The 56,324-nt window shown below is 63.3% G+C and carries 49 protein-coding genes (2 of these 49 cut by a window edge); 23 read left to right on the plus strand and 26 right to left on the minus strand.

The window, feature by feature from the left end:
• A protein-coding gene (locus CAF92_RS06905) for a TauD/TfdA family dioxygenase (protein ID WP_085599925.1) crosses the window boundary here: on the plus strand, nucleotides 1-405 show its 3' portion. 501 nt of this gene lie to the left of the window's left edge; the window shows 405 of its 906 coding nt (coding positions 502-906); the start codon falls outside the window, past its left edge; it ends in the stop codon at nucleotides 403-405.
• Between the two features lie 114 nt (nucleotides 406-519).
• Here CAF92_RS06905 and CAF92_RS06910 read toward each other — a convergent pair whose 3' ends face one another.
• A complete protein-coding gene (locus CAF92_RS06910; RefSeq protein WP_085599927.1) occupies nucleotides 520-1,434 on the minus strand; it encodes a LysR family transcriptional regulator in 915 nt (304 codons plus the stop codon).
• A gap of 156 nt (nucleotides 1,435-1,590) precedes the next feature.
• Here CAF92_RS06910 and CAF92_RS06915 point away from each other — a divergent pair, with 156 nt between their 5' ends.
• From CAF92_RS06915 to CAF92_RS06935, 5 genes are all read left to right on the plus strand, one after another.
• Nucleotides 1,591-3,963 (plus strand): TonB-dependent receptor, encoded by a 2,373-nt coding sequence (locus tag CAF92_RS06915; RefSeq protein ID WP_371916237.1) that lies wholly within the window; start codon nucleotides 1,591-1,593, stop codon nucleotides 3,961-3,963.
• Between the two features lie 17 nt (nucleotides 3,964-3,980).
• On the plus strand, nucleotides 3,981-5,657 hold the full coding sequence (locus CAF92_RS06920; protein WP_085599931.1) for an aryl-sulfate sulfotransferase: 1,677 nt from the start codon (nucleotides 3,981-3,983) through the stop codon (nucleotides 5,655-5,657).
• 338 nt (nucleotides 5,658-5,995) lie between these two features.
• Nucleotides 5,996-7,438 carry an NADP-dependent succinate-semialdehyde dehydrogenase gene (gene gabD / locus CAF92_RS06925; protein WP_015268576.1) on the plus strand — a complete coding sequence of 481 codons (1,443 nt, stop codon included), beginning with the start codon at nucleotides 5,996-5,998 and terminating at the stop codon, nucleotides 7,436-7,438.
• A gap of 183 nt (nucleotides 7,439-7,621) precedes the next feature.
• The gene (gabT, locus tag CAF92_RS06930; protein ID WP_023662096.1) at nucleotides 7,622-8,899 is read left to right on the plus strand and encodes a 4-aminobutyrate--2-oxoglutarate transaminase; all 1,278 of its coding nucleotides are present in this window, start codon (nucleotides 7,622-7,624) and stop codon (nucleotides 8,897-8,899) included.
• Between the two features lie 136 nt (nucleotides 8,900-9,035).
• Entirely contained in the window at nucleotides 9,036-10,295 is a 1,260-nt protein-coding gene (locus tag CAF92_RS06935) for a response regulator (RefSeq protein WP_085599933.1), read from the plus strand.
• 130 nt (nucleotides 10,296-10,425) lie between these two features.
• Here the strand turns inward: CAF92_RS06935 and CAF92_RS06940 are convergent, their stop codons facing one another.
• Nucleotides 10,426-11,454 carry a sensor domain-containing diguanylate cyclase gene (locus CAF92_RS06940; RefSeq protein ID WP_046614550.1) on the minus strand — a complete coding sequence of 343 codons (1,029 nt, stop codon included), beginning with the start codon at nucleotides 11,452-11,454 and terminating at the stop codon, nucleotides 10,426-10,428.
• A gap of 100 nt (nucleotides 11,455-11,554) precedes the next feature.
• A complete protein-coding gene (desA, locus tag CAF92_RS06945) occupies nucleotides 11,555-12,739 on the minus strand; it encodes a delta-9 fatty acid desaturase DesA (protein ID WP_046614549.1) in 1,185 nt (394 codons plus the stop codon).
• 146 nt (nucleotides 12,740-12,885) lie between these two features.
• On the opposite strand from desA, the gene dibA reads away from it, so the two are divergent.
• Entirely contained in the window at nucleotides 12,886-14,781 is a 1,896-nt protein-coding gene (dibA, locus tag CAF92_RS06950) for a phosphodiesterase DibA (protein ID WP_085599935.1), read from the plus strand.
• Between the two features lie 93 nt (nucleotides 14,782-14,874).
• On the opposite strand, the gene CAF92_RS06955 is transcribed toward dibA, so the two are convergent.
• The 9 genes from CAF92_RS06955 to tcyJ all read right to left on the minus strand — a co-directional run bounded on the left by CAF92_RS06955 (nucleotide 14,875) and on the right by tcyJ (nucleotide 23,926).
• On the minus strand, nucleotides 14,875-15,519 hold the full coding sequence (locus CAF92_RS06955; protein ID WP_046614547.1) for a methionine ABC transporter permease: 645 nt from the start codon (nucleotides 15,517-15,519) through the stop codon (nucleotides 14,875-14,877).
• Nucleotides 15,509-16,618 carry a methionine ABC transporter ATP-binding protein gene (locus CAF92_RS06960; protein ID WP_085599937.1) on the minus strand — a complete coding sequence of 370 codons (1,110 nt, stop codon included), beginning with the start codon at nucleotides 16,616-16,618 and terminating at the stop codon, nucleotides 15,509-15,511. Before CAF92_RS06960 ends, CAF92_RS06955 begins: the two co-directional genes overlap by 11 nt.
• A gap of 1 nt (nucleotide 16,619) precedes the next feature.
• Nucleotides 16,620-17,420, minus strand: a complete 801-nt coding sequence (locus CAF92_RS06965) for a MetQ/NlpA family ABC transporter substrate-binding protein (protein WP_046614545.1) — start codon at nucleotides 17,418-17,420, stop codon at nucleotides 16,620-16,622.
• On the minus strand, nucleotides 17,413-18,804 hold the full coding sequence (locus CAF92_RS06970; protein WP_085599939.1) for an LLM class flavin-dependent oxidoreductase: 1,392 nt from the start codon (nucleotides 18,802-18,804) through the stop codon (nucleotides 17,413-17,415). Before CAF92_RS06970 ends, CAF92_RS06965 begins: the two co-directional genes overlap by 8 nt.
• Complete coding sequence (locus CAF92_RS06975; protein ID WP_085599941.1) at nucleotides 18,804-19,985, minus strand: SfnB family sulfur acquisition oxidoreductase; 1,182 nt, start codon at nucleotides 19,983-19,985, stop codon at nucleotides 18,804-18,806. Before CAF92_RS06975 ends, CAF92_RS06970 begins: the two co-directional genes overlap by 1 nt.
• A gap of 152 nt (nucleotides 19,986-20,137) precedes the next feature.
• Nucleotides 20,138-21,379 (minus strand): SfnB family sulfur acquisition oxidoreductase, encoded by a 1,242-nt coding sequence (locus CAF92_RS06980; RefSeq protein WP_025337316.1) that lies wholly within the window; start codon nucleotides 21,377-21,379, stop codon nucleotides 20,138-20,140.
• Nucleotides 21,380-21,705: 326 nt separating this feature from the next.
• The gene (gene tcyN, locus CAF92_RS06985) at nucleotides 21,706-22,464 is read right to left on the minus strand and encodes an L-cystine ABC transporter ATP-binding protein TcyN (protein ID WP_013970435.1); all 759 of its coding nucleotides are present in this window, start codon (nucleotides 22,462-22,464) and stop codon (nucleotides 21,706-21,708) included.
• A 2-nt stretch (nucleotides 22,465-22,466) separates the two neighbouring features.
• Nucleotides 22,467-23,135 carry a cystine ABC transporter permease gene (gene tcyL / locus CAF92_RS06990; protein ID WP_025337317.1) on the minus strand — a complete coding sequence of 223 codons (669 nt, stop codon included), beginning with the start codon at nucleotides 23,133-23,135 and terminating at the stop codon, nucleotides 22,467-22,469.
• On the minus strand, nucleotides 23,132-23,926 hold the full coding sequence (gene tcyJ / locus CAF92_RS06995; RefSeq protein ID WP_015268587.1) for a cystine ABC transporter substrate-binding protein: 795 nt from the start codon (nucleotides 23,924-23,926) through the stop codon (nucleotides 23,132-23,134). Before tcyJ ends, tcyL begins: the two co-directional genes overlap by 4 nt.
• Nucleotides 23,927-24,317: 391 nt before the next feature.
• Between tcyJ and epsC the strand changes: the two genes are divergently transcribed.
• The gene (gene epsC, locus CAF92_RS07000; RefSeq protein ID WP_085599943.1) at nucleotides 24,318-25,250 is read left to right on the plus strand and encodes a serine O-acetyltransferase EpsC; all 933 of its coding nucleotides are present in this window, start codon (nucleotides 24,318-24,320) and stop codon (nucleotides 25,248-25,250) included.
• A gap of 333 nt (nucleotides 25,251-25,583) precedes the next feature.
• Entirely contained in the window at nucleotides 25,584-27,545 is a 1,962-nt protein-coding gene (gene betT / locus CAF92_RS07005) for a choline transporter BetT (RefSeq protein WP_178081770.1), read from the plus strand.
• Nucleotides 27,546-27,664: 119 nt separating this feature from the next.
• Here the strand turns inward: betT and tauD are convergent, their stop codons facing one another.
• From tauD to tauA, 4 genes are read right to left on the minus strand one after another with little or no spacing between them, the layout of a single operon-like run.
• Nucleotides 27,665-28,498, minus strand: coding sequence for a taurine dioxygenase (gene tauD, locus CAF92_RS07010; RefSeq protein WP_085600142.1), 834 nt, complete (start codon nucleotides 28,496-28,498; stop codon nucleotides 27,665-27,667).
• Nucleotides 28,499-28,546: 48 nt separating this feature from the next.
• Entirely contained in the window at nucleotides 28,547-29,386 is an 840-nt protein-coding gene (gene tauC / locus CAF92_RS07015; RefSeq protein WP_046614541.1) for a taurine ABC transporter permease TauC, read from the minus strand.
• The gene (gene tauB / locus CAF92_RS07020) at nucleotides 29,383-30,171 is read right to left on the minus strand and encodes a taurine ABC transporter ATP-binding subunit (protein WP_085599947.1); all 789 of its coding nucleotides are present in this window, start codon (nucleotides 30,169-30,171) and stop codon (nucleotides 29,383-29,385) included. Before tauB ends, tauC begins: the two co-directional genes overlap by 4 nt.
• A gap of 28 nt (nucleotides 30,172-30,199) precedes the next feature.
• On the minus strand, nucleotides 30,200-31,171 hold the full coding sequence (tauA, locus tag CAF92_RS07025; protein WP_085599949.1) for a taurine ABC transporter substrate-binding protein: 972 nt from the start codon (nucleotides 31,169-31,171) through the stop codon (nucleotides 30,200-30,202).
• 565 nt (nucleotides 31,172-31,736) lie between these two features.
• Here tauA and CAF92_RS07030 point away from each other — a divergent pair.
• The 8 genes from CAF92_RS07030 to CAF92_RS07065 all read left to right on the plus strand — a co-directional run bounded on the left by CAF92_RS07030 (nucleotide 31,737) and on the right by CAF92_RS07065 (nucleotide 38,833).
• The gene (locus tag CAF92_RS07030; protein ID WP_085599951.1) at nucleotides 31,737-33,071 is read left to right on the plus strand and encodes an OprD family porin; all 1,335 of its coding nucleotides are present in this window, start codon (nucleotides 31,737-31,739) and stop codon (nucleotides 33,069-33,071) included.
• Between the two features lie 167 nt (nucleotides 33,072-33,238).
• The gene (locus CAF92_RS07035) at nucleotides 33,239-33,877 is read left to right on the plus strand and encodes a peroxiredoxin (RefSeq protein ID WP_085599953.1); all 639 of its coding nucleotides are present in this window, start codon (nucleotides 33,239-33,241) and stop codon (nucleotides 33,875-33,877) included.
• A 228-nt stretch (nucleotides 33,878-34,105) separates the two neighbouring features.
• The gene (gene ssuE, locus CAF92_RS07040) at nucleotides 34,106-34,699 is read left to right on the plus strand and encodes an NADPH-dependent FMN reductase (protein WP_085599955.1); all 594 of its coding nucleotides are present in this window, start codon (nucleotides 34,106-34,108) and stop codon (nucleotides 34,697-34,699) included.
• Nucleotides 34,700-34,783: 84 nt separating this feature from the next.
• On the plus strand, nucleotides 34,784-35,749 hold the full coding sequence (locus CAF92_RS07045; RefSeq protein WP_085599957.1) for a sulfonate ABC transporter substrate-binding protein: 966 nt from the start codon (nucleotides 34,784-34,786) through the stop codon (nucleotides 35,747-35,749).
• 58 nt (nucleotides 35,750-35,807) lie between these two features.
• The gene (gene ssuD, locus CAF92_RS07050) at nucleotides 35,808-36,956 is read left to right on the plus strand and encodes an FMNH2-dependent alkanesulfonate monooxygenase (RefSeq protein ID WP_025337326.1); all 1,149 of its coding nucleotides are present in this window, start codon (nucleotides 35,808-35,810) and stop codon (nucleotides 36,954-36,956) included.
• A gap of 10 nt (nucleotides 36,957-36,966) precedes the next feature.
• Nucleotides 36,967-37,764, plus strand: coding sequence for an aliphatic sulfonate ABC transporter permease SsuC (gene ssuC / locus CAF92_RS07055; protein WP_046614535.1), 798 nt, complete (start codon nucleotides 36,967-36,969; stop codon nucleotides 37,762-37,764).
• A complete protein-coding gene (ssuB, locus tag CAF92_RS07060; RefSeq protein ID WP_013970450.1) occupies nucleotides 37,761-38,573 on the plus strand; it encodes an aliphatic sulfonates ABC transporter ATP-binding protein in 813 nt (270 codons plus the stop codon). Before ssuC ends, ssuB begins: the two co-directional genes overlap by 4 nt.
• Before the next feature lie 44 nt (nucleotides 38,574-38,617).
• Entirely contained in the window at nucleotides 38,618-38,833 is a 216-nt protein-coding gene (locus CAF92_RS07065; RefSeq protein ID WP_003255829.1) for a molybdopterin-binding protein, read from the plus strand.
• Between the two features lie 139 nt (nucleotides 38,834-38,972).
• Here the strand turns inward: CAF92_RS07065 and CAF92_RS07070 are convergent, their stop codons facing one another.
• The 4 genes from CAF92_RS07070 to CAF92_RS07085 form a co-directional block, all read right to left on the minus strand.
• Complete coding sequence (locus CAF92_RS07070; protein ID WP_085599959.1) at nucleotides 38,973-39,605, minus strand: TetR/AcrR family transcriptional regulator; 633 nt, start codon at nucleotides 39,603-39,605, stop codon at nucleotides 38,973-38,975.
• Nucleotides 39,605-41,182 (minus strand): glutamate--cysteine ligase, encoded by a 1,578-nt coding sequence (gshA, locus tag CAF92_RS07075; protein WP_178081769.1) that lies wholly within the window; start codon nucleotides 41,180-41,182, stop codon nucleotides 39,605-39,607. Before gshA ends, CAF92_RS07070 begins: the two co-directional genes overlap by 1 nt.
• A 287-nt stretch (nucleotides 41,183-41,469) precedes the next feature.
• Nucleotides 41,470-41,853 carry a PaaI family thioesterase gene (locus CAF92_RS07080; RefSeq protein ID WP_003257433.1) on the minus strand — a complete coding sequence of 128 codons (384 nt, stop codon included), beginning with the start codon at nucleotides 41,851-41,853 and terminating at the stop codon, nucleotides 41,470-41,472.
• Nucleotides 41,853-44,177, minus strand: coding sequence for a Tex family protein (locus CAF92_RS07085; RefSeq protein WP_015268601.1), 2,325 nt, complete (start codon nucleotides 44,175-44,177; stop codon nucleotides 41,853-41,855). The genes CAF92_RS07080 and CAF92_RS07085 overlap by 1 nt, the downstream gene beginning before the upstream one ends.
• 217 nt (nucleotides 44,178-44,394) lie before the next feature.
• Here CAF92_RS07085 and ompR point away from each other — a divergent pair, with 217 nt between their 5' ends.
• Nucleotides 44,395-45,135, plus strand: a complete 741-nt coding sequence (ompR, locus tag CAF92_RS07090; RefSeq protein ID WP_012270052.1) for a two-component system response regulator OmpR — start codon at nucleotides 44,395-44,397, stop codon at nucleotides 45,133-45,135.
• Nucleotides 45,136-45,148: 13 nt separating this feature from the next.
• Entirely contained in the window at nucleotides 45,149-46,462 is a 1,314-nt protein-coding gene (locus tag CAF92_RS07095; protein WP_046614530.1) for an ATP-binding protein, read from the plus strand.
• Between the two features lie 124 nt (nucleotides 46,463-46,586).
• Here the strand turns inward: CAF92_RS07095 and rimK are convergent, their stop codons facing one another.
• Nucleotides 46,587-47,492, minus strand: a complete 906-nt coding sequence (gene rimK / locus CAF92_RS07100) for a 30S ribosomal protein S6--L-glutamate ligase (RefSeq protein WP_085599963.1) — start codon at nucleotides 47,490-47,492, stop codon at nucleotides 46,587-46,589.
• Nucleotides 47,489-47,971 (minus strand): ATP-dependent zinc protease, encoded by a 483-nt coding sequence (locus CAF92_RS07105; RefSeq protein WP_025754077.1) that lies wholly within the window; start codon nucleotides 47,969-47,971, stop codon nucleotides 47,489-47,491. The genes rimK and CAF92_RS07105 overlap by 4 nt, the downstream gene beginning before the upstream one ends.
• Before the next feature lie 109 nt (nucleotides 47,972-48,080).
• Here CAF92_RS07105 and CAF92_RS07110 point away from each other — a divergent pair, with 109 nt between their 5' ends.
• Nucleotides 48,081-48,482, plus strand: a complete 402-nt coding sequence (locus CAF92_RS07110; protein WP_046614529.1) for an RNA-binding S4 domain-containing protein — start codon at nucleotides 48,081-48,083, stop codon at nucleotides 48,480-48,482.
• A gap of 127 nt (nucleotides 48,483-48,609) precedes the next feature.
• Here CAF92_RS07110 and CAF92_RS07115 read toward each other — a convergent pair whose 3' ends face one another.
• Nucleotides 48,610-49,404 (minus strand): phosphatase PAP2 family protein, encoded by a 795-nt coding sequence (locus CAF92_RS07115; RefSeq protein WP_085599965.1) that lies wholly within the window; start codon nucleotides 49,402-49,404, stop codon nucleotides 48,610-48,612.
• Between the two features lie 121 nt (nucleotides 49,405-49,525).
• Here CAF92_RS07115 and hslO point away from each other — a divergent pair, with 121 nt between their 5' ends.
• The 3 genes from hslO to CAF92_RS07130 all read left to right on the plus strand — a co-directional run bounded on the left by hslO (nucleotide 49,526) and on the right by CAF92_RS07130 (nucleotide 52,757).
• Entirely contained in the window at nucleotides 49,526-50,425 is a 900-nt protein-coding gene (gene hslO, locus CAF92_RS07120; RefSeq protein WP_085599967.1) for an Hsp33 family molecular chaperone HslO, read from the plus strand.
• Nucleotides 50,426-50,604: 179 nt separating this feature from the next.
• Nucleotides 50,605-52,146 (plus strand): phosphoenolpyruvate carboxykinase, encoded by a 1,542-nt coding sequence (locus CAF92_RS07125; protein ID WP_063914462.1) that lies wholly within the window; start codon nucleotides 50,605-50,607, stop codon nucleotides 52,144-52,146.
• 170 nt (nucleotides 52,147-52,316) lie between these two features.
• Nucleotides 52,317-52,757, plus strand: coding sequence for a thioesterase family protein (locus CAF92_RS07130; protein WP_046614525.1), 441 nt, complete (start codon nucleotides 52,317-52,319; stop codon nucleotides 52,755-52,757).
• 55 nt (nucleotides 52,758-52,812) lie between these two features.
• Here CAF92_RS07130 and CAF92_RS07135 read toward each other — a convergent pair whose 3' ends face one another.
• From CAF92_RS07135 to fdhD, 3 genes are all read right to left on the minus strand, one after another.
• Nucleotides 52,813-53,295, minus strand: a complete 483-nt coding sequence (locus tag CAF92_RS07135; protein ID WP_085599970.1) for a glycine zipper domain-containing protein — start codon at nucleotides 53,293-53,295, stop codon at nucleotides 52,813-52,815.
• Between the two features lie 318 nt (nucleotides 53,296-53,613).
• Entirely contained in the window at nucleotides 53,614-55,959 is a 2,346-nt protein-coding gene (locus CAF92_RS07140; protein ID WP_085599971.1) for an FdhF/YdeP family oxidoreductase, read from the minus strand.
• A gap of 5 nt (nucleotides 55,960-55,964) precedes the next feature.
• Nucleotides 55,965-56,324: the final stretch of a formate dehydrogenase accessory sulfurtransferase FdhD gene (gene fdhD, locus CAF92_RS07145; protein ID WP_046614522.1), read on the minus strand. 471 nt of this gene lie beyond the right edge of the window; the window shows 360 of its 831 coding nt (coding positions 472-831); its start codon lies beyond the right edge, outside the window; it ends in the stop codon at nucleotides 55,965-55,967.

A 56,324-nucleotide genomic window follows, 5' to 3' on the forward strand; every position in this document is an offset into this window, starting at 1 on the left:
TACGCCAGCGTGAAGCCCGATGTGGACCCGGCCAAGCTGGAGCGCTATCGCAAAGTGTTCACCTCAACGGTGTACGAAACCGAGCACCCGGTGGTGCGCGTGCACCCGATCAGCGGCGAGCGGGTACTGCAGCTGGGGCATTTCGTGAAGCGCATCAAAGGTTATTCGCTGGCTGATTCACAACACCTGTTCGCGGTGCTGCAAGGGCATGTGACGCGTCTGGAGAACACCGTTCGCTGGCGCTGGCAGGCGGGGGACGTGGCGATCTGGGATAACCGCGCGACGCAGCATTATGCGGTGGATGATTACGGGACCCAGCCGCGGGTGGTGCGGCGGGTGACCCTGGCGGGTGAAGTGCCGGTCGGGGTGGATGGCCAGTTGAGCCGCACCACGCGTAAAGGCTGATATCGCTGGGGCCGCTTTGCGGCCCTTTCGCGACACAAGGCCGCTCCTACAGGCGATCGCATACCCTTGTAGGAGCGGCCTTGTGTCGCGAAACGGGGGCAAAGCCCCCGCCAGCTACACCTCGGTATCGCAGGCAATCAACTGCCTGACCAACCCCTGAGCCAACGGCGAAAGCCCATACCCCACCCGGCTCACCACCCCATAACGGGTATAGAACGCTTCTTCCTGCTCCACCGTCAGGTCGGCCAGCTGCAATGCCACCAATCCCCCGTCACGCTGATACGGCCCCAAGTTGGCATTGCAGGCAATGCCGATGGTGTCCGAATGCATCACCACATTCAGCAGTGCATAGCCATGCTCGCACTCCACCGTCGGCAGAAAATCCTGCCGCCCGCTGAGGTCGCTGAGGATCTTGCGAATGTTCGGCGGGCGGAAGGTAGTGGCCAGGGGGTAGTCGAACAGATCACGCGCCCGCACGCTCTCGCGCTCGGTCAACGGGTGCCCGACGCGGCAGCAGAAATGCCAGCGCTGCGGCGCCAGCTTGTGCACCTGGTAGTCCGGGTCGGACTCGAACTGACGGGTGTCTGCGACGAAGAACTCGATCTCCTCGGCAACCAGCTTGCGGTTCAGCGCCTGCCAGTTATCCACCTGGAAGCAGGTACGCGCCGCGGGGTATTCGGCGACGAAGCGTGCCACCGCCCGCGGTACCAGCCCCCCGGCCGGCGCCGGCCCGGAACCGAAGCGCACCACGCCGGTGGTGGCACCGTTGAACTGGTGTATCTCGTTGACCAGGTTGTGCGCCCCATGCACCAGCCGCCGCGAATGCTCCAGCACCAGCAGGCCCTGGCGAGTCGGCGCCAGCTCCTTGCTGGCGCGGTCCACCAGGCGGCAGCCAATGTTGTGCTCGAGGGTCTGGATGCTGCGGCTGAACGCTGATTGCGACAGGTTCACCGCAGCCGCCGCAGCAACGAAGCTGCGGTGCTCGACAAGGGCAATGTAGTGGCGCAGCTGACGGAGATCGATATGCATTTTTTACATTGAAACTTTCGGTCGAATGCAATTGCTGACAAGGGTTAGCCCCCTTATAAAGGGAGTCACTTATTCCACAAAATATGAATTACAAATATTTATATCGCCTAAAAGAATATAAGCCCGACTGACCGCGATTCGGTTCCGCCAACGGAAATGCTCGCCAGGGCCCATGCCTCAAGGAGCATTTGCATGTCCGGAGTTTCCCGTTGGCCTGCGCGCGCGTCGCGTTTCACCTTGCAACCCTTGGCTGCCGGCGTGCTGCTGGCGGCGTCCTCTGCCAGCTTCGCCGAAGAGCCAGTCAGTGCTACCCCTGCGGTGGAGCAGGAAGCCAAGCTCGGCACCGTCACGGTCAATGCCCGCCGCCGCGAAGAAACCGCGCAAAGCGTGCCCACGCCGATCAGCGTGCTCGATAGCGAAACCTTGGAAAGCCAACGCATCTACCGCGTGCAGGACCTGCAGCAACTGGTGCCTAGCACCAACGTCGCCTACGTTCACGCCCGCCAGTCGAGCATTTCGATCCGTGGCCTGGGCAACAACCCCGCCAGTGATGGCCTGGAAGGCAGCGTCGGCATCTACCTGGACAACGTTTACCTCGGCCGCCCCGGCATGGCGGTTTTCGACCTGCTGGATGTGGAGCAGCTGGAGGTGCTGCGCGGCCCTCAAGGCACGCTGTTCGGCAAGAACACCACCGCCGGTGTGCTCAACATCACCACGCGCAAGCCCACCTTCCACCGCGAGGGCAGCATCCAGCAGTCGATCGGTGAAGACGGCTACCTGCAAACCCAAGGCAGCTTCTCGGGGCCGATCAGCGACACACTGGCCGGTCGCATCAGCGCCTATCGCACCGAAGACGACGGTTATGTGAAGAACATCCACAACGGTGACGACCTGAACGGCGGCAAGCGCCAAGGCTTTCGTACCCAACTGCTGTTCAAACCGAGCGAAACCTTCAACCTGCGCTGGATCGGCGAATACAACGAAGAAGACTCCGACAACGGCATCCTCAGCCTGTACAGCACCGGCCCGACCATCAATGGCGTCAACCGCTACGAAAGCCTGGCCGCCCAGGCCGGCGCAACGTTGGTGTCGGGCAAGCACCGCAAGGTCAACTTCGACGCCGACCAGCAGGTGACGGTGTTCCAGGGCGGTACCTCGGTGGAGGCCAACTGGACCCTGCCCAACGACTTCACCCTGACCTCGATTACCGCCTACCGCTGGTGGGACTTCACCCCGCGCAACGACGACGGCCTCAACGTACCGGTGTTCTACAGCGCCGGGGTATCGGTGCGCGACAAGCAGTACTCGCAGGAAATCCGCCTGGCTTCGCCCACCGGTGGTGCTTTCGACTACGTGCTGGGCGCCTACTACTTCAAGCAGGACCTGGACAACAAATCCTTCACCTACTACGGGCCGCAGGCGGATATCTGGAACCTCACCCCGGCCGGCGCCCTGGCCAACGTCGACACCGTTGGCAACGGGCACATCGACACGGACAGCTATGCGCTGTTCGCCCAGGGCACCTGGCACATCACCGACCGCCTGGATTTCACCGCCGGTATTCGCGGCACCTATGAAGAAAAGAGCGCCTGGGTGACCCGCGATGCACCAACCGGAGGTGCGGCAGTAACCGGGGCAGCCGCAGCAGCGCGTCAGGCCCGGGTAGGGGCGTACGACTCAGGCGATCTCAACCAGTACAGTTTCAGCCCCTCTGGCCTGCTGGGCCTGAGCTATCGCTTCAACGAGCAGTTGCTGGGTTACGCCACCCTGACCCACGGCGAGAAGTCTGGCGGCATCAACCTTACCGTTGGCGCTGCGCCACGGCTGGGCACCGACTCGCTGCTGGTCGGCACCGAGCGGGTCAACAACGCCGAAGTCGGCTTGAAAAGCTCGCTGTTCGATGACCGCCTGCAACTCAATACCAACCTGTTCTGGGCCGAAGTGCATGGCTACCAGGCCAACGTCTACGACCAGATCAACCGCGTGCAGTACCTGGCCAACGCCGGCAGCGTGCGCTCGCGTGGCCTGGAGTTCGAAGCCACGGCGTTGCCGGTGCGCGGCCTCACGGTCAACTTCAACGGCTCGTGGAACGACGTGCGCTACACAGACTACAAGGACGCCCCATGCCCGCCTGAAGTGAGCCTGGCCAATGCCACTGCCACCTGCGACCTGTCCGGCCACCAGGTGGTCGGCGCCTCCAAGTACATCGCCAACCTGAACACCCAGTACAAATGGCAGGCCAGCGAGCACATCGAACCCTACGTCACCGCCAGCTACGCCTTCCGGTCGAAGGCGGTGGGCACCATCGACGACTCCGATTTCGGCCAGATCCCCAGCTACGCGCTGGTCAACCTTTCCGCCGGTGTGCGCCTGGACCAGGGCGACGGCGTGGTCGACCTGTCGCTGTGGGTGAAGAACGCCGGCGACAAGACCTACTTCACCAGCCTGTGGAACTCCGCCAACGGTGGCTATGCCGGCGTGCTCGGCACCCCGCGCACTTTCGGTGCCACCGCCCGTTACGACTTCTGAGCACAAGGAGCTATGCCATGAATGCCAAGACCGAAACCCCTGTATTGCCTGAAGGCGCCTGCCTGACCGCCAAGGTTCCCGAACGTGACGAGGCGCTGCTCGGCGACGTGGTGGTCAACCCGTATCGCCTGGCGCCGCTGACCGCGATCATTCGCGATGGAGGGCGCAGCCTGAGTGCCGCGCACGTGCGCGTGCTGGGGCGAGGCGAGCGCGGTGTGGACATTGCCTACGAGGTGTCCGACCGTTCGTTGTGGACCTATGGCGGCATCCCGGTATTCGGCCTGTACCCGGACCACGTCAACCATGTGGAGGTGACCTACAAGCTCGACGGCGAGCGCATCCGCGAGCAGTACCAGATCTACGCCCCGGCCGTGCGCCTGCCGGTGGTGGCCAGGCAGACCGCCGCCTTGCCTGAAGTGCAGCCGGTCAAGTTAGCGCCAGGTTTTGAAAAGCGCCTGTACCTGTTCAACCACCTGCAGGGGGACATCCCGGGCGGGCGCGCCTTCAAGTGGAATGCCCTGGGCGGTGCGGCGGAGTGGGACCAGGTGGGCATCAACTGGATCGCCGACAGCAATGGCGACGTGCGCTGGTACCTGGACATCGAGCAGATCCACGACTCCAACCGCCGCGATGGCCTGGGCGGCACCATGGGCTTCCAACAAACCCGCGATGGCAAACTGATCTGGGGCCAGGGCCAGACCTACTCCAAGTACGACCTGCTGGGCCGGCGTATCTGGCAGCGCAGCCTGCCCGACAAGTTCGCCGACTTTTCCCATGAAATCCGCGAGACCGCCAATGGCACCTACTTGCTACGTGTGGGCACCAGTGACTATCGCCGGCCCGACGGCAAGCGCGTGCGCTCGATCCGGGACCACATCATCGAGGTCAACGAGGCCGGTGATGTGCTGGACTTCTGGGACCTCAACCAGATCCTCGACCCGTACCGTGGCGACCTGCTCGAAACCTTGGGAAAGGCAGCCATCCAGTTGCCGGTCGGGGTACAGAAACAGGACGAGCGGCTGGCCAACGAACTGGCCGAGGGTGACCTGCCCTTTGGTGACACCCCGGGGGTGGGCACCGGGCGTAACTGGGCCCACGTCAATGCCATCGACTACGACGCCGATGACGACAGCATCATCGTTTCAGCACGGCACCAGGGCGTGGTGAAGATCGGTCGCGACAAACAGGTCAAGTGGATTCTCGCCTCGCCTCAAGGCTGGCCTGAGCGTCTGCGGGCGAAAGTGCTGACGCCGGTGGCGAGCGAAGACTTCGACTGGTCGTGGACCCAGCACACCGCCTGGCTGACCGGCAAAGGCACGCTGACCGTGTTCGATAACGGCTGGGGCCGCGACTTTGCCCCGACCAGGCTGACCGGCAACTACAGTCGGGCGGTGGAGTACCGCATCGACGAGGCCAAGGGCACGGTCGAGCAGGTGTGGGAATATGGCAAGGAGCGCGGCGACGAGTGGTACAGCCCGGTGACCTCGGTGGTGGCCTACCGTCCGGAGAGCGACACCCAGTTCATCTACTCGGCGTCGGTGAACTTCCTGACCCCGGAGAAACTGACCACCACCGTGCTCAACGAGGTGCGGCGCGGGACCCAGGAGGTGCTGGTGGAGCTGAAGGTGCACAGCCGACAGCCGGGCAGTGTGGGTTACCGCGCCTTGGTGATCGACCTGGCCAAGGCCTTCTGATCCGTCCCTTCCGGGAGGGCCGTCGGTCCTCCCATCACATTTCCTTCAGCTCGTTCTTCTAACCTGTACTGGCCTCTTCGCGGGTAAACCCGCTCCCACAGGTACTACACAGATTCTGGATTCTGCGGACATCCTGTGGGAGCGGGTTTACCCGCGAAGAGGCCGGTTGCCATTATGCAAATGATGAAATTTCCGCCAGGGTGTTCAACCATTCGTTCTTTTTTTCGAACAGCCTATTGTCCAACACCCCAGCAGCCGCTTAGCATTCGTTTGAGATTTCAAACGCTCGATGCCCTGCCTTGGGCGCTTTTCAACAATCAACAATTCGGGAAGCCGACATGCAGCTCAAAGACGCTCAGTTGTTCCGCCAGCAAGCCTACATCAATGGTGAGTGGCTGGATGCGGACAACGGCCAGACCATCAAGGTCACCAACCCGGCCACTGGTGAAGTCATCGGTACCGTGCCGAAGATGGGCACTGCGGAAACCCGCCGCGCCATCGAAGCCGCCGACAAGGCCCTGCCGGCCTGGCGTGCCCTGACCGCCAAAGAGCGTTCGGCCAAGCTGCGTCGCTGGTTCGAACTGATGATCGAGAACCAGGACGACCTGGCTCGCCTGATGACCACCGAGCAAGGCAAGCCGCTGGCCGAAGCCAAGGGCGAGATCGCCTACGCTGCTTCGTTCATCGAGTGGTTCGCCGAAGAGGCCAAGCGCGTCTACGGCGACACCATCCCGGGTCACCAGCCAGACAAGCGTCTGATCGTCATCAAGCAGCCAATCGGCGTTACTGCGGCCATCACCCCGTGGAACTTCCCGGCTGCCATGATCACCCGTAAAGCCGGCCCGGCCCTGGCCGCTGGTTGCACCATGGTGCTCAAGCCTGCCTCGCAGACCCCATATTCCGCCCTGGCCCTGGTCGAACTGGCCCACCGTGCCGGCATCCCGGCTGGTGTGCTGAGCGTGGTTACCGGTAGCGCTGGCGAAGTTGGCGGCGAACTGACCGGCAACTCGCTGGTCCGCAAGCTGTCCTTCACCGGCTCGACCGAAATCGGTCGCCAGCTGATGGAAGAATGCGCCAAGGACATCAAGAAGGTTTCCCTGGAGCTGGGTGGCAACGCCCCGTTCATCGTGTTCGACGACGCCGACCTGGACAAGGCGGTCGAGGGCGCGATCATCTCCAAGTACCGCAACAACGGTCAGACCTGCGTCTGCGCCAACCGTATCTACGTGCAGGACGGTGTCTACGACGCGTTCGCCCAGAAGCTGGCCGCCGCTGTTGCCAAGCTGAAGATCGGTAACGGCCTGGAAGAAGGCACCACCACTGGCCCGCTGATCGACGGCAAGGCTGTCGCCAAGGTCCAGGAACACATCGAAGACGCCGTTGGCAAAGGCGCCAAGGTGCTGTCCGGTGGCAAGATCATCGAAGGCAACTTCTTCGAGCCGACCATTCTGGTCGACGTACCGAAGACCGCTGCCGTCGCCAAGGAAGAGACCTTCGGCCCGCTGGCGCCGCTGTTCCGCTTCAAGGACGAGGCCGAAGTGATCGCCATGTCCAACGACACCGAGTTCGGCCTGGCCTCGTACTTCTACGCCCGCGACATGAGCCGTGTGTTCCGTGTTGCCGAAGCCCTGGAATACGGCATGGTAGGTATCAACACCGGCCTGATCTCCAACGAAGTGGCACCGTTCGGTGGCATCAAGGCTTCGGGCCTGGGCCGCGAAGGTTCCAAGTACGGTATCGAGGACTACCTCGAAATCAAATACCTGTGCATCAGCGTCTGATCGCAAGGTAACGGCTTTACCTCTGCCAGCGGGGCGCGAGAGCGACGTCTCGCTGGCCTTTTTTACATCGCAGTACCTGGTGGCCAGGGCGTTCACGGCAGTCGATCAACGAATACTGTTCGCGAGCACTCCCAGCCACCCCCGAATAAAAGCGCCACTCCAGACCGGCGCAATGAGGGCATTATGAGCAAGACCAACGAATCCTTGATGCAACGTCGTGTCGCCGCCGTCCCACGTGGCGTTGGCCAGATCCACCCGATCTTCGTCGATACCGCGAAGAACTCGACCGTGATCGACGTTGAAGGCCGCGAACTGATCGACTTCGCCGGCGGCATCGCAGTACTGAACACCGGCCACCTGCACCCGAAAGTGGTTGCGGCCGTGCAAGAGCAGCTGACCAAGGTCAGCCACACCTGCTTCCAGGTGCTGGCCTACGAACCCTATGTAGAGCTGTGCGAAAAGATCAACAAGCTGGTCCCAGGTGACTTCGACAAGAAGACCCTGCTGGTCACCACCGGCTCCGAAGCCGTTGAAAACGCCGTCAAGATCGCCCGTGCCGCCACTGGCCGCGCTGGCGTCATCGCCTTCACCGGCGGCTACCACGGCCGTACCATGATGACCCTGGGCCTGACCGGCAAGGTCGTGCCGTACTCCGCTGGCATGGGCCTGATGCCAGGTGGCATCTTCCGCGCCCTGTTCCCGAGCGAACTGCACGGCATCAGCGTTGACGACGCCATCGCCTCGGTCGAACGCATCTTCAAGAACGACGCCGAGCCACGCGACATCGCCGCGATCATCCTCGAGCCGGTACAAGGCGAAGGCGGCTTCCTGCCAGCGCCGAAAGAGCTGATGAAGCGCCTGCGCGCCCTGTGCGACCAGCACGGCATCCTGCTGATCGCCGACGAAGTGCAGACCGGCGCTGGCCGTACTGGCACCTTCTTCGCGATGGAACAGATGGGCGTTGCGCCTGACCTGACCACCTTCGCCAAATCCATCGCTGGCGGCTTCCCGCTGGCCGGTGTGTGCGGCAAGGCCGAGTACATGGACGCCATCGCTCCGGGCGGCCTGGGCGGTACCTACGCCGGTTCGCCGATCGCTTGCGCCGCGGCCCTGGCCGTGATCGAAGTGTTCGAAGAAGAGAAACTGCTGGACCGCAGCAAAGCTGTGGGTGAGCGCCTGACCACTGGCCTGCGCGAAATCCAGAAGAAGTACCCGATCATCGGCGACGTCCGTGGTCTGGGCTCGATGATCGCTGTCGAAGTCTTCGAGAAGGGCACTCACACCCCGAACGCTGCTGCCGTTGGCCAGGTTGTCGCCAAGGCTCGCGAGAAGGGCCTGATCCTGCTGTCCTGCGGTACCTACGGCAACGTCCTGCGTATCCTGGTTCCGCTGACTGCCGAAGACGCTCTGCTGGACAAAGGCCTGGCTATCATCGAAGAGTGCTTCGCTGAAATCGCCTGATGTGACGTGCTTCAGAAAAAACCCGCTTCGGCGGGTTTTTTTTGTGCCCAGGAAAGCCATGGGGCGCTATCGTTGTCGGAGGATTTGCTCAGGAAGCTGCGACGGACTGTGTGTCAGGGCTATTCAGGAGTTGGCGATGAACGATGCAGACCCCACCCCACCAAGCGTACTGATTGTCGAGGGCGACCCCTGGGTACGCGACATGCTCAGCGAAATGCTCCTGAGCGTGCGCTGTGATGCCCGCCTTCAGGTCTGCGCCGACGGCTCGCAGGCGTTGAGTGCGCTGTCCAGCAAACCCGACCTGATCATTGCCGCGCGCGAACTGGCTGGCGTCGATGGCCTCGACCTGTTGCGCAAGGTGCGCGCCAAAGGTCCGGGGTTGCCATTCATCCTCATGAGCAACCGCAGCGACAGTGCCAGTGTGCGCGAGGCATTGCCCCTGCACCCCACGGCCTACCTGAGCAAGCCGCTGAACCTGGACACCCTGCGCAAGCGCCTGGAAGAGCTGCTGCTGGCGGTTGGCGAAGAGATCGCCTGCCCTGTGCCCGCCTTGCAGGCTGGTGCCAGCCTGCCGGCCTACCTCGAACAGCGTCGCGCTACCGCCGATGGCGGGCCGCTGCTGGCCGATGTGCAAGTGGCGATCAAGCGCGCGCTCAACCCTCAGGGCCTGAACCTGAAAGTGCTCGAAGAGGAAGTGCAGGGCGACCCGCAGATCACCGCCGTGCTGATCGCTGCGGCCAACAGCGCAGCGCTGCACCGCGAAGCACCGGTGCAGACGTTGCTGCAGGCCTTGAACAAGCTTGGCAGCACCCAGAGCATGAACCTGATCCTGGGCATGACCCTCAAGCGCAGTGCGCGCCTCAGCGACCCGCTGCTGGCGCAGCATGCGGCCCGTTACTGGGAGTTGTCGCTGCACGCTGCCGAATATGGCCGCACCTTGGCACGCATGCTCGAGCTGGACGAAGGGCGTTGTTATTGCGCGGGGTTGCTGCATTGCCTGGGCGACCTGGCGGTGCTGCGCTGCCTGCAGGAATGGCGGCTGGCCGGGGGCGAGCTGGATGAGGACCAGGTGCAGCTGTCGCTCAATGAGTTCGGGGCCGCATTCGGCTCGGCGCTACGTACACGCTGGCGGTTGCCGCTGGGGTTGCGCGAGTTGATCGCGGCGATCTACCAGCTGGGCGGCGGGGTGTATTCGCGCGAGATCCTGGCCATGAACCTGGCCGGGCAGTTGGCGCGGCTGCCGGCCGAGCAGGGGCTGGAAAAGGTGGCCAGCAGCAAGACCGCTCGACTGCTCAAGCTTGGCCTGCCGGAACTGAGGCGGTTGCGTAAGGTGGAGAACCTGGAGGTGAAGTCGCAGGAAGAGCCGCCGTTGGCTGAGGCCGAGGTTTCCAGCTGAGATTTTGGAGCCGCTTTGCGGCCCATCGCCGGCAAGCCAGCTCCCACAGGTACTGCACAAGGCTGGAGGATTGCGCCGTACCTGTGGGAGCGGGCTTGCCGGCGATTGGGGTGCATAGCACCCCCAGGGCTCAACCGCGGACGATCTGGTTCTTGCCCTGCCGCTTGGCCTGGTACATCGCCGCATCGGCCCGGGCATACAGGCTGTCCAGCGCCGCGTCATCGTCCGTCAGCCCGGTCACCCCCTGGCTAACCGTCACGCCGTAGGTCTGCTCCCCATGGCTGAAGCTCAGCCGCTGTATCTGCCGCTGCAAGCGCTCGGCAATCTGCTCCGCGACCTGGGCACTGCAGCCCGGGAACACTGCCGCAAACTCCTCGCCACCAATGCGCCCGAACAGGTCACCTCGGCGTAGCACAGCCTTGCCGCTATCAGCGATCTGCTGCAACACCTGGTCGCCTTCCTGGTGGCCGTAGCTGTCGTTGATGCGCTTGAAGTCGTCGATGTCCAGCAGCAGGAAGGCCAGTGGTGTTCCATCTTCGCGGGCGTTGTCGAAGGCTTGCTGGGCGCATTCGAAAAAGTGCCGACGGTTGCTGCTCTGGGTCAGCACGTCGGTGGTGGCCAGGCGCTGAAGTTCACCTTCGAGCTGCTTTTTCTCGGTGATGTCTTCGGCGATGCCGACGATGATCACCCGGTCGCCATCGCTTTGCTGGTTGATGTAGCACTTGTCGCTCAGCCAGCGCAGCTGACCTTCGGCATTGAGGATTCGGTATTCGCGGTCTTCCACCGAACCCTTGAGCAGGACCTGGGCCAGGCTGCGCTCGGCGAACTCCAGGTCGTCGGGATAGATGCTGTCGCGCCACTCGTTGTAGTCGGCCAGCACCAGGCTGGCCGGGCGACCGAAGATGCGCTCGTAGGCGGGGCTGACATACAGCACCTGACGGGTTTCCCAGTCGAAGGCCCATAGCACCGCGTTGACGCTGTCGAGCAGCGAGCTGAACAGTTGCTCGCGCTCGCTCAGGCGGGCAACCTCGCCCTGGGCGTGGAGCAGCGCAAGCAAGGTCTGGGCGGCTTCGGGAGGCGGGGTGCCGGGCAGTGTCGTTGGAATGTTCTTGGCCATGTGCACGGAGCAGATCTCGGCGTGAAAGCGTGCGGCCAGCATCTGGCCCGCCACGCGGGCGATGTGCCAGATATGAGTGTGAACGAGAGGGCGAAGTTCCAGGAGGCACGCCCCGTAAACCGGGCGTGCCGATCAACGGCGGTCAGGCGCCGGTCGGGCGCAGGGAGTAGGTCTTGAGCTGTGCCGCGAAGTCGCGCAGGGCGTGGATGCCGCTGGTTTCCGCCTCGTGTACCCAGTCCTTCATGGCGGCCAGCATGTCGTGGCCGTTGGCGCTGGTACGCGCCCAGATCTGCTGCAGGGCCAGGCGTTTTTCGTAGATGGTCTTCAGCGCCTGACTGTGGGCAAGCATCGACTCGATGCGCACATGGTGGCGGTCTTCCAGCAGGCTTGTCTCGCGCGACAACAGGCGCTTGGCGCGGCGGAAGTGGTGGCGCAGCGAGGCATCGACGCGGGCCAGTTCCTGCTTGACCAGCGGGCCGATCACCAGCTTGCGGTACTGGGCCATGATCTGGAAACGGTTGTTGAGGATGGCCATGGCGGTGTCCATGTCCAGGCTGGCCTTGCCGGCCACCCGGTGGGCGATGGGCGCGACGCGCTGCACCTTTGCCAGGCGCAGCAGGCAGAACAGGCGGATCCACGCCCAACCCATGTCGAACTCCCAGCGCTTGACCGACAGCTTGGCCGAGTTGGGATAGGTGTGATGGTTGTTGTGCAGCTCTTCGCCACCGATCACGATGCCCCACGGCACCAGGTTGGTGGCGGCGTCGCGGCACTCGAAGTTGCGGTAGCCGAGGGCATGCCCCAGGCCGTTGACCACGCCGGCTGCCCAGAACGGAATCCACATCATCTGCACTGCCCAGATGGTGATGCCGATGGTGCCGAACAGCAGCAGGTCGATCACCGCCATCAGCGCGATGCCGCCCAGCTTGTAGCGCGAGTAGAGGTTGCGCTCGATCCAGTCGTCCGGGCAGTTCTTGCCGTAAATGCGCAGGGTCTCGGGGTTGCGTGCCTCTTCACGATAGAGCTCGGCCCCTTTGCGCAGCACCGTACTCAGGCCCTTGTGCACAGGGCTGTGCGGGTCGTCGGGGGTTTCGCACTTGGCGTGATGCTTGCGGTGGACGGCAGTCCATTCGCGGGTGTTCTGCGCCGTGGTCAGCCACAGCCAGAAACGGAAGAAGTGCTTGAGCGCGCCATTGAGCTCCAGGGCCCGGTGCGCGGAGTAGCGGTGCAGGTAGACCGTGACGCTGACAATGGTCACGTGGGTCATCAGCAAAGTGATGCCGACCAGTTGCCAGGCCGACAAGTCGAGCAGGCCGTTGTACCACATAGGTGCAGATACCCTCGAAATGCAGGGGGAAGGGCCGATTATCCCTTGGCTGGGAAATAAAACCAGTCAACCGTTCAGATAGGAGGTCACGGCATGTTTCAGCCTTTATAATGCCCCATCCTTTTCTATGGGCAATTGCACCCGACATGTCTGTTTCCGTTCGCGACGCCTTGCGCATGGCTGCGCTGTATGTGGTGCTCTCGGTCCTCTGGCTGACGCTGGCCGAGGTGTTGTTGCACGGCATGACCGACGATCCTCTGGCACGGACCGTGGGCCGACAGATCAACTTGGTGGTCTGGGTGCTGCTCAGCGCTTTGCTTATCTATGTTTCGCGGGTGCGGCTGCTCGACTTCATCGGCGTTGGCGCGCGTATGCGTGGCGAAGACCGTGAACGCCTGCGCATGGCCGCAGCGGTGTTCGACAGCACACTCGAAGGCGTGTTGGTGACCGATCGCGATGGCCTGATCGTGCACGTCAACCGAGCCTTCATGCGCATCACCGGCTACCAGAAGGACGAGGTCATCGGCCAGCGCCCGAACAAGTTCAAGTCGGGCCGCCATGGCTCGGCGTTCTACCAGCAGATCTTCGCCACCCTGGCGGAAAAGGGCGAGTGGAGTGGGGAAATCTGGAACCGGCGCAAGAGCGGCGAAATCTACCCGCAATGGCAGACCATTTGCGCCATCCGCGACGATGAGGGCGAGCTCAGCCACTACGTGGCTGTGTTCAGCGACATCAGTGCAATAAAGCATTCTGAACAGGAGCTGGCCTACCTGGCCCACCACGACCCTCTGACCGGCCTGCCCAACCGCCTTCTGTTCAACGACCGGGCCGAGCAGGCCCTGGCTGCAGCCCAGGCCAACAAGCGTGGTTGTGCCCTGCTGTTGCTGGACCTGGACCACTTTCAGAGCATCAACGATGGCCTCGGCCACACTATTGGCGATCAGTTGCTGAAACTGGTGGGTGAGCGCCTGGGTGAGGTGCTGGGCAGCGGCGTGACCCTGGCGCGCCTTGGGGGCGACGAATTTGGCGTGCTGGCGGAAAACTGCCATGAGGTCGGCCAGGCGGGCAAGCTGGCGCAGGGCATCATCGAGCGCATGCGCCAGCCGTTCCTGTTCGACGGTCACCGCCTGTTCATCAGTGTCAGCGTGGGCATCAGCCTGTTCCCCAGCGATGCCTTGAGTGCCGAGCAGTTGCTGCGCAATGCCGACTCGGCGTTGTACAAGGCCAAGAGCAACGGGCGGGCCTGCTATGCGCTGTACACCGAAGAGCTGACCGCCCACGCACAGCACCGGGTCGAAACCGCCGGCGAGCTGCGCCGGGCCCTGGAGCAGGACGAGCTGCGGGTGTTCTACCAGCCGGTGCACGACCTGACGACCGGCCGCCAGGTCGGCGTCGAGGCGTTGGTGCGTTGGCAACACCCCCAGCGCGGGCTGGTGCCACCGGGCGAGTTCATCCCGATTGCCGAGCGCACTGGGTTGATTGCCGAGATCGACGCCTGGGTACTGCGCCAGGCGTGTCGGCAGATGGTACGGTGGCAGGGTGAAGGGCGGCAGCTGGCGTTCGTGGCGGTGAACATCTCCAGCCGCCTGTTTGGCCAGCACGAGCTGTACCAACAGGTGGCCGAGGTACTGCGCGACACCGGCCTGGCCCCGGCCTTGCTGGAGCTGGAGGTGACCGAGAGCGCGGTGATGGAGGACCCGGAGGTGGCCCTGGAGCAGTTGCATCGCCTGCGCGAGTTGGGGGTGACTCTGGCTATCGACGACTTCGGCACCGGTTATTCATCGCTGCTGCGGCTGAAGCGCTTGCCGGTGCAGAAGCTGAAGATCGACCAGGGTTTCGTTGCCGGGTTGCCGCTGGATGAAGACGACATCGCGATTGTCCGGGTGATCATCGCCCTGGCCCGCAGCATGGGCATGCAGGTGCACGCCGAGGGCATCGAGCAGGCAGAGCAGGCCAGCTTCCTGCTGCATGAGCTTTGTCAGCTGGGGCAGGGGTACTGGTTCGGGCGGCCGGTGCCTGCCGGGGATTTGCGCTGGGGTTGAAGGCCTCTTCGCGGGCATGCCCGCTCCCACAGGTATATCGTTGTATTCAAGCCCTGTGCAGTACCTGTGGGAGCGGGCGTGCCCGCGAAGAATTCAGCGCTTGTTCAAGCCTTTCGCCAACCGGTCTCCACCCAGCTGGATCAACGCCACCAACGCCACCAGCATGGCAATCACGGTCAGCATGATCTGGCTGTCGAAGCGCTGGTAGCCATAGCGGTAGGCGATGTCCCCCAGGCCCCCTGCACCGATCGCTCCGGCCATGGCTGAGGAGTTGATCAGGGTCACCAGGGTAATGGTGAAGCCCCCGACAATCCCCGGCAGCGCCTCTGGCAGCAGCACATGCCAGACAATGTGCCAGCGTCGGCAGCCCATGGCCTGTGCTGCCTCCACCAGGCCGTGGTCGACTTCGCGCAGGCTGACCTCGGCAATCCGCGCGAAGAACGGCGTGGCGGCAATGGTCAGCGGCACCACCGCCGCCCACACGCCATAGGTGGTACCCACTACCAGGCGGGTGAAGGGGATCAGCGCGACCATCAGGATCAGGAACGGGATCGAGCGGAACAGGTTGACGAAGGCTCCCAGTACGCGGTTCAGCAGCGGCGCCTCGAAGATCCCGCCCTTGTCGCTGGTAACCAGCAGCACTGCCATCGGTATTCCCACCAGCAGAGCGATCAGCGACGACACGCCGACCATCAGCAGGGTATCGAGCAAGCCTTCCAGCAAGCGATCAAGCCACATGGCCCAGTACCTCCACGTCCGCGGCCCAGCGGCGGGCGCGCTCCAGCAATTGATGAGTGTCGTGCGGCGAGTGCTGCACCGACAGGATCAGCTGCCCCAGGGCATGCTCGCCGATGGTTTCCACCCCGCCCTGCAGCAGTCGCACACGGCCGCCAAGGTCATTGAACAGGGCAGTCAGTTCGGGCTCGCCGAACAGGGTCAGCCTCAGCACCACAGCACTGTCGCGGCTTGCCGGGCTGGCCCGCAGGCTGGCTTGCAGCGCGGCTGGCAACCTGGCCTGCAACGGTGCCAGCAGGGTACGGGTGACTTCGTGGTGCGGTGAGCCAAACACCCGCCAGACCTCACCCTGCTCGACTACTTCTCCACGTTCCAGCACCACCACCCGGTGGCAGATATCGCGGATTACCGCCATCTCGTGGGTGATCAGCACGATGGTCAGGCCCAGGCGCTGGTTGATGTCACGCAGCAGTTCGAGAATGGACGCGGTGGTTTCAGGGTCCAGCGCCGAGGTGGCCTCGTCGCACAGCAGGATCTCGGGGTCATGCACCAGCGCCCGGGCAATGCCCACGCGCTGCTTCTGTCCGCCGGACAGCTGCGCCGGGTACACGTGGTGCTTTTCCTGCAGACCGACCAGCTCCAGCAGTTCGCGCACCTTGCGCTGGCGTTCGGCCTTGGCCACGCCGGCCACCTTCAGGGGCAGTTCGACGTTCTGCCACACGGTCTTGGCCGACATCAGGTTGAAGTGCTGGAAGATCATGCCGATGCGCCGACGCAGGGCTACCAGGTGGTCCTCGTCGAAGGGCGCGATGTCCACCTGGTCGATCAGCACCCGACCCTGGCTGGGTTGCTCCAGGCGGTTGATGGTGCGCAGCAGCGATGACTTGCCGGCGCCGCTGCGGCCTATGATGCCGAAGATCTCGCCATGGCGGATGTTCAGGTCGATGCCTTGCAAGGCCGGTTGCGCCTGGCCCGGGTAGGTCTTGCCCAGGCCGATGAAGCGCACATGGGCTTCATTGACCTCCGGGCGCAAGGCCTGCTCCCTGGCCGTTGGCGGCAGTGGTTGTGCGGTGGGCGCCCGGAGCGCGCTGGCCTGGCTCATGTCAGCCCTCCCAACCGGCCTGGTAGAGCTTGCCATGGGCCTTGTCCAAGGCTGCCCGCACCACTGGCGAGTGCTGGTAGATGTCGACGAACCTGGCAAGGCGCGGGTCGTCCTTGCTTTGCGGTCGAATGACGAACTGGATCACGTATTCCTTGTTCTCCAGCCCGTCGAACAGCAGTGCGGAGCCGGCGTCGAAGCTGTTGGCCAGGCGGATGTAGGCCGGATAGCCCTGAACCAGGTCGGCGTCGTCATAGGCGCGTACCAGCTGTACGGCCTCGACCTGAAGGATCTTCAGTTTCTTCGGGTTGGCGACGATGTCGTCCTCGGTGGCCTTGTAGCCGACCCCCGGCTTGAGGGTGATCAGCCCGGCCTTGGCCAGCAGCTGCAGGCCACGGCCGCTGTTGATCGGGTCGTTGGCGATGGCCACGCTGGCACCTTCGGGCAGGTCGGCAAAGGTCTTGTACTTTTTCGAGTACAGGCCGACGTTGTTGATGATGCCCGGGGCGTAGGGCACCAGGTTGAAGCCCGCGGCTGCCTTGGCGTTTTCCAGGAATGGGATGTGCTGGAAGTAGTTCACGTCGATGTCGCCGCTGTTGAGGCTGACATTAGGTGCGATCCAGTCGCTGAACTCGACCAGCTTCACTTCCAGGCCTTGCTTGTGCGCTTCTTCCACTGCGGCTTCCAGCGGGATGGCGAAGGCCGAGGTGGTGCCGATCTTCAGCGGTTCGGCAGCCAGCGCGCTGGCAGTCAGGCCGAGGGTGAGGGCAATGGCCGCGACGGGCCGGAACAGGTTATCAAGCATGGTGCAGGGCTCCAGTCGGGGCAGGGGTAGAGGTAAAGCGGTAAGCCGAGCCAGGGTGGTCGGCGGGCAAATGCGGGTGGTCGGCCTGGAACAGTTTTTCGCGCAGGGTGCCTTCGGCGTAGGCGGTCTTGTAGCGGCCACGTTGTTGCAACTGCGGGACGACCAGGTCGATGAAGTCCTCGAAGCTTTCCGGGGTTACGGTGCGGGTCAGGTTGAAACCGTCCAGGCCGGTTTCATCGATCCAGGCGATCAGCTGCTCGGCCACCTGCTCGGGAGCGCCGACCAGGGTCACGTAACGGCCACCCAGGGCGTGCTGCTGCAGCAGGCGCCGGCGGGTCCAGGCGTTGTCCTGCAACTGGCGCGTGGCTGACTGGATGGCGTTGCCCTGGCTGAAGACAATCGGCTCGTCCAGGGCGTAGGCGGCGAAGTCGATGCCGGTGGACGCTGCGAAGTGCGCGACCCCGGCCTCGGCGCTGGCATGGCGCAGGTACTCGGCATGCTTGGCCTGGGCCTGCTGCTCGGTGGCGGCGACGATCACCGTGATGCCCATGAACACCTTGACCGCTTGCGGGTTGCGGCCAGCGGCCTGGGCGGCGGCGCGCACCTTGTCGACCTGGGCGCGGGTGGCGGCCTTGTCCTGGCCACTGATGAACACGCATTCGGCATGGTTGCCTGCGAAGGCCAGGCCACGCTGCGAGCTGCCGGCCTGGAACAGTACCGGTGTACGTTGCGGCGAGGGTTCGCACAGGTGGTAACCATCGACCTTGTAGAACTCGCCCTTGTGATCGACCTTGCGCACCTTGTCGGGCCTGGCATAGATGCGCTGCTGGCGGTCGGCGACCACGGCATCATCGGCCCAGCTGCCTTCCAGCAGCTTGTACAGCACCTGCAGGTACTCGTCGGCCTGGTCGTAGCGGCGGTCATGCTCGGGTTGCTGCGCCAGGCCCATGGCCCGGGCGGCACTGTCGAGGTAGCCGGTGACGATGTTCCAGCCCACCCGGCCATTGCTCAGGTGGTCCAGGGTGGAAAGGCGGCGGGCGAACAGGTACGGCGCTTCGTAGGTGAGGTTGGCGGTAAGACCGAAGCCGAGGTGGCGGGTGACGGCGGCCATGGCCGAGACCAGCAGCAGCGGGTCGTTGACCGGCAGTTGGATCGACTCCTTGAGGGTGACGTCCAGCGACTGGCCGTAGATGTCGTAGGTGCCGACGATGTCGGCGATGAACAACCCGTCGAACAAGCCGCGCTCCAACAGGCGCGCCAGGCTGGTCCAGTAATCCAGGGTCTTGTACTGGGTCGAGGTATCCCGTGGGTGGGTCCACAGGCCGTGGTTGATGTGCCCGATGCAGTTCATGTTGAAGGCATTGAGCAGTATCTGTTTGGCCATCAGATGGTCCCCCGGCGTGGTGGGTTGGCATCGTTGAGGTAGTAGTTGCCGATGGCGTGGTACTTCCAGCGCACCGGGTCGTGCAGGGTGTGCACGCGGGCGTTGCGCCAGTGGCGGTCGAGGTTGTGTTCGGCCAGGGTGGCCTGGCTACCGCCCAGTTCGAACAGGGTGGTGCCGGCTGCGAGGGAAATCTCGGTGCTGATGGCACGGGCCTCGGCCACCGCGATGGAAGCGGCGGCCACATTGTCGGCAGTACTGTCGTCGCGGGCGCGGTCCAGGTGTTCGCCGGCGCGCTCGAGCAAGGCTTCTGCAGCGTGCAGGCGGATCGCCAGGTGGCCGAAACTCTTCAGCGTCAGCGGGTCATCGCTGGCCTTGTCCAGGCCGGAGTCGACCCAGGGGCGGCTGCGCGTGCGTACGAAGTGCAGGGCATCTTCGTATGCGGCGCGGGCGATGCCGGTGTCGATGGCGGCATGAAGTATCTGCGCCAGCGGGCCGACCGGGGTGGGGCGTTCGAAGGCGCTCTGGAACGGCAACACGTCGGCGGCGCTGACGTATACGTTGTCGAACACCACCGAGCCGCTGCCGGTGGTGCGCTGGCCGAAGCCGCTCCAGTCGTCGATCACTTGCAGGCCCTTGCTGTCGGCCGGGACGAAGGCCAGGTGCTGCACGCCCTGCTCATCGACCACCGAGGTGGGAATGCGCTGGGCGTAGATGGCGCCGGTGGAGTAGAACTTGCGGCCGTTGATGCGAAAGCCGTCGCCGTCGCGGGTCAGGCGAGTGGTACGCTCGTTGGCGGTCTTGGTGCCCAGTTCGGCCAGGGCGTTGCCGAAGCGGCTGCCCGCCACTACTTCGGCGTACAGGCGCTTTTGCTGCTCGGGTGTGCCGTTTACCCGCAGCACTTCCAGGCTGTAGAAATGGTTTTGCGGAATCTGCCCGAGCGAGCCGTCGGCCTGGGCGATGCGGGCGATGACCTTGGCCAGGGTGACGTTGGACACGCCGGCGCCGCCGAAGGCCCTGGGCACGCTGATGGCCCACAGGCCGGAGCGGGTGAACAGCTCCAGTTCGGCATGCGGCAGGCGGCGCTCGCGGTCGCGCAGGGCGCTGTCGCGGCGCAGGTTTTGGGCGACTTCTTCGGCGACGTTCAGGGCTTCGGTGTCGTTGGCGATGATTGTAGTAGTCATGTTGTTCTCCGGGGCCTTAGGGGCCGCTTCGCGTCCCAATCGCCGGCAAGCCAGCTCCCACAGGGACAGCACAGGTCTTGAAGGCAGTGCAGGACCTGTGGGAGCTGGCTTGCCGGCGATTGGGCTGCAAAGCAGCCCCCAGGGCCCACAAATCAGATCCAGGAATGCCGTGCAGGCAAGGTGCCGTTGAGGTGGTATGCGCCAACCGCGTGGTACTTCCAGCGCACCGGGTCATGCAGGGTGTGCACCCGGGCATTGCGCCAGTGGCGGTCGAGGTTGAACTCGGCGAGGGTGGCGCGGCTGCCGGCCAGCTCGAACAGCTTTTCGCTGGCCTGCAGGGCAATCTCGGTAGTCAGCACCTTGGCCTCGGCCACCGCGATCGAAGCTCGCGCCGCGCTTGCAGCATCGATCGGCGCGGCGTTGACTTCGTCGAGGACTCGCGCGGCCTTGCGCAGCAGCGCTTCGGCGGCGTGCAGCTCGAGCTTCAGGCGGCCAATGTCGGCGATCACATAGGGGTCGTCGCTGGCGCGGTCGACCTTGGCCTCGATCCATGGCCGAGCCTTTTCGCGCACGAAGCTGATGGCGTCTTCGATCGCCGCTTCGGCGATGCCAGCATCGATCGCCGCCTGGATCAGCTGCGAGGCAGCGCCCTGGATGTTGGGAATGTCGCGCTGGCGCCAGTTGTCGATCACCAGGTCGGCATCCACCGGTACCTGGTCGAGCAGCACGGTGCCGCTGGCAGTGGTACGCTGGCCGAACCCGGACCAGTCATCGACGATGCGCAGCCCCGGGCTGCCTCGGCGCACGAATGCCAGGCGCTGGCGGCCTTCGTCGTCCAGTGCCTTGACCGCCACCCAGTGGGCGAACAGGGCACCGGTGGAATAGAACTTCTCGCCGCTGATGCGATAGCTGTCGCCGACGCGGGTGATCCTGGCCTTGAGGGTCAGGGTGTCCTTGGTGCCGCGTTCGGGGCCGGCATTGCCGATGCGCCAGCCATCGAGGACGCTGCGGAAGATCACCGCCTGCTGCGCCTCGGTGGCAGTCAGGCGCAGCAGCTGCAACATGCCGAACTGGTTCTGCGGGATCTGCCCCAGGGCCGGGTCTGCGGCGCTGATCAGACGGAACACTTCGGCCACGGTCTCGAATGACACATCGGGGCCGCCATGGGCCTTGGGAACGCTGATGCTGCCCAGGCCGCTACGGGTGAACAGTTCGATCTCGGCCCATGGCAGTTTGCGTTGCTGGTCGCGGCGGGCGGCCTGCTCGCGGGCGACCTCGGCCAGTTCGCGGGCCGCTTGCAGGGCTTCAGCGTCGTTGCGCAGTACCTTGGCCGGCAGCAGCAGGGGCGAGCTGTCGAGATCGCTGTGGAATTGGGTATTTGGTTGGCTGGACATCAGTGCCGCTCCTTGGCTGCACTCAATGCCCTGGCGTTACGCACTGGGGTGATTGTGATCCTGACCATTCCTGACCTCACAAAAAAGTAGTGCCGCTACAGCTGATCGCGACAGATATGTGCTGGTCCGGTGGTCCGGTTTATATACCCTAATGCTTTATAAAAAGTTTATGAACTAACTCTTTGGAATATGTATAGAAGGGGGATTTTGCTGCGGATGTGCCGGCCTCTTCGCGGGCACGCCCGCTCCCACAGGTACAGCACAGATCTTGAAATCGGTGCCACACCTGTGGGAGCGGGCGTGCCCGCGAAGAGGCCGCAACAGGTTTACTCGGAGGCAGCAGTCCCCAGGAACTTGCGCAAGAACTGCCGGGTACGCTCTTCCTTCGGCGCCGCAAACAGCGCCTTGGCCTCGCCCTGCTCCACGATCACGCCCTTGTCGAAGAAGATCACCCGGTTCGCCACGTCGCGGGCAAAGCTCATCTCGTGGGTAACGATGATCATGGTGCGCTTCTCCTCGGCCAGGCCGCGGATGGTCGCCAGCACTTCACCCACCAGTTCGGGGTCCAGCGCCGAGGTCGGCTCGTCAAACAGGATCACCTCCGGTTCCATGGCCAGGGCGCGGGCGATGGCAACCCGTTGCTGCTGGCCACCGGACAGGCGCCGTGGGTAGGCGTCTTCCTTGCCCGCCAGGCCGACCTTGGCCAGCAGGCGCCGGCCCAGTTCGATGGCCTGCTCGCGCGGCGTCTTCTTGACGATCACCGGCCCCTCGATCACGTTTTCCAGGGCGGTGCGATGAGGGAACAGGTTGAAGTTCTGGAACACGAACCCGGCCTGCTGGCGCAAGCGGCGAATCGCACTTTGCTGCCCACCTAGCGGGCGGTTGGCGTCGATGCTGATGTCGCCAATCTGGATCTGCCCGGCATCGGGTGTTTCCAGCAGGTTGAGGCAACGCAGGAAGGTGGTCTTGCCCGAGCCGCTGGGGCCGATGATGGCCACCACTTCGCCGGGCTGCACGGTCAGGTCGATACCGTTGAGCACGGTCTGGCCCTTGAACCGCTTGGTCAGGCCTTTGACTTCAATCATGCTCAATGCTCCTGGTCATGCTGGTTGACTCGCGCTTCCATGCGGTTCTGGAAGTGCGCGAGGATGCTGCACAGCACCCAGTAGATGACCGCTACTGCCACGTACATCGTGAACACTTCGAAGGTGCGTGCGGTAATCAGCTGGGCCTGGCGGAACAGCTCGGGCACCTGGATGGTCGCCGCCAGGGCGGTGTCCTTGACCAGCGAGATGAAGCTGTTGCCCAGCGGCGGCAGTGCGGTACGCAATGCCTGAGGCAGGATCGCCCGGCGCATGGCCTGGACGCGGGTCATGCCGATACTGGCGGCGGCTTCCCACTGGCCGCGGTCGATCGAGGAAATCGCCGCGCGCAGGATTTCGCAGATGTAGGCAGCCATGTTCAGCGACAGGCCGATCAGCGATGCCGGGATCGGGTCGAGCTCGATGCCGATCTGCGGCATGCCGAAGTAGATGACGAACAGCTGCACCAGCAACGGCGTGCCGCGGAAGAACGACACGTAGACCCGCGCCAGCCAGTTCAGCGGCAAGATCTTCGACAACCGCATCAGTGCCAGGGCAAAGCCCAGCAGCAAGCCGAAGAACATGCCGCCAACACTGAGCAGCACTGTATAACCCGCGCCCTTCAGCAGGAAGGGCGCGGAGTCGACAACGAGTTGCAGGCTTTCAGCAATCATTTGGTGACATCGGCACCGAAGTATTTCTCGGACAGCTTGGCCAGCGTGCCGTCAGCCTTGAGCTTGTCCAGCGCCTTGTTGATCGCTGCCAGCAGTTCCGGCTCGCCCTTGCGCAGGGCCACGCCGCTTTCCAGGCGCGAGAATGCATCGCCGGCCAGTTCGGTGTCCTTGGCTTTTTGCGCGTATTCCAGCGCGGCCAGGCGGTCGATCAGGATGGCGTCGATACGGCCGTTGCGCAGGTCGGCGAACTTGCTGGGGTCGTCTTCATAGGTGCGCACATCGGCTTGCGGCACATCCTTCTTGACCCATTGCTCGTAGTTGGTGCCCAGGCCCACGCCGACCTTCTTGCCAGCCAGGTCTGCGGCCTTGTGAATGTTCAGCTGCTCGGCCTTCTTCTTCAGGATCAGTGCCTGGATGCCGGAGATGGTGTAAGGCTCGGAGAAGTCATACTTTTTCTTGCGCTCTTCGGAAATGGTCACCTGGTTGATCACCACGTCCAGGCGCTTGGATTCCAGGGCGGCGAGGATGCCGTCCCACTTGGTCGGCTGCACCTTGGCCTTTACCCCCAGCTCCTTGGCCAGCAGTTCGGACAGCTCCACTTCGAAGCCGGTCAGCTTGCCGTTTTCGTCCTGGAAGCTGAACGGTGGGTAGGTGCCTTCCAGGCCGACGTTGATCACGCCTTTTTCCTGGATGGTCTTCAGCTGCTCACCGGCGAAGGCCTGGCTGAGCAGGCCGGCACCCAGCAGAAGTGCCAGGCTGGCGTTGAGTAGCGGTTTGGCGAATTTAGACATTTCAGAGCCCCGCGCTTGTTGTGTAAGTAGTGGGTGGCGACTATAGGGTCGGCTGCTTAGGCCAGGAAATACTAAAAAATTATTTTGTTATTTCCTTTTTGTGCTCTGCCAGGTGCTGGCTGCTTTGAGGGTAGGCGAGGTTGCCTGCTCCGTCATCGCGGCTTATGCCTGACTTAGCGCAGGATGGAATAAAGCGTTGTTTTTTCCAAGAGATGGATTTGCCGTAGAGTGGATTACATGTAAGCAGGTCCGGCCCTTTCGCGGGTGAACCCGCGCCCACAGGGACCCCACAGATCTTGAGCCTTGTGGTGTACCTGTGGGAGCGGGTTTACCCGCGAAAGGGCCTGACCTGCCGATACAAACATTTGGCCTCTTCAGGCAGGAGAAAACCGTGAGCGAACAACCTTCACCCGGGCACTGGCAGTTGCAGAGCATCGTCACCGGCCTGCGCGGTGCCCGTGAACAATGGCGTACCCGCAACGGCCGCAGCAGCGGCGAGCAGGGCGGGCGTGAGCTGCCTTCGCGCGAAGCGATGCGGCACATCCTGGAGCAACTGTGCGGCGCACTGTTCCCCATGCGCCTTGGCCCGGTCGACCTGCGCGAAGAAAGCGAAGACTTCTACGTCGGCCATACATTGGATGCCGCGCTGACTGCGTTGCTGGCCCAGGCCCGCCTGGAGCTGCGCTACGCCGCACGGCAAAGCAAGGGCGAGCTGGCTGGCGTCGATGCTCATGCGCTGAGCCTGGTGCAGGATTTCGCCGCCGCCCTGCCGGGCCTGCGCGTGCTGCTCGACACCGATGTGTTGGCCGCCTATCACGGCGACCCGGCGGCGCGCAGTGTCGATGAAGTGCTGCTGTGCTACCCGGGCATCCTGGCAATCATCCACCACCGCCTGGCGCACCACCTGTACCAGGCCGGCCTGCCGCTACTGGCGCGGATCAGCTCGGAGCTGGCGCATTCGGCCACGGGGATCGACATTCACCCCGGGGCACAGATCGGCCCGAGCTTCTTCATCGACCACGGTACCGGCGTGGTGATCGGCGAAACCGCGATCATAGGCGAGCGTGTGCGCATCTACCAGGCAGTGACCCTGGGTGCCAAGCGCTTCCCCAGCGATGAATCGGGCACCCTGCACAAGGGCCTGCCACGTCACCCGATCGTCGAGGACGATGTGGTGATCTATGCCGGGGCCACGGTGCTGGGGCGGATCACCATCGGCAAAGGCTCGACCATTGGCGGCAATGTGTGGCTGACCCGCAGTGTGCCGGCCGAGAGCAACATTACCCAGGCCAACCTGCAGCTGGATTGCCTGGACAAGAACTGATCTGGCATTTCCTTGGCCTGTACCGGCCTCTTCGCGGGCTTGCCCGCTCCCACAGGGACCGCACAAATATTGAATCTTGTGCAGTACCTGTGGGAGCGGACAAGCCCGCGAAGAGGCCAGTGCAGGAGGGCACCAATCAGCGCCCCGATTCGCATTGAAATCCGATCCATGTTTAACTTGAACGCTTGTTCAATGAAAAAACGCTGGTCCGCTGCCGGTGTTCAACAGGAGGATTCCTTTGCTGAACCCGTTCATTCCGAGCCTTACGTCATTCGACGAGGTGCACCCCCAATGAGTGCACCGACCCCTTCCCTTGCCAACGGCAAGATCCGCATGAACCCCCCGGTGTTCTATTTCGCGGCAAGTTTCATCCTCATCTTCGGCCTGGTGGTCATTTCCTATCCGCAAGCAGCAGGCGACTGGTTGCTGGCGGCGCAGAACTGGGCGGCCAACACGGTCGGCTGGTACTACATGCTGGCGATGACGCTGTACCTGGTCTTCGTGGTGGTCACCGCCTTGTCCGGCTACGGCAAGATCAAGCTCGGTGCCGACCACGACGAGCCCGAGTTCAGCTACCTGTCGTGGGCCGGCATGCTGTTTGCCGCCGGCATCAGCATCACCTTGTTCTTCTTCTGTGTTTCCGAACCCTTGACCCACATGCTGCAGCCGCCCCAGGGCGAAGCGGGCACGGCCGAGGCCGGGCGCCAGGCGATGCAGATACTGTTCCTGCACTGGGGCCTGCATGGCTGGGGTGTGTTCGCCTTCGTTGGTATGGCCCTGGCCTACTTCGCCTACCGGCACAACCTGCCGCTGGCCTTGCGTTCGGCGTTGTACCCGCTGATAGGCAAGCGCATCAACGGGCCGATCGGTTATGCAGTGGACGGCTTCGGCATCATCGCCACGGTGTTCGGCCTGGGTGCCGACATGGGGTTTGGCGTGCTGCACCTGAATGCTGGCCTCGACTACCTGTTCGGCATCGACCACAGCCAGTGGGTGCAGGTGCTGCTAATCACTCTGATGATGGGTGCCGCGGTGGCCGTGGCCGTTGCCGGTGTGGAGAAGGGGGTGCGGGTGATGAGCGACATCAACCTGTTCCTGGCCTGCACGCTGTTGCTGTTCGTGTTGTTTGCAGGGCCTACCCAGCACCTGTTCAACACGCTGATCCAGAACCTCGGCGATTACCTGGGTGCCTTGCCGCGCAAGAGCTTCGACGTCTATGCCTACGGCGAGAACCGTGACTGGCTGGGCGGCTGGACGGTGTTCTACTGGGCCTGGTGGATTGCCTGGGCGCCGTTCGTGGGCCTGTTCATCGCCCGCATCTCCCGTGGCCGCACAATCCGCGAATTCGTCTTTGGTGTGCTGTTGATTCCACTGGGCTTCACCCTGGCGTGGATGTCGATCTTCGGCAACAGCGCCCTGGACCAGGTCATCAACCATGGCATGACAGCGCTGGGCCAGTCGGCGCTGGATAACCCGTCGATGAGCCTGTACCTGCTGCTGGAGACCTACCCCTGGAGCAAGACGGTGATCGCCATGACGGTGTTCATCAGTTTCGTGTTCTTCGTCACCTCGGCCGACTCGGGCACCGTGGTGCTCTCGACCTTGTCGGCCAAGGGTGGTGATGCCGACGAGGATGGGCCGAACTGGCTGCGCATCTTCTGGGGCGCGATGACGGCGCTGATCACCAGTGCGCTGTTGTTCGCCGGCAGCATCGATTCGCTTAAATCGGCGGTGGTGCTGACCTCGTTGCCGTTCTCGCTGATCCTGCTGTGCATGATGTGGGGGCTGCACAAGGCGTTCTACCTGGAGTCGCAACGGCAGATCGCGCAGATGCATTCGCTGGCCCCGTTCGCCCAGTCACGCCGCGGCCGTGGTGGCTGGCGCCAGCGCCTGAGCCAGGCGGTGCACTTCCCGTCGCGTGATGAGGTGTACCGCTTCATGGACGACGTGGTGCGCCCGGCAATTGCCGATGTGCGTGAAGTGTTCGAGCAGAAGGGCCTGGTGCTGATTACCCAGGACGACCCGAGCCACGACAACGTCAGCTTGAAGATTGGCCATGGCGAGGAACAGCCGTTCATTTACCAGGTGCAGATGCGTGGCTACTTCACGCCATCGTTCGCCTTGGGTGGGCTGGGTACGCAAGAGTTGAAGAACCGCCGTTACTACCGGGCGGAGGTGCACCTGAGCGAAGGCAGCCAGAACTATGACCTGGTGGGCTACAGCAAGGAGCAGATCATCAACGACATCCTCGACCAGTACGAACGGCACATGCAGTACCTGCATCTGGTCAGGTAATAACCTGTACCGGCCTCTTCGCGGGCTTGCCCGCTCCCACAGGTCCGACACAGATTTCAGAAACTGTGTTGAACCTGTGGGAGCGGGCAAGCCCGCGAAGAGGCCGGTACAGGCAACAACTAAAAGGGTGCATCCCCGAGGATGGTCGCCCGATGCATCACCCGCCGGTTCGGTCGGTAGTCATCCACGGCAAAATGCTGGGTCACGCGGTTGTCCCAGAACGCCACGTCATTCTCCTGCCACCGCCAGCGAATGCTGAACTCCGGCCGCGTCGCATGGGCGAACAGCAGCTTCAGCAGTGCCTCGCTTTCCAGTTCGCTCAGCTCATTGATGCGCGTGGTGAACCCCTCGTTGACGAACAACGCCTTGCGCCCGCTCACCGGATGCGTGCGCACCACCGGGTGCGACAGCGGCGGGTTGTTGCGCCGGGTTGCTTCCCAGCGCGCCAGGTCTTGCGGTGTGGTACCGAAGCGCTCCAGCGGGAACGATTTGGTGAAGTCATGGGTGGCGGTCAGCCCGTCGAGCATCTCGCGCAGCGGTGCCGACAATGCTTCGAAGGCAGCGATGCCGCTGGCCCACAGGGTATCGCCGCCGTAGGCCGGCAACTGCTTGGCGCTGAGCACCGCGCCCAGGGCCGGGGTCGGCAGAAAGGTCACGTCGGTGTGCCACACGGCGTTGTCGCGCACATCGGTAACCGCCGTGTCGAGGATCAGCACCTGCGGGGTTTCCGGCACGTTGGGGTAGATCGGGTGGATGTGCAGGTCGCCGAAGCGGGCGGCAAAACGTGCCTGCTGCTGCGGGTTGATCGGCTGGTCGCGGAAGAACAGCACCTGGTGTTGCAGCAGTGCCTGCTCGATGGCGTCGCGTTCTTCTAAGGTGATATCGCGGCTGATGTCCACGCCGCTGATCTGGGCGCCAAGCGCCGGGCTGAGGGGGGTAATGGTCAGGCTCATGTCGGTCTCTTCAAACAGGCGCCAGGCTGCTGGCGTGGTCAACAGGATTCAGTGGCTCTGCCCGTGCCAAGGCACCAGTTTGCGTTGCAGGGCACGCAGGCTCATTTCCAGGGCGAAGGCGATCAGCGCGATCAGCAGGATCCCCAGCACCACTACATCGGTAACCAGGAACTGCGCCGCCGACTGCACCATGAAGCCCAGGCCGCTGGTGGCGGCGATCAGCTCGGCGGCCACCAGGGTCGACCAGCCAACGCCCAGGCCAATGCGGATGCCGGTGAGGATGTCGGGCAGGGCGCTGGGCAGGATCACGTGGCGGATCAGCTGGGCCTTGGTCGCGCCCAGCGATTGCGCGGCACGCAGCTTGGCCGGGTCGACCGTGCGTACGCCGGTGGCGGTGGCAATGGCAATAGGGGCGAAGATTGCCAGATAGATCAGCAGCACCTTGGACAGCTCGCCGATGCCGCACCAGATGACGATCAGCGGCAGGTAGGCCAGCGGCGGGATCGGCCGGTAGAACTCGATCAGCGGGTCGAGAATGCCGCGGGCCACGCGGTTGTAGCCGATGGCGATACCCACCGGGATGGCGGTAAGCGTGGCGGCAAGCAGGGCCACGCCGATGCGCCCCAGGCTGGCACCCAGATGCTGCCACAGGCTGGCATCCATGTAGCCTTGGGTCAGCAGGGTTCCGGCCTTGGTCAGGATGTCGGCGGGCGAGGGCAGGAACAGCGGTTCGATCCAGCCGGCCGCTGTCACCAGCCACCAGGCAAACAACAGGCTGGCCAGGGTCAGGGTGCTTATCCAGCGGGTGGGCAGGGGGCGGCGCAGCTTGGTGGCTGGCCGGGGTTGGGTGTTGCGTTTGCCGGCGACCGGCAGGTCCAGGCTGCTCATGCGCGCTCCTGCAAGCTTTGACGTTGGGAGAACACCCGTGCCAGTACGTGCTCGCGGGTCTCGATGAAGGCCGGGTCGGACTTGATCGCCCGCGCGGGTTCACCTGCTGCGTAGCGCTGGCCGAAGTCCAGTTGCAGGCGCTCCACCACGCGCCCCGGATTGGGCGCCAGCAGCACCAGCTCGCTGGCGAGGAACACTGCTTCTTCGATGTCGTGAGTAATCAGAAACACCGGCTTGGCAGTGCGTTGCCATACCTGCAGCAACAATTCCTGCATCTGCTCGCGGGTGAAGGCATCAAGAGCGCCGAACGGCTCGTCCATCAGCAACACCCGTGGATTGGCTGCCAACGCCCGGGCCAGGCCCACGCGCTGCTTCTGGCCACCGGACAATTGCCAGATACGCCGCTCGCCAAAGCCATCCAGGTCGACCAGGGCCAACATTTCGCGGGCCTTGGCCTCACGCTCGGCACGTGATACGCCGGCCAGTTCCAGGCCGAATGCGACGTTGCCCAGCACGTTCTGCCAGGGCAGCAGCGCATCGTCCTGGAACACTACGCCGCGCTCGGCGCCGGGGCCCTGGACGGGCACGCCGTCCAGGGTGATGCGCCCGCCGCTGGGGGCGACGAAGCCGGCGATCAGGTTGAGCAGCGAGGTCTTGCCGCTGCCGGAAGGCCCCAGGGCCACCAGCAGTTGGCGTGGCCCCAGGCTCAGGTTGATGTCGGCCAGTACCGGGGTTTCGGCACCGGGGTACTGTGCGCTGATGCGCTCCAGTTCGAGCAAGGCCATGGCAGGCTCCGGTCGGTTTTCTACAGGCTTAGTTGGGCAGGTACTGGGCGCTGACGTACGGCGAGTAGTCCGGCAGCACCGCGTCGACCTTGCCTTGCTGCTTGAGGAAGGTGGCCGTGTCGGTCAGCGCCTGGGTGGTCGGCGCGCCCAGTGCATTGGCCTGGTCGGCGGCCAGCGGGTAGACGTTGCCCTGCAGCAGCACCGGGATGTCAGCAGGTTTGGCACCAGACAGTTTGGCCAGCTTGCTCACGTTGTCGGGGTTGGCCAGCCAGGCTTGCGGGTTCTTGCGGTAGTCGGCGTAGGCGTCGAGGGTGACCTTGGCGAAGGCCTTGACCACGTCGGGATGCTTGGCGGCGAAGTCCTTGCGCACGATCCACGCGTCGAACGTCGGTGCGCCTTTCTCGGCCAGCTCGCCGGAGGTAATCAGCACCTTGCCGTTTTCCTTGGCTACGCCCAGGGCCGGGTCCCAGACGTAGGTGGCGTCGATGTCGCCGCGCTTCCAGGCGGCAATGATCGCCGGCGGCGCCAGGTTGAGGATCTGCACCTTGGACGGGTCGATGTTCCAGCTCTTCAGCGCGGCCAGCAGGCTGTAGTGGCCTGTGGAGACGAACGGCACGGCGACTTTCTTGCCGACCAGGTCTTGTGGCGTCTTGATGCTGTCGCGAGCGACCAGCGCTTCACCGGCGCCAATCTGTGTGGCGATCAGGAAGGTCTCGACCGGCAGCTTGCGGGTGGCTGCGGCGGCCAGCGGGCTGGAGCCCAGGTAGCCGATCTGTACGTCGCCGCTGGCTACGGCGGTGATCACCTCGGCGCCGTTGTCGAATTTGCGCCAGTCGATGCTGGTGTTGCTGGCTTTTTCGTAGTTGCCATCGACCTGCGCCACTTTGGCTGGGTCGACGGTGGTCTGGTAGGCCACGGTCAGGTCGGCAGCCTGGGCCAACCAACTGGCGCTGGCGAGGGTCAGGGCGGCGAACAGGCGCAGCGGAGCGTGCGGGATCATGGTGGACCTCTCGTCAGGCAATCGGTGTGATGGATGGCGAGAAGGCTAAATGATCTAAGAAAATTAAAATAAATAACTTTTTTGCATTAGCTTAGGAGCCAATTGCTTTAACCATGCTGTCTTTACGCGATCCCCTGTGGGAGCGGGCATGCCCGCTCCCACATCGAGCGCACGAAGGACGCACCATAGGTAATCCTGGGCAATGGCGAAATCACAGACGGCTGCTAGGCTTTTTCGTCCCGATAGAACGTTACGGAATTAGGTTATGAGCAAACGTTTGCAAATAGCCAAGGGTTATGAAAAATACGCTGCTGCTAACGAATGGCAGTAACAGTTCCTAACATATTCCTTAAAAATCTTACCAATTCATAAAACAGTCATTTTGGATTTATAGGATTGTCATTATCCTGTAGCGCAGGTGGCGTCTTAGACCAAAGTCGAGAAACGTTTAGAAACGATTGACTAAACGGTCACACTTTGGGACTAAATCGCCAATCCACGGTGAGCGGGGCAGCAGATCCCACCGCCAGAGATACACAAGAATTAGAACGTAGAGGAGCAAAACATGTACAAGTCCAGCCTGGCCCTGGCCGTGGCACTGGGGGTTCTCGCCCAACAAGCAGGCGCTGCCGGTTTCGTTGAAGACAGCAAACTGTCGCTCAGCTCGCGCACCATGTACTTCAACGACGACAACCGCGAAAGCGGTATCGACCAGAAAGAAAGCGGTCAAGGCTTCAAACTCGACTACCTGTCTGGCTTCACCGAAGGCACCGTAGGTTTTGGTGTCGACGTTCAGGCACTGTGGGGCATTCACCTGGATGGTGGCCGTGGTAGCCGCCAAGATGCCAACAACACCTTCTTCCCAAGTGACTCCGATGGTTCGGCAGTCCACGACTGGGCACGCATTGGTGGTAACGCCAAGGCTCGCTTCTCCAAGACCGAGGTCCACTACGGTAGCGCCCTGGCGCCTATGCTGCCGATCCTGGTCTCCAACGATGGCCGTCTGCTGCCACAGACCTTCGAGGGTGGCACCCTGCAGTCGAAGGAAATCGACAATCTGACCATCAATGCTGGTCAACTGACCCACGCCATGGGTCGTGCTTCGAGCAACCGTACCGGTCTTTCCGTTTCTGGCGCCTTCCGCGACAGCAACAAGTTCCAGTTTGCCGGTGGTGACTACAAGCTCACTCCAGACCTGACCCTGCAGTACTACTACTCGAACCTGGAAGACTTCTACAAGCAGCACTTCCTGGGTGCTACCCACGTCTTCAAGATCGCCGACAACCAGTCGTTCAAGACCGACCTGCGCTACTTCGATAGCCGCAGCGACGGCAAGAATGGCGAGACCGGTTACGCCTTCGACAACAACGGTGGCTACGCGAAGAACGGGGGCGAGGTCGACAACAAGACCTGGAGCGCCATGTTCACCTACACCCTGGGTGGCCACGCGCTGATGCTCGGTCACCAGCAAGTGGGTGACGATGGTGGTTTCGTCTGGCTGAACCAAGGTAGCGTCCGCAAGGACGGCGCCACTTCCTCGCTGGAAGGCAATGGCGGCGCAAGCTTCTACCTGTTCACCGATAGCATGATCAATCAGTTCGCTCGTGCCGGTGAGAACACCACCTTCGGTCAGTACTCCTATGACTTCGCGTCCCTGGGCGTTCCAGGCCTGAAGGCTTCGGTGGCCTACCTGCGTGGTGACGACATCCGCAACAAGTCGGGCGACGGCAGCTACAACGAATGGGAACGTGACGCACGCGTCGACTACACCATTCAGCAAGGCTCCCTCAAAGGCCTGGGCTTCAGCCTGCGTCAGGGTGTTTACCGTGGTAGCGGCGAAAGCATCGGGGACAAAGACCAGACTCGCTTCATCGTGAACTACACTTACAACTTCCTGTAAGTCGTTGCTGAACAAGAAGCCTCGCCTAGCGCGAGGCTTTTTTGTATCTGCGATTTCGTATGCCTAATGGTTATAAATAAATCAGTATTTATTCTTTTTGTTTTTAATCAAATGCAGGCACATTCAACCCACACGGTACAGAACCCAGCACAAAGGAGCCGCAGCCCATGAGCCTAAAACTCGGTGATATCGCCCCCGATTTCGAACAGGATTCCAGCGAAGGCAAGATCCGCTTCCACGAGTGGCTGGGCAACAGCTGGGGGGTGTTGTTCTCCCACCCGGCCGACTTCACTCCGGTGTGCACCACCGAACTGGGCCTTACCGCCAAGCTGAGGGACGATTTCGCCAAACGCGGGGTCAAGGCCATCGCCCTGTCGGTGGACCCGGTCGATTCGCACCACCGCTGGATCGATGACATCAACGAAACCCAGAACACCGTGGTCAACTTCCCGATCATTGCCGACGCCGACCGCAAGGTGTCTGACCTGTACGACCTGATCCACCCGAACGCCAGCGACACCCTGACTGTGCGCTCGCTGTTCGTCATCGACCCGAACAAGAAGGTGCGCCTGACCATCACCTACCCGGCCAGTACCGGGCGCAACTTCAACGAAATCTTGCGGGTGATCGACTCGCTGCAGCTGACCGACAACCACAAGGTCGCCACGCCAGGTAACTGGCAGGACGGTGACGACGTGGTAATCGTGCCCTCGCTGAAGGATGAAGAAGAGATCAAACAGCGCTTCCCCAAAGGTTACCGGGCGGTCAAACCCTATCTGCGGCTGACCCCGCAGCCCAATCGTTAAAGGATTCCTCGTTGCATTGCTCTTAGCCAAAGCAGGGATATTCGGGCCGTTTCGACGGCCCTTTTTTATGCCTGCTGAAAACTGCGATGGCTTCTTCGCGGGTATACCCGCGAAAGGGTCAAAACAGGAGATTGATAAAAATGGAATAAACAAATGAAAAAATATGATTTCTAGATATATGCGCCGACTGTTAATGTCACCTCCAACAGAAAACAAGGAAGCGCTGCAATGCTGGTCGTCTCAATCGGTGGTAGCCCCAGTACCCGTTCACGCTCCGGCGTGCTGCTGGAGCGTTCTCGCCAGTGGCTGCAGGACCGTGGCGTCGAGGTAGTGACGTTCCAGGTACGTGACTTTCCCGCCGAAGACCTGCTGCACGCCCGTTTCGACAGCCCGCAGGTGCAGCACTTCCAGCAGCTGGTGGCCCAGGCCGATGGCCTGATAGTCGCCACGCCCGTATACAAGGCCTCGTTCGTCGGTGCCCTGAAAACCTTGCTCGACCTGCTGCCCGAACGCGCCCTGGTACACAAGATCGTGTTGCCAATCGCCACCGGCGGCAGCATCGCTCACATGCTGGCGGTGGATTACGCATTGAAACCTGTGCTGTCGGCACTCAAGGCGCAAGAGACCCTGCAAGGGATCTTCGCCGACGACAGTCAGGTCGCCTACGGAGAAGGCAGCAGGCCTGCGCAGCTCGCAGCTGCGCTGGAAGAACGCCTGCAGGACGCGCTGGAAACCTTCCACGTTGCACTGGCCCGTCGGCCGCGCCCCGTGGCCCCCGGCGTATTGAACGAACGCCTGATCAGCGCTCGCTGGAGCATTTGACCGGCCCAACCCGCTTTACCACCTTACTCGCCCGACAACGAGGCAAGCAGGTGCAACCCGAACCCACTCGCACAGGAGAGCGCCATGCGCACAGTCTTCTTGCGTCGCGGTCTGGTCGCCCTGTTTGCGGCGGCTGTGTCCTTCGGCGCCATCACCCAAGCCCAGGCCGAGAGCCTGCGTATCGGTTACCAGAAATACGGCACCCTGGTGCTGCTCAAGGCCAAGGGCACGCTGGAAAAGCGCCTGGCCGAGCAGGGCGTGCAGGTGCAATGGACCGAGTTCCCCGGCGGCCCGCAGCTGCTTGAGGGGCTGAACGTCGGCTCCATCGACTTTGGCGTCACCGGCGAAACCCCACCGGTGTTTGCCCAGGCCGCCGGTGCCGACCTGCTGTACGTCGCCTACGAGCCGCCAGCCCCGCACAGCGAGGCGATCCTGGTGCCGAAGGGCTCACCGATCCAGTCGGTCAAAGACCTCAAGGGCAAGAAAGTCGCCCTCAACAAAGGCTCCAACGTTCACTACCTGCTGGTTCGCGCCCTGGAAGACGCAGGCCTGAAATACACCGACATCCAGCCGGTGTACCTGCCACCGGCCGACGCCCGCGCCGCCTTCGAGCGCGGCAGCGTGGACGCCTGGGTGATCTGGGACCCGTACCAGGCTGCCGCCGAGAAACAGCTGCAGGCTCATACCCTGCGTGACGGCAAGGGCCTGGTCGACAACCATCAGTTCTACCTGGCCACTCGCAACTACGCGACCCAGCACCCGGCTGTGATCAACACCCTGATCGAAGAAGTGCGTGCCGTGGGTGAATGGTCCCAGGCCAACCCACAGGAAGTGACAGAACAGGTCGCGCCGCTGCTCGGCCTGCCTGGCGACATCACCCTGACCTCGGTCAAGCGCCAAGGCTACGGTGCCGCGCCGCTCACCCCGGAAGTGGTGGCCGCACAACAGAAGATCGCCGACACGTTCCAGGCACTGAAGCTGATTCCCAAGCCGCTGAGCATCAAGGACGTGATCTGGACACCCCCGGCCAAGGTCGCCAGTGCGCCTTGATTGATTCGCCTGCGCCGGGGCGCCGCCCTGGCTGAGCCCCCTTGAGGAGACAACTCCAATGAGCCTTAACATCTTCTGGTTCCTTCCTACCCACGGTGACGGCAAGTACCTGGGCACTTCCGATGGTGCACGCGCCGTCGACCATGGCTACCTTCAGCAGATCGCCCAGGCGGCTGACCGGCTCGGCTTTGGTGGCGTGCTGATCCCTACCGGGCGTTCCTGCGAGGACTCCTGGCTGGTCGCGGCATCGCTGATTCCTGTGACCCAGCGGCTGAAGTTCCTGGTTGCCCTGCGCCCCGGGATCATTTCGCCGACCGTGGCGGCACGCCAGGCAGCAACCCTTGATCGCCTGTCCAACGGCCGCGCGCTGTTCAACCTGGTGACCGGTGGCGACCCGGACGAGTTGGCCGGTGACGGCCTGCACCTGAACCATCAGGAACGTTATGAAGCCTCTGTGGAGTTCACCCGTATCTGGCGCAAGGTGCTGGAAGGCGAGGTGGTCGACTATGACGGCAAGCACATCCAGGTGAAGGGCGCCAAGCTGCTCTACCCGCCGATCCAGCAACCACGCCCACCTCTGTATTTCGGCGGTTCCTCCGAAGCCGCACAGGACCTGGCCGCCGAGCAGGTCGAGCTGTACCTGACCTGGGGCGAGCCGCCGAGTGCGGTCGCCGAAAAAATCGCCCAGGTGCGTGAGAAAGCCGCTGCCCAGGGCCGTGAAGTGCGCTTCGGCATCCGCCTGCACGTGATCGTGCGGGAGACCAACGAAGAAGCATGGGCCGCCGCCGACAAGCTGATCTCGCACCTGGACGACGACACCATCGCTCGTGCCCAGGCCTCGCTTGCGCGCTTCGACTCGGTCGGCCAGCAACGCATGGCCGCCCTGCACAACGGCAACCGTGACAAGCTGGAAGTCAGCCCCAACCTGTGGGCCGGTGTCGGCCTGGTACGTGGTGGTGCCGGTACCGCGCTGGTGGGGGATGGCCCCACCGTCGCGGCGCGGGTCAAGGAATATGCCGAGCTGGGCATCGATACCTTCATCTTCTCCGGGTACCCGCACCTGGAAGAGTCGTACCGGGTGGCCGAGCTGCTGTTCCCGCACCTGGATGTGCAACGCCCGGAGCAAGCCAAGACCGGTGGCTATGTGAGCCCGTTTGGCGAAATGGTGGCCAACGACATCCTGCCCAAGTCCGTAGCGCAGAGCTGAGGGCCAGGCCATGAGTCGTGCAACTTCCAACAACCTTGGCCAGCGCCTGGCGCCATGGGCGCTGCCGGTACTGCTGCTGGCTGCCTGGCAACTGGCGGTCAGCGCCGGCTGGCTGTCTACGCGCATCTTGCCTGCGCCCAGCGCCGTGGTCAGCGCCGGCGTCGAGCTGGTGCGCAGCGGCGAGATCTGGACCCACCTGGCCATCAGTGGCTGGCGTGCCGGGTTGGGCTTCGTCATCGGTGGCAGCATCGGCCTGGTGCTGGGCTTTATCACCGGCCTGTCGAACTGGGGCGAACGCCTGCTCGACAGCTCGGTACAGATGATTCGCAACGTGCCACACCTGGCGCTGATCCCGCTGGTGATCCTTTGGTTTGGTATCGACGAGTCGGCAAAGATCTTCCTGGTCGCGCTGGGCACGCTGTTCCCGATCTACCTGAACACCTACCACGGTATCCGCAACGTCGACCCGGCGCTGGTGGAGATGGCGCGCAGCTATGGCTTGTCCGGCTTCAGCCTGTTCCGCCAGGTAATCCTGCCCGGGGCATTGCCTTCGATCCTGGTAGGCGTGCGCTTTGCCCTGGGCTTCATGTGGCTGACCCTGATCGTTGCCGAAACCATTTCGGCCAATGCCGGCATCGGTTACCTGGCGATGAACGCCCGTGAGTTCCTGCAGACCGACGTGGTGGTGCTGGCCATCGTCATGTATGCCGTGCTCGGCAAGCTTGCCGACCTCGCCGCCCGCGGCCTGGAGCGTGTGTGGCTGCGCTGGCACCCGGCCTATCAAGTGGCGAAGAAGGAGGGCGCATGACCGTGCTCAAGGAACAGCCGCCACGCCTGCTGCGTGGTATCCCGCTGGCATCCAGCGGCCTGCGCAAAACCTTTGGCCAGCGAGAGGTACTGAAGGGTATCGAGCTGCATATTCCTGCCGGCCAGTTCGTCGCCATCGTCGGCCGTAGTGGCTGCGGCAAGAGCACCTTGCTGCGCCTGCTCGCCGGTCTCGATCAGCCTACTGCAGGCCAGTTGCTGGCCGGTGCCGCGCCGCTGGAGCAGGCCCGCGAAGAAACCCGCCTGATGTTCCAGGACGCGCGCCTGCTGCCATGGAAGAAGGTGATCGACAACGTTGGCCTGGGCCTGTCTGGCGACTGGCGCCCGCGTGCGCTGGAAGCGCTGGAGTCGGTTGGCCTGGCCGACCGCGCCAATGAATGGCCGGCGGCACTCTCGGGTGGCCAGAAGCAGCGCGTGGCCCTGGCCCGGGCGCTGATTCACCAGCCGCGCCTGCTGCTGCTGGACGAGCCGCTCGGTGCGCTGGATGCGTTGACCCGTATCGAGATGCAGCAACTGATCGAACGCCTGTGGCGTCAGCACGGCTTCACCGTGTTGCTGGTTACCCACGATGTCAGCGAGGCAGTCGCCGTGGCTGACCGGGTGATCCTGATCGAGGACGGCGAGGTCGGGCTCGACCTCACTGTCGACCTGGCACGGCCTCGGGCGCGTGGTTCGCACCGCCTGGCCGCGCTGGAAAGCGAAGTGCTCAACCGTGTTCTGTCGGCCCCGGGCGCTGCGCCCGAGCCGGATCCTGTAGCCCCTTTGCCCACGCAACTGCGTTGGGCGCACTGACTGACTCACTTACCAGACTGAAGCCATAGAGAAGGAATCAAATCATGACCATCAAAGCCATCAACGTTCGCAACCAGTTCAAAGGCACCGTGAAAGAAATCCTCGAAGGCCCGGTACTGTCGGAAATCGACGTGCAGACCGCCTCGGGCATCGTCACTTCGGTCATCACCACCCGCTCTGTGCGTGAGCTGGAGCTGCAGGTGGGCAGTGAAGTGATTGCCTTCGTGAAGTCGACTGAAGTGTCCATCGCCAAGCTGTGACAGGTGTGGGCCATGGGGCTGCTTTGCAGCCCTTCGCGGGCACGCCCGCTCCCACAGGTACTGCGCAGGTTTCAGGTTTTGCGCGGTCCCTGTGGGAGCGGGCGTGCCCGCGAAGGGCCGCACAGCGGCCCCAATGATCTCAGCTGGAACGCTTGGCCAGAAATGGCGGCAGATACAACCCCAGATACGCCTCGAACACTCGCTTGCCTTCCTCGGCCATGCGCGGGGTGATCGCTTCGTGCAGCTGCACCGACCGCGCATACACTCGGTCGCTCAATTCCATGGCCAAGGCAAACACGTCCACATCCGCCGGCATCACCGGAAGATGAAAGTGCTGGTCGAACAACTTGTGCATCAAGTCGCCCAGTTCCATGTCGTGCTGCCGATCGGCCTGCACCACTTCGCTCAGGCCATGCTGAGCCAGGATCAGCTGCCGCGCCGCCGCGTCTTCGTTGTAGATATCCAGCATGCGCTGCTCTACCAGCCGTGACAGTTCGTGCCAGGTGTTGAACGCACTGCTGTCGATCGGCGCGCTCAGCGCTTCACGAAAGGCCCGGTGTACATCGGTCGTCAATGCCTCCAGCAGCGCCGGCACACTGGCAAAGAAGTGATACACCGAAGACGGTGGAATCTGCGCGCGCTCGGCCACGCTGTAGATAGACAGGCCCGCCACCCCCAGCTCGGCCAGCAACTCGCGTGCAGCCGCCAGAATCGCCTCGATCCTGGCCTGGCTGCTGGCGCGCGGCCTGCGCGGGGTAGCAGTGCGGGTCATCAGTTGCTGATCGCCAGGATGCTGGCCTGGTAGGCACCGACGAACAGGTCGAAGTCGCCGACCTCCTGTTGTTCCAGGCGCGATTGCTCGGCCAGCGAGTCGCGGGCGAGGGTTTCGAAGGCCTGCTGGCGTTCGACTGGCAGTGGCTGCTCGCGGAAAGTTTCGGCGTGGATACGGCTCTGGCGCAAGGCGAACTTGACGAAGCTTTCGTCATGCTCGGTCATGCGCGCCAACACTTGGGCCGACGGGGTCAGCGAGGCGTCGTCGACCTTGGCCTGCTGGGCATCCAGGGCCTTGCCGTGTTCTGCGCCGCCTTGCGCCTGGTCGAGCAGTTCGGCCAGTGGCCGGATACGCTCGATCAGCTCACTGGCCCAGGCCTTCAGGCCGATCGGCTGGCCATTGCGGTGAAGTTCCAGGCCCGGGCGCCGGCCTTCCTTGACCACGGTCAGGAAGTTGTTGGTGCACTGGCCGCATTCGCCGTTGTCCAGTTGCGGGCTGTCTTCCAGCGCGCAGAACAGCAGGAATGCGTCGAGGAAACGCGCCTCGGTCAGGTCGATACCAACCGGCAGGAACGGGTTGATGTCCAGGCAACGCACTTCCACATACTGAACGCCGCGCGAGGTCAGGGCCTGGATCGGCCGCTCGCCGGTGTAGGTGACGCGCTTGGGGCGAATGTTCGAGTAGTACTCGTTTTCGATCTGCAGGATGTTGGTGTTCAGCTGTACCCATTCGCCATCCACGTGCGTGCCGACTTCGACGTAAGGCGGGTAGGGCGTGCCCACCGCCTTGCGCAGGCTGTCGGTGTAGCTGGCCAGGTTGTTGTAGCACGGGGTGAGGCCGGCCTGGGCATTGCTCTGGTAGCCCAGGTCGCTCATGCGCAGGCTGGTGGCGTAGGGCAGGTACAGGGTTTCGGCATCCAGCTCTTCGAGCTGGTGCGGGCGGCCACGCAGGAAGCCTTTGTCCAGTGCCGGCGAGGCGCCGAACAGGTACATCAACAGCCAGCTGTAGCGGCGGAAATTGCGGATCAGTGCGATATAGGCCGACGACTGGTAGTCGCGGTCGCTCTCGCTGCCGCCCTCTGCTGCGCGCAGCAAAGGCCACAGCGCTTCGGGCAGCGAGAAGTTGTAATGGATACCGGCAATGCACTGCATGGTGCGGCCGTAGCGCAGGGCCAGACCCTTGCGGTAGACGTGCTTGAGCTTGCCAATGTTCGAGCTGCCGTACTCGGCGATCGGGATGTCCTCCTCGGCCGGCAGCGTGCAGGGCATCGACGGACTCCACAGGTATTCGTCGCCCAGCTTGCTGTAGACGAAACGGTGGGTCTCTTCGAGGCTTTCCAGCACCTTGGCCGGGTCGGGCAGGGCCGGGGTGATGAACTCCAGCAGCGACTCGGAATAATCGGTGGTGATCTGCTCGTTGGTCAGCGCCGATCCCAGGGCTTGCGGATGCGGGGTCTGGGCCAGGCGACCTTCTTCGGTCACGCGCAGGCATTCGCGCTCAATACCGTGCAGGCACTGCTTGAGCAGGGGGAGATTGGCGCCGAGCAGGCTCAGGCGGCGGTTGAGGAGGTCGCTCAAGATGTATTCCTTCACGCGTCAGTCGCCCCAATATGGGGGTAGAAAAGACGGTCTACAAGGGTAGTGGGAAAAGGAACTGGCGTTGTCGCCTGGTTTACGCGGTTCCGGCATTGCGCAGCGCCGACTTCGGGGGCCGCTTCGCAGCCCATCGCCGGCAAGCCGGGCTCCCACAGGTAAACCACGATATTCAGGCTTGTGGATTACCTGTGGGGGCCCGGCTTGCCGGCGATGGGGCGCGAAGCGGCCCCCGGCTGTTGCCGAAAATACCGCAGATACTGCTTGGTGAGCTAGAGAACCGCGAAGGTTCCTTGCGCTTTCGCGACCAGCTTGTCGCCCTGAACTACGTCGGCGTCGACCACCAGGGTGCGCCGCCCGGCGTGCAGCACGCGGGCGGTGCACAGCACCTCGCCGTCACTGACGGCGCGCATGTAGTTGATCTTGCACTCGATGGTGACGCTTTGCTGGTCGAAGCCATGGCTGGCCGAGCAGGCCAGGCCCATGGCGATGTCCACCAGGCTGAAGATCGCCCCGCCGTGCAGCTTCTGGCCACGGTTGCGCAAGTGTGGCTCGAGCGCCAGGGCTACCTCGGCAACACCTGTTTCCAGGCGTTGCAGGCGGCAGCCGAGGAGCTGGCTGAAGGCGCTTTCGACGTATTCGCGTGGAACGTCCATCACTTCTTCTTGAGCTGCTTGGCGTTGGCGAACAGTGCGGCCATGGCGTTGTTGGCCGGTGCTGCGGTGGCGGTTTCGCGCTGGCGCGGCGCCTGCTGCTGGCGGTTGCCGCCATTGCCACGGTTACCGCCGCGGTTGCCATCGACCTTCTCGCCAGGGGTGTCGCTCATGCGCATGGACAGGCCGACACGCTTGCGCGGGATGTCCACTTCCATGACCTTGACCTTGACCACGTCGCCGGCCTTGACCGCTTCACGCGGGTCCTTGATGAACTTCTCCGACAGCGCCGAAATGTGCACCAGGCCGTCCTGGTGCACGCCGATGTCGACGAAGGCACCGAAGTTGGTGACGTTGGTCACCACGCCTTCGAGGATCATGCCCGGTTCCAGGTCCTTGAGGTCTTCGACGCCGTCCTGGAAAGTGGCGGTCTTGAACTCGGGGCGTGGGTCGCGGCCAGGCTTGTCCAGTTCCTGCAGGATGTCGGTGACGGTCGGCAGGCCGAAGGTTTCATCGGTAAATTTCTTCGGGTCCAGGCGCTTGAGGAAGCTGCTGTCACCGATCAGCGAGCGGATGTCACGGCCGGTATCGGCGGCAATCCGTTGCACCAGCGGGTAGGCCTCGGGGTGCACCGCGGAGGCGTCCAACGGGTTGTCGCCGTTCATCACGCGCAGGAAGCCGGCGGCTTGTTCGAAGGTTTTCTCACCCAGGCGGCTGACCTTTTTCAGTGCCGCACGAGTGGCGAACGGGCCGTTGGCATCGCGGTGGGCGACGATGTTCTGCGCCAGGGTAGCGTTAAGGCCGGAGATGCGCGTCAGCAGGGCCACCGAGGCGGTGTTGACGTCCACGCCCACTGCGTTCACGCAATCCTCGACCACGGCGTCCAGGCCGCGCGCCAGTTTCAGCTGAGACACGTCATGCTGGTACTGGCCGACACCGATGGATTTCGGGTCGATCTTCACCAGCTCGGCCAGCGGGTCCTGCAGGCGGCGGGCAATCGACACGGCGCCACGGATCGACACGTCCAGGTCCGGGAATTCGCGGGCGGCCAGTTCCGATGCGGAGTACACCGAAGCGCCGGCCTCGGAAACCATGATCTTGGTGATCTTCAGTGCCGGGTACTTCTTGACCAGCTCCGCCACCAGCTTGTCGCTTTCGCGGCTGGCGGTGCCGTTGCCGATGGCGATCAGCTCCACCGAGTGCTTGGCGCACAGCGCAGCCATGATCGAAATGGTGCGGTCCCAGTCGTTCTTCGGTGCGTGCGGGTAGACCGTGGTGTGGTCCAGCAGCTTGCCGGTGGCATCGACCACGGCGATCTTGCAGCCGGTACGCAGGCCCGGGTCGAAGCCCAGGGTGGCACGCGGGCCGGCCGGGGCGGCCAGCAGCAGGTCGTGCAAGTTGTGGGCGAACACATTGATCGCCTCGCCTTCGGCGTTGTCGCGCAGCTCGCCGAACAGGTCGGTTTCCAGGTGGGTGTACAGCTTGACCTTCCAGGTCCAGCGCACCACTTCGCCCAGCCACTTGTCGGCCGGGCGGTTGCGGTTCTCGATACCGACGTGGTTGCCGATCATCAGCTCGCACGGGTGCAGGGTGCCGGGCAGTTCTTCGCCGACTTTCAGCGAGGCGCTCAGCACGCCTTCGTTACGCCCGCGGAAAATTGCCAGGGCGCGATGCGACGGGGCGTTGCGCAGCAGCTCGTCATGGGCGAAGTAGTCGCGGAACTTGGCACCTTCTTCTTCCTTGCCAGGCACGACGCGGGCGCTGAGTACCGACTCCTGCTTGAGGAAGCTGCGCAGCTTGTCGAGCAGGGCGGCATCTTCGGCGAAGCGCTCCATGAGGATGTACTTGGCGCCTTCCAGCGCGGCCTTGACGTCGGCCACGCCCTTGTCGGCGTTGACGAAGCGTGCGGCTTCGCTTTCCGGGGCCAGGTCGGGATTGTTGAACAGGCCGTCGGCCAGCTCGCCGAGGCCGGCTTCCAGGGCGATCTGGCCCTTGGTGCGGCGCTTCTGCTTGTACGGCAGGTACAGGTCTTCGAGGCGGGTCTTGGTATCGGCCAGCTTGATCTCGCGGGCCAGTTCCGGGGTCAGCTTGCCCTGCTCCTCGATGCTGGCCAGGATGCTGGCGCGGCGCTCGTCGAGTTCGCGCAGGTAGCGCAGGCGCTCTTCCAGATGGCGCAGCTGGGTGTCGTCCAGGCTACCGGTCACTTCCTTGCGGTAGCGGGCGATGAAGGGCACGGTCGAGCCTTCGTCCAACAGGCCCACGGCCGCCTCGACCTGCTGGGGGCGGACGCCCAGTTCCTCGGCGATACGGCTGTTGATGCTGTCCATGTAAACCACCTGACATTTGTGAATACGGGGGTCGCCTGTGGGCCTGTCGCCCGGCGGCGCTGGATGAAAGCCGCGCATTATACCCATCGCAAACGGCTTGCGGTGATGGCGCCCGGCCAGCCGGAACTGGCGCCTGGGGAAAAATCTGCTAACAATGCTCACGCAACGTGCAGCAATGGCTACGCCATAATGCGCGGCGATATCAGAGGAGTTATTCATGACCGGCACGCCAAACACCGCTGAAGGTGACAAGATTCTCATCGTCGACGACGACCCGGGGCTGAGCAGCCTGCTGGAACGTTTCTTCACCAGCAAGGGCTACCGTGCCCGCGCGGTGCCCAACACCGAGCAGATGGACCGCCTGCTGCAGCGTGAGGTGTTCAACCTGGTGGTGCTCGACCTGATGCTGCCCGGCGAAGATGGCTTGTCGGCATGCAAGCGCCTGCGCCAGCAGAACAACCAGATCCCGATAATCATGCTCACCGCCAAGGGTGACGAGCTCAGCCGTATCAAGGGCCTGGAGCTGGGCGCCGACGACTACCTGGGCAAGCCGTTCAACCCGGACGAGCTGATGGCCCGGGTCAAGGCCGTGTTGCGTCGCCAGGCACCGAGCGTGCCGGGTGCGCCTGGCAGCGAAGACGAGTCGGTCACCTTCGGCGACTACGAGCTGTCGCTGGCCACCCGCGAACTCAAGCGTGGCGACGAAGTGCACATGCTCACCACCGGCGAATTCGCCGTGCTCAAGGCGCTGGTCATGCACGCGCGCGAGCCGCTGACCCGCGACAAGCTGATGAACCTGGCGCGTGGCCGAGAATGGGATGCGCTGGAACGCTCCATCGACGTGCAGATCTCGCGTCTGCGCCGCATGATCGAGCCGGACCCGTCCAAGCCGCGTTATATCCAGACCGTGTGGGGCGTGGGCTACGTGTTCGTGCCAGACGGTAACGCCGGTAAATGATGCCGCGCCGTCGATGAAAACACCGCTCTGGTTTCCGCAAAGTTTCTTCGCCCGCACCCTGTGGCTGGTGTTGATCGTCGTTCTTTTCTCCAAGGCCTTGACCCTGGTCTACCTGTTGATGAACGAGGACGTGCTGGTCGACCGTCAGTACAGCCACGGTGTTGCGCTGACCCTGCGCGCTTATTGGGCGGCAGACGAAGAAAACCGCGACAAGATCGCCGAAGCGGCAGGCCTTATCCGTGTTACCGGCTCGGGCGTGCCCGAGGGTGAGCAGCACTGGCCCTACAGCGAAATCTACCAGCGGCAGATGCGGGCCGAGCTGGGTGAAGACACCGAGGTACGGCTGCGCATTCATGCGCCGCCGGCGTTGTGGGTCAATGCGCCAAGCCTGGGCCCGGGCTGGTTGAAGGTACCGCTATACCCGCACCCGCTGCGTGGGCAGAAGATCTGGAACGTGCTGGGTTGGTTCCTGGCTATCGGTCTGTTGTCCACAGCTTCGGCCTGGATCTTCGTGCGCCAGCTGAACCAGCCGCTCAAGCGCCTGGTTTTCGCCGCCCGGCAGCTGGGCCAGGGGCGCAGCGTGCGCCTGCCGATCAGCGACACGCCCAGCGAGATGACCGAGGTGTACAAGGCCTTCAACCAGATGGCCGAGGATGTCGAGCAGGCCGGGCGCGAGCGCGAGCTGATGCTGGCCGGGGTTTCCCACGACCTGCGCACACCGCTGACGCGCCTGCGTCTGTCGCTGTCTTTGCTGGACAGCGACAGCGAACTGAGTGACGACATGGTCCGCGATATCGAGGACATGGACGCGATCCTCGACCAGTTCCTGGCCTTCATCCGCGATGGCCGTGACGAACCGGTTGAAGAGGTCGACCTGGCCGACCTGGTGCGCGAAGTGGTGGCACCGTACAACCAGCCGGAAGAACGGGTGCGGTTGTGCCTGGAGCCGATTCCACCGTTCCCGCTGCGCCGGGTTTCGCTCAAACGCATGCTGGGCAACCTGATCGGCAACGCCCTGCACCATGCCGGCAAGGGGGTAGAGGTGGCCGCCTATGTGTCGGGCGACGAGAGTGCGCCGTATGTGGTGCTGAGCGTACTGGACCGCGGGACGGGGATCGACGAGTCGGAGCTTGAGACCATCTTCAACCCGTTCATTCGTGGTGACCGGGCGCGCGGCGGCAAGGGCACCGGGCTGGGGCTGGCGATCGTCAAGCGGATCGCGGCGCAGCATGGTGGGAATGTGGAACTGCGCAATCGCTCTGGTGGCGGGATCGAGGCGCGGGTACGGTTGCCTTTGGGGTTGTTGCTGCCGCGTAATGCTGTATGAATCTGGTTGGCTGCACCTGCCCTATCGCCGGCAGGCCAGCTCCCACAGGTAATCCACAAAACTGAAGGTCGTGGTAATCCTGTGGGAGCTGGCTTGCCGGCGATAGGGCCGGTACAGGCTTGAATCAGCCCTTACCCTTGGTCCGAGTCTGATTAGGGCCGCCATTCTTCTCCAGATGCTCGATGATCATGCCGGCCACGTTCTTGCCGGTGGTCACTTCAATCCCCTCCAGCCCCGGCGACGAGTTCACTTCCATCACCAGCGGCCCATGGTTGGAGCGCAGGATATCCACACCCGCCACGCTCAGGCCCATCACCTTGGCCGCGCGTATGGCGGTCATGCGTTCTTCCGGGGTGATCTTGATCAGGCTGGCCACCCCACCACGATGCAGGTTGGAGCGGAATTCCCCCGGCTTGGCCTGGCGCTTCATCGACGCGATGACCTTGTCGCCGACCACGAAGCAGCGGATATCCGCGCCACCCGCTTCCTTGATGTATTCCTGCACCATGATGTTCTGCTTCAACCCCATGAACGCCTCGATCACCGATTCGGCGGCCTTGGTGGTTTCGCACAGCACCACGCCGATGCCCTGTGTGCCTTCCAGTACCTTGATCACCAGCGGGGCGCCGTTGACCATCTGGATCAGGTCGGGGATGTCGTCCGGTGAGTGGGCGAAGCCGGTAATCGGCAGGCCGATGCCGCGCCGCGACAGCAGTTGCAGCGAACGCAGCTTGTCGCGGGAGCGGGCTATCGCTACCGACTCGTTGAGCGGATACACGCCCATCATCTCGAACTGGCGCAGCACCGCACAGCCGTAGAAGGTCACCGAGGCACCGATGCGGGGGATCACCGCGTCGAAGCCTTCAAGCGGTTTGCCGCGGTAGTGGATCTGCGGCTTGTGGCTGGCAATGTTCATGTAGGCTCGCAGGGTATCGATCACCACCATTTCGTGGCCCCGCTGGGCACCGGCTTCGACCAGGCGGCGGGTGGAATACAGACGTGGATTGCGCGACAGCACAGCGATCTTCATGCAGCACCTGTGGCAGGAGAAAGGGTGGCCGGAAAGGCCGGTTTGTCTTGTACGTATTTGAGACCGGGGTTGACCACCAGCTGACCATGGATCAGGGCCTTGGAACCCAGCAACAGGCGATAACGCATGTTCTTGCGGCAGGCCAGGGTGAACTCCACCTCCCACACACCATCGCCCAGGGCCAGTGACGTGCGGATGACATAGCGGGTCTGGGCCTGGCCGTTGGAGCTCTTGATGGTTTTCATGGTCACCAGCGGTGCCTCGCAGCGCCGGTGGCGCAACTGCACCACCGAGCCAAGGTGTGCGGTGAAACGGACCCAGGGCTGGCCGTCGCGCTCGAACGGCTCTACCTCGGTGGCGTGCAGGCTGGAGGTGCTGGCGCCAGTGTCGATCTTGGCGCGCAGCCCGGCCACGCCAAGGTCGGGCAGGGCAACCCACTCGCGCAGGCCGATCACAGTCAAATGGTCAAATGTCTTCACGAAACGCACCCTGCGGATGAGGTGTTGAACTGTAAGCACGGCGGGGATTTTTTGCATCCGATCGTTACGGTAGTACAGTTCGATGAAACACAGCGCTCGAGGTAACGGGATGGCACAAAAAGCCGAAGACGACGACAAGGTACGCCTGGACAAATGGCTGTGGGCAGCACGCTTCTACAAGACCCGCGCGCTGGCCAAGGCGGCGATCGAGAGCGGCAAGGTGCACTGCCGGGGTGAGCGCTGCAAGCCGGGCAAGGAGCCGCGGGTGGGTGACGAGTTCGTGCTGCGTACCGGGTTCGACGAGCGCACCGTGGTGGTGAAGGCTCTGTCGGTGGTGCGGCGTGGTGCGCCAGAAGCGCAGACGTTGTACGAAGAGACCGAGGACAGCGTGCGCCGGCGCGAACAGGCGGCGGAACTGCGCAAGGCCGGGGCGATGGGCGTGACCACCGATGGGCGGCCGACCAAGAAGCAACGGCGCCAGATTCACCTGTTGCATGGGAGCTTCGAATAGCCGGGGCCACTTTGCGACCCATCGCCGGCAAGCCAGCTCCCACAGGTACTGCGCAAGCCCTGAAACTTGTGCAACCCCTGTAGGAGCGGCCTTGTGTCGCGATGGGCTACGCAGTAGACCCAGGGATCTAGCGGGTCACCGCCAAGCGCCCGACCAGCGGTAACTTGGCCGCGATCGCGAACATCGGCGCCGTCCAGCGCATCAGCACCGCACTCCCCTTGGCAGCCAGCGGTGTGTAGCAGCTCCAGCCCAACGCCAGCACCGCCATCAGCAGCCCGCCGATGTAGTCATCCTGCCCCCAGTGGGCACCGGCCACCAGGCGCGGCAACATGAACAATACCGCCAACCCCCAGACCACCAGATATTGCACCAGGCGGCGGCTGAACACGCTCATGAACAGCGCCCAGACCAGCAACACCGAGGCATGATCCCCCGGGAAACTCTTGCTGGAACGGTCCTTGAGCTCCCAGGCCGCCTCCAGGTTCGGATAGTAGTCGCTGAGGTGCACCACCTCGTCGAACATCATCGACGGGCTCTTGTGCTGCCAGCCTGCTGCATCCACCCACTTGGAAAACAGCGCGCGAATCACCACTAAGAGGATCAGCGTGACCAGAAAACCGAAAAAGGCCTGGCGTACCTGGGTTGCCTTGAACACCCAGTCGCCACGGATAAGCACTGCCAGAAGGATCAGGCCGACGACGATGTCGAACGGGCGCAGGCTGCCGACGGTCCAGATGTAGCGCCAGGTGGTGTTGTCGGCCAGCGGAGAATTCAGGCTGTGGAACAGCCACTCGTCGAAAGTCAGGCACAAGATCTGGCCAATGGGCCATAACCAGAAACACAGTAGAGCGATGGGGAGCAGCGTACAGGCTGCCAATGGCCCCCAGGACCACCTTGCTTGGAACAGTGGTGAATTGTCCATAAAATACCTCTATTGCAAACAGAAATCGGAGCGCCTCGTGAGCGCTCTGTCACGGGGTTCTCACATGTTTTCGACAACCCTTGTAACCATTTTGTCATCATTTTTCAGATAGCCAAAACCTATGAGCGACTTGCCTGATACCGATTTCACCCAACGTTTCATCTTCGACGAGCGCGATGTGCGCGGCGAGTGGGTGTCTCTCGATGACAGCTACGCCGCGGTGCTGGCACGTCATGAGTACCCACAGCCAGTGCAGGCACTGCTCGGCGAGCTGATGGCGGCCACCGCCTTGCTCGTGGGGGCGATGAAGTTCGACGGCCTGCTGATTCTGCAGGCACGTTCGGAAGGGCCGATCCCGCTGCTGATGGTGGAGTGTTCGAGCGAGCGCGACATCCGTGGCATGGCTCGCTATGACGCCGAGCAGATCCCTGACGGCGCCACTCTGTCGCAACTGATGCCCGACGGCCACCTGACCCTGACCATCGATCCGGTCAAGGGCCAACGCTACCAAGGCACCGTGGACCTCGATGGCACCAACCTGTCGGAGTGCTTCACCAACTACTTCGTCCAGTCGCAGCAGCTCAATACCCGTTTCTGGCTCAACGCCGAGGGCGGCAAGGCCCGTGGCCTGCTGCTGCAGCAACTGCCGCGCGATCGCCAGCCGGACGATGAAGAGCGTGAAGAAAGCTGGCAGCACGTTGTGGCATTGGCTACCACGCTCAAGTCTGATGAGTGGGCGCTGGACAACGAAACCCTGCTGCACCGCCTGTATCATGAAGATGCCGTGCGCCTGTTCGATATTCAGCCGCTGCGCTTCAAGTGCAGCTGCTCGCGCGAACGTTCCGGCAATGCGCTGGTCAGTTTGGGCGAGCACGATGCCAAGGCGCTGGTGGAAGAGTGCGGCGGGCAGGTGGAGATCGATTGCCAGTTCTGCAACGAGCGCTATTTCTTCGACGCCAGCGATGTGGCGCAACTGTTTGCTGGTGGCGGCACTGACGTAGCCTCAGAAACTCGTCACTGAAACGTTTAACCACAGGATAATCTCCTGTCGAATTGCGCAAAAGCGCAGTTCTGACAGGAGGGGCCTACTTTTTTTGGGCGTTTCTGGCATAATCCGGCCACTTTTTTCGCTGTAGTAGTTTTTTCAAGACAACTACAAAACGTTTGGAGCACTCGGCCTCGGGCCGGATGGGGTATCTCATGACGCAAGCCAACAACACCGTGTACACCGACCTGAGCGTCGATGAGCTGGTAAAAGAAGCGCTGCAACGCGGTGAAGGCGTACTAGCCGATACTGGCGCACTGGTCGTGGAGACCGGTCACCGTACTGGCCGTTCGCCGGCTGACCGTTTCATCGTCGAAGAGCCTTCCACCCAGGACGCCATTGCCTGGGGCCCGATCAACCGCAAGTTCCCGGCCGACAAGTTCGATGCCCTGTGGGACCGCGTCGAGGCGTTCAACAACGCCCAGGATCACTTCGTTTCCTACGTTCACGTAGGGGCGGCCGCCGAGCACTACCTGCCGGTGAAGATGACCACCCAGACTGCCTGGCAGAACCTGTTCGGCCGTTGTCTGTTCATCAACCCGGAGCAGTACAACCCGGCTGGCCGTGGCGAGTGGCAGGTCCTCAACGTCGCCAACTTCGTGTGCGAGCCTGAGCGTGACGGCACCAACTCCGATGGTTGCGTGATCATCAACTTCGCCCAGAAGAAGGTGCTGATCGCTGGCATGCGCTACGCCGGCGAAATGAAAAAAGCCATGTTCTCGGTGCAGAACTTCCTGCTGCCGGCTGCCGACGTGCTGCCGATGCACTGCGCGGCCAACATTGGCGAAGCAGGCGATGTGACCCTGTTCTTCGGCCTGTCCGGCACCGGCAAGACCACCCTGTCGGCCGACGAAAGCCGTTACCTGATCGGTGACGACGAGCACGGCTGGGGCGAGGGCGTGGTGTTCAACATCGAAGGCGGTTGCTACGCCAAGTGCATCGACTTGTCCGAGAAGAACGAGCCGGTCATCTGGAAAGCCATCAAGCATGGCGCCGTGCTGGAAAACGTCGTTCTCGACGCCAACAAGCACGCCGACTACAGCGATGTCAGCCTGACCCAGAACAGCCGTGCGGCCTACCCGCTGGAGCACGTTGCCAAGCGTTCCGAAGCGAACCTGGGTGGCGAGCCGAATGCAGTCATCTTCCTGACCTGCGACCTGACGGGTGTTCTGCCTCCGGTTTCGATCCTGAACAACGAGCAGGCGGCCTACCACTTCCTGTCCGGCTACACCGCGCTGGTCGGTTCCACCGAAATGGGTTCGGGCAGCGGCATCAAGTCGACCTTCTCCACCTGCTTCGGCGCGCCGTTCTTCCCGCGCCCGGCTGGCGAGTACGCCGAGCTGCTGATCAAGCGTATCAAAGGCTTCGACTCGAAGGTCTACCTGGTCAACACCGGCTGGACCGGCGGTGGCTACGGCGTTGGCAAGCGCTTCAGCATCCCGACCACCCGTGCCGTGATCGCTGCGATCCAGAGTGGCGCGCTGATCGGTGCCGAAACCGAGCACCTGGACATCATCAACCTGGATGTGCCGAAGGCCGTTCCGGGTGTTGAAACCGAGCTGCTCAACCCGCGCACCAACTGGGCTGACAAGGCTGCCTACGACGAGGCTGCCAAAGGCCTGGCCAAGCTGTTCATCGAAAACTTCAAGAAGTTCGAAGTTTCCGACGCCATCAAGGCCGCTGGCCCGCAGCTGTAAGCTGAGCTTACCTGTAACGAAAAGGCCGCCCCTACGGGCGGCCTTTTCGTTTTCTACTGCCTGTACCGGCCTCTTCGCGGCTAAAGCCGCGAAGAGGCCGGTACAGGCAGCGAAAATCCGGTTTTTCTGTTTCACTGTCAGCATCCATTGCGAAGACAAGAGCCAGCCAGATGACCGAATCCCCTCAGCGCACTGCCTTCTCCCACTTCCACCCCATCCTCACCCGCCCCCAGGACAACGACCTGAACGGCCATATTGCCGGTGCCACCGTGCACGGCTTCTTCGAAACCGCCATCCAGGCGTTCCTCGTCGAACAGGCCGACCTGGACCTGCGTGACGGCGAGCTGGCGGCATTCGTGGTCAGTTCGGCGGCGGATTTCTACGCTCTACCCGGCTTCCCGGACGTGCTGGAAGTAGGGCTGGGGGTGGCACGACTGGCGGGCAGCACGGTGGAGTACCGCCTGGCCCTGTTCCGCCCAGGGGAGCCGGAGGCGTGTGCTGCAGGCACGGTGGTGCAGGTCTTCATCGAACGCGCCAATGGCCGGCCAGTGGTGTTGCCAGAGACGCTGCAGGTGATCCTGTCTGGTGTACTGCTGGAACAGCAGGCATAAAAAAGCCCCGCTGGCAGGGGCGGGGCTTTTGTTGCCGGGGCAAGGCCCTCAGGCGTTAGTCGCGCCAGTGGCGCTTGTGCTTGCGATGGCCGTAGTGGTGGCCACGGTCCCAGTGGCGACGGTCGTCGTCATAACCACGACGGTAGCGGCGGCCTTCGTGGTAATCGTCTCTGTCGGCCTCTTTACCCAGGTAGTTACCCAGTGCACCACCGGCACCACCGCCGGCTGCTGCGCCAATGTAGCTACCGGTAGTGCCGCCCACGGAGCGGCCGACCACGTTACCGCCTGCGGCGCCCAGCGCGCCGCCGATAGCGGCTTCACCGCGCTGACGCTTGTCGGCACCCAGGGCACCGCCAGCCGCGCCGCCCAGGCCGGCACCAATGGCGCCGCCGGTGCTACCACCGATGGAGTTGCCCACCACGGAGCCCAGTACCCCACCCAATGCGCCGCCAATGCCGGCCTCGGTGGTGCCGCCTGCCATGGCAACGCCGCTGAGCAAGCTGAAAGACAACAACAGTATCGAGGAGTACTTCTTCATCAAGAGAGCCTCATAAGGATGACGGGGCGATTTTTGAGCCTTGCAGGCACGCCTGGCAACGGAAATCCGACGAGTAACACGAGTTGTACACAATTCTCTAACTTACTGTATTTACTGTGAAACTTTATCGTTTTTTCGCTGTCTGAGACCTTTATGACGAAGCCCTGAGCCTTGATGGAACAGGGCTTTTTTCGTTTTTGGCGGCACGGCTTCCGGCCTCTTCGCGGGCACGCCCGCTCCCACAGGTACAGCACAGGAATCGAAACATGTGGAACTCCTGTGGGAGCGGGCATGCCCGCGAAGAGGCCAACACCATTCCTACAGGATGCGCCCGTCGTCCCGCGCCCGCTCCAGCTTGATGGCGATGAACTTCGACGTCGGCGTATGGCTGCCATCGCCAATGCTTTCAAGCGGCACCAACGGGTTCACCTCCGGGTAGTACGCCGCCGCCTGCCCGGCCGGGATGTCGAAGGCCAGTAAAGTGAAGCCGTGCACACGGCGCACATGCTCATCCCCCCACAAAGACACGATGTCGACCTGCTGCCCCGGCTGGAAGCCCAGGCGGATGATGTCGGCTTCGTTGGCGAACAGCACCTCGCGCTGGCCACGCACGCCACGGTAGCGGTCGTCCAGGCCGTAGATGGTGGTGTTGTACTGATCGTGCGAGCGCATCGATTGCATGATCAGGTCAGGCACCTGCCCGCTGGCGCGTACACGCTCGTCGATCAGCGTGTCGGGCAGCAGGTTGGCCTTGAAGTTTGCGCGGCCGGTGCTGGTATTCCATTCACGGCTGGCAGCGCTGTTGCCCAGGTAGAAACCGCCCGGCTCGCGCAGGCGCTGGTTGAAGCCGCTGAAGCCGGCGATGGTGTCGCCGATCAGCTCGCGGATACGGTCGTAGTCAGCCACCAGCCAGTGCCAGTCCACGGGCTTCTTGCCGAGGGTGGCGGCGGCGATACCGGCGATGACCGCCGGCTCCGAGCGCATCTGCGTCGACAGCGGCTTCAGCTGGCCATTGGAGGCGTGGACCATGCTGAACGAGTCTTCTACCGTTACCGCCTGTGGCCCTTCTGACTGCAGGTCGATGTCGGTGCGGCCCAGGCACGGCAGGATCAGTGCCTGCTTGCCGTGCACCAGGTGGCTGCGGTTGAGTTTGGTGCTGATGTGCACGGTCAGCTCGCAGTTGCTCAGTGCCTGGGCGGTGCGCTCGGTGTCCGGCGTGGCCTGGGCGAAGTTGCCGCCCAGGCCGATGAATACCTTGGCCCGGCCGTCGAGCATGGCGTGGATCGCCTCGACGGTGTTGTGGCCATTGTGCCGGGGCACGGGGAAGCCGAAGCGCTGCTCGATGGCGTCCAGCAGGGCCACCGGCGGGCGCTCATTGATGCCCATGGTGCGGTCACCCTGCACGTTGCTGTGGCCGCGCACCGGGCACAGGCCTGCGCCTGGCACGCCGATGTTGCCGCGCAGCATCTGCAAGTTGACGATTTCCTGGATGGTCGGCACCGAGTGGCGGTGCTGGGTAATACCCATCGCCCAGCACATGATCACCCGCTTGCCACGGCAATACATGCGCGCGGCCAGTTCGATGTCGGCCAGCGCCAGGCCGGACTGGGCCTGGATGTGCTCCCACGGGGTGGCATCCACTACCGCCAGGTAGTCGTCGACGCCATGGCCATGTTCGGCAATGAAGGCGTGGTCGAAGACTGCTGGTTCGCCGTTGGCCTGGGCCTCGCGTTCCCATTGCAGGACGAACTTGGCCATGCCGCGCAGCAGCGCCATGTCGCCGCCCAGGGCCGGGCGGAAGAATGCGGTGTTCGTCGGCCGGTCGCTGTTGGTCAGCATTTCCAGCGGGTTCTGCGGGTGCTGGAAGCGCTCCAGGCCACGCTCCTTGAGCGGGTTGATGCACACCACCTGGGCACCGCGTTTTACCGCGTCGCGCAGCGGGTCGAGCATGCGGGGGTGGTTGGTACCGGGGTTCTGGCCCCAGACGAAAATCGCGTCGGCGTGCTCGAAGTCGTCGAAGGTGACGGTGCCCTTGCCGACCCCGATGCTCTGCCCCAAGGCCACGCCGCTGGCCTCGTGGCACATGTTCGAGCAGTCGGGGAAGTTGTTGGTGCCGTAGGCGCGCACGAACAGCTGGTACAGGTACGCCGCTTCGTTGCTGGCGCGCCCCGAAGTGTAGAACTCGGCCTGGTCAGGGCTGGCCAGCTTGTTCAGCTCGCGGGCGATCAGGTTGAAGGCGGCGTCCCAGCTGATTGGCTGGTAGCGGTCGCTGGGTGCGTCATAGACCATCGGCTCGGTGAGGCGCCCCTGGTACTCCAGCCAGTAGTCGCTCTGCTGCAGTAGCGAAGTGACGCTGTAGCGGGCGAAAAAGGCGGCATCGACGCGGCGCTTGGTCGCCTCCCAGTTCACGGCCTTGGCACCGTTCTCGCAGAACTTGACCATGCCGCTTTCCGGCGAGTCGCCCCAGGCGCAGCCGGGGCAATCGAAGCCGCCGTTCTGGTTGGTCTTGAGCAGCGCTCGAATGTTCTTCAGCGCGTTATCGCTGCCCACCCAGGCCTTGGCTACGCTGCGCAGCGCACCCCAGCCACCGGCGGGGCCGTGGTAGGGCTTGTAGCGAGGGGAAGAGGCTGGGGCGTTGTCCGGGAGGTGTTGGTACGAGGTCACGACTGTTAAGACTCCGCCGCTGGGCTGTAGACCCGCGGTGCGCTGTGCTTGGGCAGATGGATAAGGTTGAGGTTGTGCTTGCGTGCCCATTGCAGGGCAAGGCCGGTTGGCGCCGACAGGCTGACCAAGGTCTGGATACCGGCCCGCAGCACCTTCTGGATCAGCTCCAGGCTGCAGCGGCTGGTGACGATGGCCAGGCCACCCTGGCTGTCGATGCCCTGGCGCAGCAGGGCGCCGATCAGCTTGTCGAGGGCGTTGTGCCGGCCGATGTCTTCGCGGCCGAGCAGCAGTTCGCCGTGGCGATCCATGAACAGCGCCGCATGCACCGCGCCGCAGTGCTGGCCGAGAGGCTGGAAGGCATCGAT

The sequence above is a fragment of the Pseudomonas sp. B10(2017) genome (genome assembly GCF_002113295.1).
In the GTDB taxonomy this organism is placed as follows: domain Bacteria; phylum Pseudomonadota; class Gammaproteobacteria; order Pseudomonadales; family Pseudomonadaceae; genus Aquipseudomonas; species Aquipseudomonas pudica.

Excerpts from the sequence above, each read along its gene's own strand:
- CAF92_RS06920 (WP_085599931.1), top strand. The coding sequence starts at position 3,981 with ATGAATGCCAAGACCGAAACCCCTGTATTGCCTGAAGGCGCCTGCCTG.
- CAF92_RS07045 (WP_085599957.1), top strand. The coding sequence starts at position 34,784 with ATGCGCACAGTCTTCTTGCGTCGCGGTCTGGTCGCCCTGTTTGCGGCG.
- rimK (WP_085599963.1), bottom strand. The coding sequence starts at position 47,492 with ATGAAGATCGCTGTGCTGTCGCGCAATCCACGTCTGTATTCCACCCGC.
- CAF92_RS07030 (WP_085599951.1), top strand. The coding sequence starts at position 31,737 with ATGTACAAGTCCAGCCTGGCCCTGGCCGTGGCACTGGGGGTTCTCGCC.
- dibA (WP_085599935.1), top strand. The coding sequence starts at position 12,886 with ATGTCTGTTTCCGTTCGCGACGCCTTGCGCATGGCTGCGCTGTATGTG.
- CAF92_RS07085 (WP_015268601.1), bottom strand. The coding sequence starts at position 44,177 with ATGGACAGCATCAACAGCCGTATCGCCGAGGAACTGGGCGTCCGCCCC.
- CAF92_RS07065 (WP_003255829.1), top strand. The coding sequence starts at position 38,618 with ATGACCATCAAAGCCATCAACGTTCGCAACCAGTTCAAAGGCACCGTG.
- gabT (WP_023662096.1), top strand. The coding sequence starts at position 7,622 with ATGAGCAAGACCAACGAATCCTTGATGCAACGTCGTGTCGCCGCCGTC.
- CAF92_RS07125 (WP_063914462.1), top strand. The coding sequence starts at position 50,605 with ATGACGCAAGCCAACAACACCGTGTACACCGACCTGAGCGTCGATGAG.
- CAF92_RS07115 (WP_085599965.1), bottom strand. The coding sequence starts at position 49,404 with ATGGACAATTCACCACTGTTCCAAGCAAGGTGGTCCTGGGGGCCATTG.
- CAF92_RS07130 (WP_046614525.1), top strand. The coding sequence starts at position 52,317 with ATGACCGAATCCCCTCAGCGCACTGCCTTCTCCCACTTCCACCCCATC.
- ompR (WP_012270052.1), top strand. The coding sequence starts at position 44,395 with ATGACCGGCACGCCAAACACCGCTGAAGGTGACAAGATTCTCATCGTC.
- CAF92_RS07080 (WP_003257433.1), bottom strand. The coding sequence starts at position 41,853 with ATGGACGTTCCACGCGAATACGTCGAAAGCGCCTTCAGCCAGCTCCTC.
- tcyJ (WP_015268587.1), bottom strand. The coding sequence starts at position 23,926 with ATGTCTAAATTCGCCAAACCGCTACTCAACGCCAGCCTGGCACTTCTG.
- tcyL (WP_025337317.1), bottom strand. The coding sequence starts at position 23,135 with ATGATTGCTGAAAGCCTGCAACTCGTTGTCGACTCCGCGCCCTTCCTG.
- tauC (WP_046614541.1), bottom strand. The coding sequence starts at position 29,386 with ATGAGCAGCCTGGACCTGCCGGTCGCCGGCAAACGCAACACCCAACCC.
- gabD (WP_015268576.1), top strand. The coding sequence starts at position 5,996 with ATGCAGCTCAAAGACGCTCAGTTGTTCCGCCAGCAAGCCTACATCAAT.
- CAF92_RS06915 (WP_371916237.1), top strand. The coding sequence starts at position 1,591 with ATGCTCGCCAGGGCCCATGCCTCAAGGAGCATTTGCATGTCCGGAGTT.
- CAF92_RS06955 (WP_046614547.1), bottom strand. The coding sequence starts at position 15,519 with ATGTGGCTTGATCGCTTGCTGGAAGGCTTGCTCGATACCCTGCTGATG.
- CAF92_RS07135 (WP_085599970.1), bottom strand. The coding sequence starts at position 53,295 with ATGAAGAAGTACTCCTCGATACTGTTGTTGTCTTTCAGCTTGCTCAGC.
- CAF92_RS06910 (WP_085599927.1), bottom strand. The coding sequence starts at position 1,434 with ATGCATATCGATCTCCGTCAGCTGCGCCACTACATTGCCCTTGTCGAG.
- CAF92_RS07035 (WP_085599953.1), top strand. The coding sequence starts at position 33,239 with ATGAGCCTAAAACTCGGTGATATCGCCCCCGATTTCGAACAGGATTCC.
- tauA (WP_085599949.1), bottom strand. The coding sequence starts at position 31,171 with ATGATCCCGCACGCTCCGCTGCGCCTGTTCGCCGCCCTGACCCTCGCC.
- CAF92_RS07110 (WP_046614529.1), top strand. The coding sequence starts at position 48,081 with ATGGCACAAAAAGCCGAAGACGACGACAAGGTACGCCTGGACAAATGG.
- CAF92_RS06980 (WP_025337316.1), bottom strand. The coding sequence starts at position 21,379 with ATGTCCAGCCAACCAAATACCCAATTCCACAGCGATCTCGACAGCTCG.
- ssuD (WP_025337326.1), top strand. The coding sequence starts at position 35,808 with ATGAGCCTTAACATCTTCTGGTTCCTTCCTACCCACGGTGACGGCAAG.
- tauD (WP_085600142.1), bottom strand. The coding sequence starts at position 28,498 with ATGAGCCTGACCATTACCCCCCTCAGCCCGGCGCTTGGCGCCCAGATC.
- tauB (WP_085599947.1), bottom strand. The coding sequence starts at position 30,171 with ATGGCCTTGCTCGAACTGGAGCGCATCAGCGCACAGTACCCCGGTGCC.
- ssuC (WP_046614535.1), top strand. The coding sequence starts at position 36,967 with ATGAGTCGTGCAACTTCCAACAACCTTGGCCAGCGCCTGGCGCCATGG.
- CAF92_RS07070 (WP_085599959.1), bottom strand. The coding sequence starts at position 39,605 with ATGACCCGCACTGCTACCCCGCGCAGGCCGCGCGCCAGCAGCCAGGCC.
- desA (WP_046614549.1), bottom strand. The coding sequence starts at position 12,739 with ATGTGGTACAACGGCCTGCTCGACTTGTCGGCCTGGCAACTGGTCGGC.
- CAF92_RS06960 (WP_085599937.1), bottom strand. The coding sequence starts at position 16,618 with ATGAGCCAGGCCAGCGCGCTCCGGGCGCCCACCGCACAACCACTGCCG.
- CAF92_RS07095 (WP_046614530.1), top strand. The coding sequence starts at position 45,149 with ATGAAAACACCGCTCTGGTTTCCGCAAAGTTTCTTCGCCCGCACCCTG.
- ssuE (WP_085599955.1), top strand. The coding sequence starts at position 34,106 with ATGCTGGTCGTCTCAATCGGTGGTAGCCCCAGTACCCGTTCACGCTCC.
- ssuB (WP_013970450.1), top strand. The coding sequence starts at position 37,761 with ATGACCGTGCTCAAGGAACAGCCGCCACGCCTGCTGCGTGGTATCCCG.
- CAF92_RS06965 (WP_046614545.1), bottom strand. The coding sequence starts at position 17,420 with ATGCTTGATAACCTGTTCCGGCCCGTCGCGGCCATTGCCCTCACCCTC.
- tcyN (WP_013970435.1), bottom strand. The coding sequence starts at position 22,464 with ATGATTGAAGTCAAAGGCCTGACCAAGCGGTTCAAGGGCCAGACCGTG.
- CAF92_RS06935 (WP_085599933.1), top strand. The coding sequence starts at position 9,036 with ATGAACGATGCAGACCCCACCCCACCAAGCGTACTGATTGTCGAGGGC.
- CAF92_RS06970 (WP_085599939.1), bottom strand. The coding sequence starts at position 18,804 with ATGGCCAAACAGATACTGCTCAATGCCTTCAACATGAACTGCATCGGG.
- CAF92_RS06975 (WP_085599941.1), bottom strand. The coding sequence starts at position 19,985 with ATGACTACTACAATCATCGCCAACGACACCGAAGCCCTGAACGTCGCC.
- hslO (WP_085599967.1), top strand. The coding sequence starts at position 49,526 with ATGAGCGACTTGCCTGATACCGATTTCACCCAACGTTTCATCTTCGAC.
- betT (WP_178081770.1), top strand. The coding sequence starts at position 25,584 with ATGAACCCCCCGGTGTTCTATTTCGCGGCAAGTTTCATCCTCATCTTC.
- CAF92_RS06940 (WP_046614550.1), bottom strand. The coding sequence starts at position 11,454 with ATGCTGGCCGCACGCTTTCACGCCGAGATCTGCTCCGTGCACATGGCC.